A 55,608-nucleotide genomic window follows, 5' to 3' on the forward strand; every position below is an offset into this window, starting at 1 on the left:
CGAGCCCGGGCAGCAGCTTGGCGGGTTCGGGCAGGCGCTGCTTCCGCGCACATGTTTGACGGTAAGCCCCGCCGCTCGAATGCCTTCACGCATACATGGTTAAGGACGTACCCCCGGCGGGCCAAGCATGAAGAGGTGATGGCCGCCGGCCGCCGCGACCACGAGCGCGTCCACGGCATCCGGGTTACCGACCACATCGGCGAGATCGCCCGACACCACCGGAACGGCGGGCACCGGTTGCCGCAGCAGCGGCTCGACCGGTGCGGGGTCCAGCTCGGCACCGTGCCGGATGAGAGCGTCCCGCAGCGATGCGACCGTCATGACCTCCACATCCGGAACCAGGCGCGCCTCGTCTTCGTTGCCGCGCGGCACCACGAAGCGCGTGTACCCGGCGGCACGGCCCGCGACGATCGCGGCGAGAACCCCGTTCATCGGGCGCACCCGCCCGTCGAGGCTCAGCTCACCCAGGTGCACCACCGACTCGATCGCCTCGGAGGAGATCAGACCCTCGGCGGCCAGCACCGCGACGGCGATCGCCAGGTCGTAGGCGCTGCCGTGCTTGGGCAGCGCGGCCGGCGACAGGTTCACGACGATCTTCTTCGCCGGGAGCGGGCAGCCGTCGTTCGCGGCCGCGGCCCGCACCCGGTCTTTGGCGTCGGACAGCGCGGTATCCGGCAGTCCGATGATCTGGAACCCAGGGATGGCGCTCGCGATGTGCGCCTCGACCTCCACGATGGCGCCCGACATGCCCTGCAGCGCCACGGAGAGCGTTCGGCCGACCATCAACACACCCCGCGCAGGTGCTCGATCGACGGCGATCCGCCCGGTGGGCACAGGATGCCGATCACGTCGATGCGTGTCTCGGGCTGCCTGCCGGCCTCCCGCTCCTTCACCCACGCACCCGCCAGCAGGTGCAGGCGTTTGAGCTTCGCCGGGGTGATCGCCTCGAACGGATGCCCGTACGCATCCGAGGTGCGCGTCTTCACCTCGACGATCACGAGGGTGCGGCCGTCATAGGCAACCAGGTCGATCTCACCGACCGGACAGCGCCAATTGCGTTCCACCAGCCGGAAGCCGGATGCCTTCAGATGGTCGGCCGCGAGCTCTTCGCCGCGGAGACCGAGTGCGTCTTTCGCCTTCATGAGTACCTCCGCGACAAGGGTGCGGGAGGCACGGTCGCGGGAGGCGGCGAACGAGTGATCTGTGGAGAAGTCCCCGGTGCTCGGCGCTGTGCAGAACTATCGGGGGGACGCACTTACTCGTCGAGCGCGAGCTCCTTGGGCAGCTCGAAGTCTTTGCTGGAGAGCTCTTCGACGTTCACGTCTTTGAACGTGAGCACCCGCACCGACTTCACGAAACGGTCGGAGCGGTACACGTCCCACACCCAGACATCGTTCATCGTGAGCTCGAAATAGAAGTCGTGCTCGGTGTCGCGCCGGGTGAGCTCGACCTCGTTCGCGAGATAGAAACGCCGCTCCGTCTCGATCACGAACTTGAATTGCGAGACGACATCGCGGTACTCGCGGTACAGAGCCAGCTCGACCTCGCGGTCGTAGTCTTCGAATTCGTCGTCGTCCATCGTGGCTCCAGTCTAGGCCGCGGATTCGCCGTCGGAGACGCCGGCCTCCTCGAACCCGTCCAGCATCACCGCGGTCTCCCCCGCCGTGATGCCGGAAAGCCAGCTGTGCCGGTGCAGGTCGGTGGGCCCCAGCGACAGGATCGCCGTCCGGTGCTCTTCGCTGCCGTAGCCCTTGTTGCGCGCCCAGCCGTAGGCGGGGTGCACGGCGTCGTGCTCCACCATCATGCGGTCGCGCGCGACCTTCGAGATCACCGAGGCGGCCGCCACCGAGGCGCAGTCACGGTCGCCCTTGACCTGGGTGTGCACGGTCAGCGGATACGGCACCGCCCGCGACAGCCAGTCGAAATGACCGTCCAGGATGACCGGCACGGCCGAGACGTCGATGCCGGCCAGCACGATCTCGGCCAGCGCCCGGGCGCCTGCGAGGCCCAGGCAGGCGGTGATGCCGATGCGGTCGATCTCCTCCGCCGAGGCGTAGCCCACAGCGTGGGCGACACCCCACGATCCGGCGATCGGCGCGAGCGTCTCGCGACGCGCTTCCGAGAGCATCTTCGAATCGCGCAGGCCCTTCGGCACACGAGTCGACCGGCGAACCTCGAGCACGCAGATACCGACGGCGACCGGACCCGCCAGCGCACCACGGCCGACCTCGTCGCAGCCGATGATCAGGCCGTCCTGCCGGCCGAGCAGCCGGCGCTCCAGCGCGAGCGTCGGATCGGCGACCGGGCTCATCGCGACGAACTCCCCACCAGCGGCAGCACGGGCGCCGAGACGGCCGCCTGCGCGGTGGCGGCAGCCGAATCGGTGCCGCTGCCCGTGTCCGCCTCGCCGGAGGGAGCCGACGCCGCCGGCGCCGGCGCATCCGGAATCCCGCTGAACACGCTGCCGTAGTTGTCGAGCCAAGCCCAATGGTCGATCGGCCAGGTCACCAGGATGGCCCGCCCCACCACGTTGCCCACCGGCACGAAACCCTTGCCCGGCTTCTCTTGGTTGAAGCGCGAATCGGCCGAGTTGTAGCGGTTGTCGCCCATCACCCAGAGCGAATCGGCGGGGACGGTGATGTCGAAGGGCTCCTGCGAGACGGCGGAGACGCCATCCGGGAGCTTGAGATAGGCCGACTCGTCCAGCGGCACGCCGTTCACCGACATCTGGCCGAGCGCGTTGCAGCACACCACGTTGTCGCCCGGCAGGCCGATGACGCGTTTGATGAGGTGGTCGTTGGCGTCGTCGGCCGCGAGGCCCACGCCCTCCAGCACCCAGTCGACCGCGGCGGCGAGCGGGTTCTTCTCGGGCTCGGCGACGGCATTCAGCCAGCCCCCCGGGTCTTTGAACACGACGACGTCGCCATGGGACAAGGGCAGGAGGCTCGGCTCGAGCTGGTTGACCAGGATGCGGTCGTTGATCTGGAGCGTGTTCTCCATCGACCCGGAGGGGATGTAGAACGAGCGCACCAGAAAGGTCTTGATCAGCACCGAGGCGAGCAGGGCGATCACGAAGATGATGAGCAGATCGCGGGCGAACAGCCACGCGCTCTTGGACCGCCTCGACCGGCGATCCCCCGCGCCGTCGCCGCCGCTGTGTTCGTGCGATGGCACGGATGTTTCTGTCATTTAACCGCCTGAGCTCCCGGACCACTGTAGTGGTCGGGAGCTCAGGATAACTCGTGTCGTGACCGGGTCACGCAGCGAATTCGGAGACTACGCGTCGCGCTTCTCTTTGATCTTCGCCTTCTTGCCACGGAGGTTGCGCAGGTAGTACAGCTTCGCGCGACGCACGTCACCGCGGGTGACGACCTCGATGTGGTCGATGACCGGCGAGTGCACCGGGAAGGTCCGCTCGACGCCGACCTGGAAGCTGACCTTGCGGACCGTGAAGGTCTCGCGCACGCCCTCGTTCTTGCGGGCGATGACGACGCCCTGGAACACCTGGATACGCGAGCGCGTACCTTCGACGATGTTCACGTGCACCTTGACGGTGTCACCGGCGCGGAAGTCGGGGATGTCGCTCTTGAGCGATGACGCATCGACGTTGTCGAGGATATGCATGGTGTTGTTCGCAATCTGTACCCGCCACAGGTCGAGCACGGCTTCGTTGTCAAAAAGAGGAGTGCCCGCGAGTTGCTGGTTCCCCTGTGGCAGAACCTGGCCGTGGCACAAGGGTCAATTGTGCCACAGATCGGCGAGGCGGCGCAAAGCAGTCCGGGACCGGGGCCGACCGCGGCACGAGGCGGCGGGTCAGACGCGAGGCGGAGCGGGCCTGTCCGAGGCCTGGATGACGATGTACTCGCCATCCGCGCGCGGCGGCCGAGCCGACTGCACCGGGGTCTGGATGCGGCTCGCCTGCTCTTCGAAACCGGCCAGCACGGTGCGCACCCGGCGCCTGGTCTCGACCACGAGCTGGATGATGCCGCTCCAGAACAGCGCGATGACGGCTACCACGGCGAGCGTGCCGAGCAGCGCTGTCGCCGGCGTGAAGAAGCCGACGGCGATGATGAGACCGTGCAGCACCGTCAGGAGCGCGACGTCGAGCCAGGAGACCGCTCGCTCGGCGCGCACGTCTTTGCGCGCGAAGATGAGGCCGGCGGTGGCCAGCATGCCGACCGTGAGCATCATGACCCCCACGATCAGCCCGATGATCTGCCAACCGGTGGCCGCGAACACGCCCCAGCCGACCAGGATCCACGCGGGGAGGATCACCGCGGCCGGGAACTGCCAGTAGAAGAAAGCCCGTCGGATGAACACCCTTCAAGGGTATGCAGCCAGTCCGCATGTTCGCTGTGACCCAGGTGGGTAGGGTCTTCATGAAGCTTTTGCGAAGGAGACCACCATGATCGAGCTCAAGACGCCGGCCGAGATCGAGCAGATGCGCCCCGCCGGGGCGTTCGTGGCCTCCGTGCTCACCGAGCTCGCCGCCCGGGCCGCCGTGGGCGTCAACCTGCTGAAGCTCGACAAGATCGCGCACGACATGATCCGCGCCCGTGGCGCCGAGTCGTGCTACATCGACTACCACCCCTCGTTCGGCGCCTCCCCCTTCGGCAAGGTGCTCTGCACCAGCGTGAACGACGCCGTGCTGCACGGCCTGCCGCACGACTACGCACTCCGCGACGGCGACGTGCTGAGCGTCGACTTCGCGGCATCCGTCGACGGCTGGGTCGCCGACTCGGCGCTGACGGTCATCGTCGGCACGCCGCGCTCGGAGGAGGACACCCGGCTGATCCAGGTGACGACGGATGCGCTGGCCGCCGGCATCGCCGCCGCCCAGCCGGGCAACAAGATCGGCGACATCTCCGCCGCCATCGGCGCGGTCGCCACGGCCGCGGGCTACGGCGTCAACACCGACTTCGGCGGGCACGGCGTGGGGCGCACGATGCACGGCGACCCGCACATCCCGAACCAGGGACGCGCCGGGCGCGGACTGCCGCTGCGACCGGGGCTCGTGATCGCGATCGAGCCGTGGTTCCTCGAGACGACCGACAAGATCTACACCGACAAGGACGGGTGGACACTGCGCTCGGCCGACGGGTCGGTGGGTGCGCACATGGAGCACACGGTGGCCATCACCGAAGACGGGCCGCTGATCCTCACCGCCCGCGGCTGAGGCCACCGGGCCGGCTCGACGCTATTCGTTGGGCAGCAGGTCGGGAGGCAGCAGATCCGGCCGCACCCGGGTCGTGCGCTCGATCTGCTGCGTACGCCGCCAGTCGGCGATGGCCTTGTGGTTGCCGCTCAGCAGGATCGGCGGCACTTCGAGCCCGCGCCAGGCGGCGGGCTTTGTATAGCTCGGATACTCGAGCAGGCCGTCTTCGTGCGACTCCTCGACGAGACTCTCCGGGTTGCCGACGACACCCGGGATGAGCCGGCCGATCGCCTCGACCATGGCCATCACGGCGACCTCGCCGCCGTTCAGCACGTAGTCACCGATGCTCACCAGGCGCACCTCGGCGCGGGTGGCGGTGTGGTCGAAGACGCGCTGGTCGATGCCCTCATAGCGACCGCAGCCGAACACGAGGTGCTCGCGCTGGGCGAGCTCGCGTGCCATCGCCTGCGTGAAGACGGTGCCCGCCGGCGACGGGAAGATGACGACGGGGGCCTCAGCGGATGAGACGATCTCGCCCTCCTCACCGGCCGACGTTGCATCCGGACCCAGGATCGCATCCAGCGCCTCGCCCCACGGCTCGGGCTTCATCACCATGCCGGCTCCGCCGCCGTATGGAGTGTCGTCGACCGTGCGATGCCGGTCATGCGTGAACTCGCGCAGGTTGTGCGCGGTCACCTCGAGCAGACCGGTCTGGCGGGCCTTGCCGAGCAGCGAGATGTCGAGCACGTCGAAGAACTCGGGGAAGATCGTGACGACGTCGATGCGCATCCCCTCAGCCTATCCGCGCCGCCGATCCGCCCCGGCTCAGAGGGTGATCGCGAGCCCGGCCTTGTGATGCTTCGGCGACCAGCGGTGCTCGTCGCGCCCCATCATCTCCCGGATCAGCGCGACGACCCTGCCCCACTCCCCCATCACCTGGTCGTACGTGAGGCGGATGATGGCGCACCCGCGTTCATGCAGGATGAGGTCGCGGCGTCGGTCCTCGTCGTAGGCCTCGTCGCTCGAGTGCCACTCGCGACCGTCGAGCTCCACCACGAGCCGGTCGCCGACCAGCAGGTCGACGAAGCCCACCCCCGCCACCTTCACCTGGCTGCGGTAGGGGATGTTGTATCGGCGCAGCCCCAGCCGCGCCTTCGTCTCCAGCCCGGACTGCGCGGCCGGGTCGACGAGGTCGAGGTAGCTGCGGTACGAACTGGGCAGCTCGCTCATCAGGAACTCGAGCTCGGTGCGGGAGATGCGCTTATTGTTCAGCGCGGAGTCGAGGCTGACTATGGCGTCGGCCTTGCTCTGGCAGCCCACGGCGTGCAGAAGCGCCCACTCGATGGAGTCGACGGGGCCCTCCGGCTCGTCGAGCCCGTACGCGCGGCGCGACCGGTGCAGCACGACGCCCCACCGCTCAGGATCGCCGAGCGGCACCGCCCGATCGTGTGGCGCCGAGAGGCCTCGAGCGGTGGATGCGACGCGAACGTGGAGTCGATGATCGCGCACGCTCCACAGTTTCTCGTTCTGCAGCACCGAGAGACAGCTGAGGCGACCGCCGACACGGACCGCGCGCACGACGTCCTCAGGTGCCCCCTGAAGCCCCACCCATCCGTACCGGATCCGCTGAATGTCGCCGAGACGGACGGCCCGTGTGATCGCCCTCAGGGGCACGCCCCGCGCCTGAAGTTGAACGGTCGAGGCGACCCCGCCTTCGAGGGTTAGCTCTTCTAAAACACGAGTCATTCTCACATGATCGGGTGTGCGGTTCGAATATGCAGAAATAACGAGGAGCGATGCCGTATATGGCACCGCTCCTCGTTATTTCTGCAAGTTTGAACCGGACTAGTCGGCTACCGGCTCCTCGGGAGCCTCGGGCGGCCCGTCGTCCGGCTCGTCGGGGAGCTCCTCGAAGAGGCCGGCCGGGGGCGTGACCGTCACCACGCCCGCCGCGAGGTCGACCGAGGGCACGATCGCCTTGACGAACGGCACCATCACCTCGCCCGCAGGGGTCTTGACGATCAGCAGGTCTTGCGCCGGCAGGTGCTCGACCAGCCGCACGGTTCCGATCTGCTCGCCGTCGCGCACCACCTTGAGGCCGACGAGCTGGTGGTCGTACCAGGCGTCTTCCTCATCGGAGACCGCGTCTTCGTCGAGGTCGATCCAGAGGATCGCCTTGACGAGGGCCTCGGCCGCCGAGCGGTCGGGGACTCCTTTGAAGAAGCCCACCGGATGCCCGTTGTACATGCGCAGTTCGGCCAGCTCGAGGGTCTTGCCGTGCCACGGCGACGACGTGGGCACCTGGAGGGTGAACACCGCGCCCGGAACGAAGCGTCGCTCCGGGTCGTCGGTGAACAGCTCCAGCTTCATGGCGCCCTTGAGGCCATGGGCTTTCGTGAGGCGACCCACTCGCAGTTGGGTCTTGTTGTTCTCAGTAATCGGTGTCCACCACGTCTACACGCACGCGCTTGCCATCGGCCAGCGCCGTCACGAGGGTGCGCAGCGCCTTGGCGGTGCGACCCGAGCGCCCGATCACGCGGCCGAGGTCGTCGGGGTGCACGCGCACCTCGAGAACCTCGCCACGCGGCGAGCTCTTCGTGATGACCCGCACCTCACCGGGATTGTCGACAATCCCCTTGACGAGGTGCTCGAGAGCGGGAGCGAGCAAGGTCAGGCCTTGTCCGCGGCGTCTTCGACGGCTTCGACAGCGGCCTCGTTGGCCTCGGTGTCGGTCGCGGCGGCAGCCTCGGCGTCGGCAGCAGCCTCGGCCTCGACGGCGGCGGGCTTCTCGGCCTTCGGCTTCAGCACCGGCTTCTTCTTCTCGTCGGCGACGAAGGCTTCCTTCTCGCCCTTGACGCGAACGGTGGAGACCGCGTCCTTGTCGCCCTTGAACTTGCCCCAGTCGCCCGTGAGCTTCAGGAGCGCGGCGACCTGCTCGGTCGGCTGTGCGCCGACGGAGAGCCAGTACTGCGCGCGGTCGGAGTCGACCTTGATCACCGAGGGCTCCTCGGTGGGGTGGTACTGACCGATCTCCTCGATCACTCGACCGTCGCGCTTGGTGCGCGAGTCGGCGACGACGATGCGGTAGTAGGGCGCACGGATCTTGCCGAGGCGCTTCAGACGGATTTTGACAGCCACAATTCTCCTGTGTGTTCTTCGTGATTGGGCGAACCGACAGCCGTGAGCGTGGGGGCACACTCGGCAAAAGCTCTAAGGGAATCTGCCCGCCTGATTAGAGGGTCGGGCGGGAACAGACTCGACTGGCTATTCTGACAGAGATTGCAGTCGAAGCGGTAATTTCCTGAAAGGCTCCCTATGCAGATCACCTTCGCCGAGTCGACGCGATCCACTCTCGGCATCGAGTGGGAGGTCGCCCTGGTCGAGCAGAGCTCGGGCGATCTGGTCTCGGTGGCGGGCGAGGTGCTCGAGACCCTGCAGGGGGCGGACGGCAGCCCGCATCCGCAGATCACCGGCGAACTGCTGCTCAACACCGTCGAACTGGTCACCCGGGTGCACGAGCGCGTCGGCGACGCCGTCGACGACCTGCAGGCCCAGCTCGCCGAGGTGCGCGCCATCACCGACCCGCTCGACGTCGAGCTGATGTGCGCCGGTTCGCACCCCTTCGGCCAGTGGTTCGAGCAGACCGTGACCGACAAGGAGCGGTACCACAAGCTCATCGACCGCACCCAGTGGTGGGGCCGCAACATGATGATCTGGGGCATCCACGTGCACGTCGGAATCGACGACCGCGAGAAGGCCCTGCCGATCGTGAACTCACTGCTCAACTACTACCCGCACCTGCAGGCGCTCAGCGCGTCGAGCCCGTTCTGGGGCGGCGTGAACACCGGATACGCCAGCAACCGCGCACTGATGTTCCAGCAGCTGCCGACGGCCGGCCTGCCCTACCAGTTCGGCAGCTGGGCGAACTACGAGGAGTACGTGGCCGACCTGATCAAGACCGGCGTCATCAGCGACCACACCGAGGTGCGCTGGGACATCCGGCCGAGCCCCCAGTGGGGCACCGTCGAGATGCGCGCCTGCGACGGCCTCTCCAGCCCCGAGGAGATCGGCGCGGTGGCCGCTCTCATCCAGTGCCTGGTCGACGACATGTCCCAGCGCCTCGACGACGGCGAAGAACTGCCGACGATGCAGCCGTGGTTCGTGCGCGAGAACAAGTGGCGCGCCGCCCGCTACGGCATGGAAGCCGAGATCATCCTCAACTCCGCCGGCGACGAGCAGCTGGTGACGGATGCCGTACGCGGCGAGCTCGAACGCCTCGCGCCGGTCGCCGAGCGGCTGGGCTGCGCGGCCGAACTGGATCAGGTGAACCTGATCCTCGAGCACGGGGCGAGCTACCAGCGGCAGCTGCGCGTGGCGGAGGAGAACGGCGGGAGTCTGCGGGCGGTGGTGGCGTCGCTGACCAAGGAACTGCGGCACGGGTTGGGGGTGCGGTAGGGCACGTCAGTGGTTGTTCGTGGGTGGCATGTCGCGCTGTGTTAGCTGCCGGGGCGCCGGGCTTCGCTCGGCGTCCCGGGTCGCGCCGGTCCCTGCCCGGCGCGACGCGACATGTGAGCGCGCGGTCGGTGGACGCGGCCTGCGGTCGCATCCCCCGGCCACACGCTCACCTTGGGTAGGCGAGTACGGCCTGGAACGTTTGTTGCGCGGCTTCCGTTGTTCAGTTCGTGACGCTGTCGCGCCACTTCACGAGGTCGCGGACGCCGCGCATGTCTTTTGCGAGGTCGGGGCCTGTTATTCCTAGGGTGAAGAGGGTTACTCCGAGCTCTAGCTGGCGGTCCATGTCGGGGAGGGCGTCGCCTCGGGCTCCGCGGGTGCCGACCGAGATCTCGATGTCGGAGAAGTCGCGGTCGACCTTTTCGCACCACTCACGCAGGATGCCGAGCTTGCGCTCGAGCGTCTCGGTGTCGGCGAAGGAGTGCCAGATGTCGGCGTGCTGGGCGACGATGCGGAGGGTCTTCTTCTCTCCGCCACCGCCGATCAGCACAGGGATGTCGCGGGTGGGCGCGGGGTTGAGCTTGGCCCAGCGCGCCTCGATTCGCGGCAGCGCCTCCGAGAGCGCGTCCAGGCGCTGGCCGGCCGTGCCGAACTCGTAGCCGTACTCGTCGTAGTCGCGCTCGAACCAGCCTGAACCGATGCCGAAGATGAGACGGCCCTCGGCGCCGTCCTTGGCGCTGATGTGGTCGACCGTCCGCGCCATGTCGGCCAGCAGGTCGGGGTTGCGGTAGCTGTTGCAGGTCACCAGCGGGCCGAACTGGATGCGCGACGTCTGCTCGGCCCAGGCGGCGAGCATCGTCCAGCCCTCGAAGTGCAGGCCGTCGGGCTCGCCCGAGAGGGGGTAGAAGTGGTCCCAGTTGAACGCGATGTCGACGCCGAGGTCTTCGAGCTCGGCGAGGGTGTCGCGGATGGTGGCGTAGGAGCTGTGCTGCGGGGCGATCTGCACGCCGATGCGCACCGGACGAGAAGAAGTTGTCATGGGGCAAGCATATGCACGCCCGGGGGAACACGGGATGACGTGCGGTGCCCGAAACCGGGACTCGCGACCCCGGCCTCAGGCGACAGAACTCAGCGCAGGAAGCGCTGCAGAGCCTCGAGCTCTTCGGGGCTCGGGTTCGGCGTGCCGTCGGCCGCCTTGCTGCCGAGGCCGAAGCCCGCTCCCCCACCGGTGCCCGCGGCCACGGCCGGCTTCTCACCGGAGGCCCGTGCCGCGTTCTCGGCGGCGCGCTTGGCCGGGTTGCCCGACCGCGATCCGCTCTTTTTCTTGGCCTGCTGCTTGCCGCGCCCGCCGCCGAAACCGGCACCCGGGATGGGGCCCATGCCGGGCACGTTGGGCATCCCGCCCTTGGCCACGGTCTTCATCATCTTCGCGGCCTGCTCGAAGCGCTGCACGAGCGAGTTCACCTCGGTGACGGTCATGCCCGACCCCTTGGCGATGCGCAGGCGGCGCGATCCGTTCAGCAGCTTGGGGTTCTTGCGCTCGGCCTTGGTCATCGACTGGATGATCGCCTCGGTGCGCACGATCTCCCGCTCGTCGAAGTTCTCGAGCTGCTGCTTGAGACCGCCGGCGCCCGGAAGCATGCCCATCATCTTCTTGATCGAGCCGACGTTGCGCAGCTGCTGCATCTGCTTCAGGAAGTCGTCGAGCGTGAAGTTGTCGGTCGCGAACTTCTCCGCGACCGCACGCGCCTCTTCTTCATCGAAGGCCGACTGGGCCTGCTCGATGAGGGAGAGGATGTCACCCAGGTCCAGGATGCGCGACGCCATCCGGTCGGGATAGAACGGCTCGAAGTCGTCGAGCGTCTCACCCGTCGAGGCGAAGATGATCGGGCGGCCGGTGACCGAGGCCACCGAGAGCGCCGCACCACCGCGGGCGTCGCCGTCGAGCTTGGTGAGCACGACGCCGGTGAAGTCGACGCCCTCCTGGAAGGCACGGGCCGTGGCCACGGCATCCTGACCGATCATCGCGTCGATCACGAAGAGCACCTCGTCGGGGTCGACGGCCTTGCGGATGTCGGCGGCCTGCTTCATCATGTCGGCGTCGACACCCAGACGGCCGGCGGTGTCGATGATGACGGTGTCGTACTGCTTGTCGACGGCGTACTTGATCGAGTCCTTGGCCACGCGAACGGGGTTGCCGACGCCGTTGCCGGGCTCGGGAGCGAAGACCGGCACGCCCGCCTGGCCGCCCACGATCTGCAGCTGGTTGACCGCGTTGGGCCGCTGGAGGTCGGCGGCCACGAGGATCGGCGTGTGGTTGTCTTTCGCGAGCCACTTGGCGAGCTTGCCGGCGAGCGTGGTCTTACCCGCACCCTGCAGGCCCGCGAGCATGATGATGGTCGGGGGCTTCTTCGCGAACTCGAGCCGGCGCTGCTGGCCGCCGAGGATCGTGACGAGCTCCTCGTTGACGATCTGCACCACCTGCTGCGCCGGGTTCAGCGCCTTGTTCACCTCGTCGCCGAGGGCGCGCTCGCGCACCTTGCCGGTGAACTCCTTCACGACCTCCAGCGCGACGTCGGCGTCGAGCAGGGCGCGGCGGATCTCGCGAACGGTCGAGTCGACATCCGCCGGGCTCAGCTTTCCCTTCGTGCGGAGGTTCTTGAAGGTTTCGGCGAGCCTGTCCGAGAGATTTCCAAAAGTAGCCATCGTGCACCCAGTTTAACCGTTCGGACGCCGCTCGGGATCGCGCCCAGGGCGAACGCTCTTGGCGAACCGGTCGACGGATGCGCGTGATTCATTCATTAGCAAGGCTAATTAGCGTATGCTAAATACATGCCGTCATCCCACGACCACCCCCTCAGCGCCGAGCTGCGCGTCGCCGTGCAGCGGCTCTCGAGGCGGCTTCGCCAGGAGAAGGCCGACGACGAGCTGAGCGATTCGCAGTCGAGCGTGCTCGCATACCTCTTGCGCAGCGGCGCCCGCACGCCCGCCGAGCTCAGCGCCTTCGAGCACGTCACACCTCCCTCGATGAACCGCACGCTCAACGCCCTGCAGACCGCGGGCTACGTCGTTCGTACGCCCGACGAGGCCGATGGCCGCAAGGTGATCGTGACGCTGACGGGTGCCGGCCGCGACTTCGTGGTCGAGACGCGCCGCCGCCGCGACGAGTGGCTGGAGCAAGGGCTCGCCACGCTCTCCCCCGCCGAGCTCGCGCTGCTCGCCCAGGCCGCACCGATCATCCGGAAGCTCACCGAATGAGCGCCATGTTCCGCTCGCTCGCGGGCATCGACTACCGCATCTGGTTCGCGGGTGCCCTGGTGTCGAACGTGGGCACCTGGATGCAGCGCACCGCCCAGGACTGGATCGTGCTCACCGAGCTCAGCGACCACGACGCGGTCGCGCTCGGCATCACCACCGCGTTGCAGCTCGGCCCGCAGCTGCTGCTCGTGCCCGTGTCGGGCCTGATCGCCGACCGCTTCGACCGTCGGCACGTGCTGATGGCCACCCAGCTGGCGATGGGCCTGCTGGGTGCGGGGCTCGGTCTGATCGTGCTTCTGGGCGTCGCCCAGCTCTGGATCGTGTACGTATTCGCCCTGCTGCTCGGCATCGCGTCGGCGATCGACGCGCCGGTGCGCCAGACCTTCGTGTCGGAGCTCGTGGCCGGGCCGAACCTCGGCAACGCCGTGGCGCTGAACTCGGCCTCCTTCAACGCGGCGCGCACCATCGGCCCGGCCGTCGCCGGCCTGCTCGTGGTGGCCGTCGGCGCAGGCTGGGTGTTCCTCATCAACGCCGTGAGCTTCGCGGCGGTGCTCGTGTCGCTCAAGGCGATCCGGCCGGCGCGGCTCGTACCCGTGGCGCGGGCGCCCCGGGCGAAGGGGCAGCTGCTGGAGGGCTTCCGGTACGTGCGCGGGCGGCCCGACCTGATGATCATCATGGTGATCGTGTTCGTGATCGGCACCTTCGGCTTCAACTATCAGATCTTCACTTCGACGATGGCGACGGTGGAGTTCGGCCTCGACTCGGCCGGCTTCGGCGTGCTCACCTCGGTGATGGCGATCGGCTCCGTGGCCGGAGCGCTCGTGTCGGCGAGCCGCGACAAGCCGCGGGTGCGACTGGTGTTCATCGCGTCCGCCGGTTTCGGGGTGAGTGCTCTGCTGGCCGCGCTCTCGCCCTCGTACTGGCTGTTCGCCGGGGCGCTCGTGCTGATCGGCTTCGCCGGACAGATCCTGATGACCACCGCCAACGGCACGGTGCAGACCACGACCGACCCGCGGATGCGCGGCCGCGTGATGGCCCTGTACATGGCCATCTTCATGGGCGGCACCCCGATCGGGGCACCGCTGCTCGGCGCCGTGGCGAACACGCTCGGCCCGCGGTGGGCGCTCGGCGTGGCGGCGCTGGCCGGGATCGTGGCGTTCGGGATCGGGATGGTGTGGCTGGCCGTGTACCGCGATGCCCGCATCCGTCTGGTCGGCCAGCGCCCGCGGCTGGTGTTCGGAGCGCGTGACCGGATGGCGGGCTCGCTCACCGCGACCGGGTCGTTCCGCGCCGTGCCGCCCCGCGAGGAACTGGCCGAAGACCTCGAGCTCGACGAGGCGGAGGCCCGCCGCGCCTGACGGCGTTCACTCCAGCGAGTCAGAGCCCGAGCTCGTGCACTATGGCAGAGCTTGCCCTCAGACTCGCTGGGGGGAACCGAGAACCCTGCCGGAGCCCCGTGCCAGACTCGCAGCATGCGCCACGGAATCGTCATCCTGCCCCAAGACCCCTGGATCGAAGGCCGCCGTAAGTGGCAGCTCGCCGAGGAGCTCGGCTTCGACCACGCCTGGACCTACGACCACCTCTCGTGGCGCTCGCTCGCCGGGGAACCGTGGGGCGCCACCGTGCCGACGCTGACGGCCGCCGCGACCGCGACCTCGCGCATCCGGCTCGGCACCTTCGTGGCCTCGCCGAACTTCCGGCATCCGGTGCCCTTCGCCAAAGAGCTGGCGACGGTGGACGAGATCGCCGCTGGGCGACTGACCTTGGGCGTCGGATCGGGCGGCACCGGGTTCGACGCCTTCGTGCTCGGCCAGGCGGAGCTGACACCCCGTCAGCGGCACGAACGCTTCGCCGAGTTCGTGGAGCAGCTGGATACCCTGCTGCGCTTCGAGACCGACTCCGAATCCGACTCGGGCGAGGCCGACTCACCCGAGCCCCAGGGCTTCTCGTTCGAGGGCGAGTGGTACACCGCCAAGGACGCGCGGATGGTCGGCACCCCCGCCCAGACGCCCCGCCTGCCGTTCGTGCTCGCCGCGAACGGGCCGAAGGGACTCGCCCTCGTCGCGCGCTTCGGCCAGGGCTGGGTGACCACCGGCCCCGAGGGCCGCACCGGCGAGGAGTGGTGGAGCGCCGTGGCCGAGCTCGCGGGGCGCCTGGACGACGCGGCCGTCGCATCCGGCCGCGATCCCGGCACGATCGACCGCTATCTCTCGCTCGACTCCGGCGGCACGTACTCCCTCAGCAGCGTCGGCGCCTTCCAGGAGCTGTCGGGGCGCGCCGGCGAGCTCGGGTTCACCGACGTGATCGCCCACTGGCCGCGGCACGACGGCATCTACGCCGGCTCGGAGGACGTGCTGCGGGAAGCGGCCTCCCGCCTCAGCTGAGCGTGATCACCGTCCACGACACCGGCGGCAGCTCGATCGTGGCCACGCCGTCGCCGAGCACCAGGGTGTCGTTCACGACCATGCCCACGCGCTCCGGGTTCTCGAGGGTGTTGACGGCGTGGACGTCGGTGTCGGCGAGCGTCTGAGCCACGGCATCCGTCACCGGCGCCGTGCAGCTGAGATCGAGCTCCAGGGTCGCGGTTTCGCTCTGCGAGCGGTTCACCACGAAGATGCTGGTGCGACCGGTGGCCTCGTCGACCGTGGTGACGGCGTCGAGGGTGGGCACCGATCCGTAGTCGGCGGTGTCGTAGCGCTCGCATTCGACGCGGGTCGTCACCGTGCTTCCGGTGGCCAGCGCCGAGGTGAGGGCGAACGGGAAGAAGGTGGTCTGCTTCCAGGCGATGCCGCCGGGCTCGGTCATGATCGGCGCGATCACGTTCACCAGCTGCGCGAGCGAAGCGCTCTTGACGCGATCGGCGCGCTTGAGCAGCGAGATCAGCAGGTTGCCCACCACCACGGCATCGGCCACCGTGTAGGCGTCTTCGAGCAGCCGGGGCGCCACCGGCCAGTTGTCGGCGCCGGTGAGCTTGTCGACCTTCTCGAAGCGCTCGTTGTACCAGACGTTCCACTCGTCGAAGGAGATGTTCACGACGTGGTCGCTGCCCTTCACGGCCTTGACGTGATCGATGGTGGCGACGACGGACTCGATGAACGCGTCCATGTCGACGGCGGAGGCCAGGAAGCTGCCGAGGTCGCCGTTCTTCTCCTCGTAGTAGGCGTGGCAGGAGATGTAATCGACGTCGTCGTAGGTGTGGTTCAGCACCACCCGCTCCCACTCGCCGAAGGTGGGCATGTGCCGGCTCGACGAGCCGCACACCACGAGCTCCAGCGTGGGGTCGAAGGCGCGCATGGCCCGGGCGGTCTGCGCGGCGAGCTTGCCGTAGTCGTCGGCGGAGCGGTGGCCGAGCTGCCACGGGCCGTCCATCTCGTTGCCGAGGCACCACATCCGCACGTCGAAGGGCTCGCGGCGGCCGTTCGCCGCACGGCGGTCGGCGAGCGCCGTTCCCTGCGCCAGGTTGGAGTACTCGAGCAGATCGAGGGCCTCGAGAGTGCCGCGGGTACCGAGGTTCACGGCGAGCATGAGCTCGCTGCCCACCGACTCGAGCCACGACGAGAACTCGTGCAGCCCCACCTCGTTCGACTCGGTGGAGTGCCAGGCCAGGTCCAGGCGCGCGGGCCGCTCGGCCACCGGGCCCACGCTGTCCTCCCAGCGGAAGCCCGACACGAAGTTGCCCCCGGGGTAGCGGATGGCGCTGACCCCGAGCTGTTCGACGAGCTCGATGACGTCGCCGCGGAAGCCCCGCTCGTCGGCGGCCGGATGGCCGGGCTCGTAGAGGCCGTCGTAGACGCTGCGCCCCAGGTGCTCCACGAAGGAGCCAAAGACGCGGCGGTTGACCGCGCCGATGGGCAGGCGCGGGTCGAAGATCAGTCGTGCGGTGGCCATCTCAGCCTTTCGAGGTGGGGGTGGAGGAATCGGATGCCGCGAGCGCGTGCTCGCGGAAACGGGCGGCGACGGGGTTCTCGCGCCGAACGAGCGGGCCGCCGGCATCGGGGTCGCTGGGCTCGACGAGGTCGTAGAGGCCCATGCTGAGCTGGTGGGCGGCGCGCGGGGCGGTGCTGTGCCGGTAGGTCCACTCGTACATGTCGAACAGCGGCCACCAGGTGTAGCCGACGACCGGCAGCCCCTCGGCGCGCGCCGTCTGAACAGCCGCCACCGAGGCATCCAGCCACCGGATGCGCGCCTCGGGTGAGTCGGTGACGCAGGTCTCGGTGACCATGACCGGGGCGCCGTAACGGGAGGCGTAGGTGCGCAGCGAGGCGATCAGCCCCTCGGTGCCGTCGTCGAGCGTTGGTCGCGGGTCGGCGAAGCCGCCGCCGTGGGTCACGCCCGCCTCGAACAGCTCGGTCGAGTGCCGCGGGTAGTAGTTGACCCCCATCACGTCGGGGCGGACGGCGTTCTCGGCGAACCAGGCGAGGGAGTCGTCTGAAACCCCGTTCGCGCTCAGCAGGGGGCGGAGCGGATGGTCGTCGGCCACCGATCCGGTGACCAGGTCCTCGACCAGGAAGGCCTGGTGCCGCAGCCGCTCGGCGGTCTCGCGGTGCTCGGGCGCATCCGTGTCGCCGGCGTAGCGGAGCGTGGCGTCGACGTGCACGAAGGTCGCCGCGTCTCCCAGCACCTCGGCGATGCCGCGCTGGGTGAGCACGAAGCCGCGGGCCAGCGCGGTCGAGATCGACACGAGACCGCGGGGACCGCTGAGGTAGGGCGGCCAGTAGGCGTACTCGCCGCTGAACAGCGCGTGGATCATCGGCTCGTTCACGGGCGTGTAGTCGGTGGCCACGTCACGGTAGCGCTCGGCGACCGCCACGGCGTACTCGGCGACGCGCTGGGGGTAGTCCGGATGCGCGAACTCGCCCTCCAGCCAGAGCGGCGTTCCGTAGTGCAGCAAGTCGACGATCGGGCGCAAGCCGTGCTCGCCGAAGGAGGCCATCGCGCGGTCCAGCCACGACCAGTCCCACTCCCCCGGCGCCGGATTCACCCGGTGCCAGGGGATGCCCCAGCGCAGGAACGAGGCGCCGACGCCCGCGGCGAGCGCGAAGTCGGTGTCGAACTGCTCGTAGTGCTCGGTGAGCTCGTACTCGTCGACGGCCCGTTCGCCCGGACGCTCCTGGGGCACGAAGGTGTCTTCGATGCCGAGGCCGAAGTGCATCCGGCCGTCGTCGAACCATTTGGTGGTGTGGGTCATAGGTGTCTCCTCTCGAGATCCGGCCGGCCTATTTCAGTCCCGTGCTGGCGACGCTCTCGATGAAGCGCTTCTGCACGAAGAGGAACATCACGGCCAGGGGCACCACGGCGATCAGCGAACCCGCCATCATCACGCCGTAGGGCACGATGCCGCTCGGGCCGGTGAGAAGCGTCAGCCCCGAGGTGATGGTGCCCATCTCCTGCTGGGTGGTGAACACCAGCGGCCAGAGCAGGTCGTTCCAGTTGTTGACGAAGGTGTAGATGCCGAGCGTCAGCAGGGCCGGCACCGCGTTCGGCAGCACGATGCTGCGGAAGATGCGGAACTCGCTCGCCCCGTCGATGCGCGCGGCGTTGTCGAGGTCGCGCGGCAGGGAGAGGAAGACCTGGCGCAGGAAGAAGATACCGAAGGCATCCGCCGCCCTCGGGATGATCAGGCCCCAGAAGGTGTTCACCCAGCCGAGGTCGGCCACCAGCTGGTAGATCGGGATGAGGGTGGCCTGGAACGGGATCATCAGGCTCGCGACGATCACGATCAGCAGCACGCGACTGCCCCGGAAGTCGATCCGCGCCAGCACGTAGGCGGCGAGCGAGTCGAACACCAGGGCGCACAGCGTGACGCCTCCCGCGAACACGAAGCTGTTCAGGATCAGCCGGCCGAACGGGAGCTCGGTGAAGATGCGGGTGAAGTTGTCCAGCGTCCAGTCGCCCGGCACCAGCGAGGGCGGGAAGGCGTTGACCTCGGCCACCGGTTTGAAGGCGGTGAACACGATGATGATGATCGGCAGCAGCACCAGCAGGGCGACGGCGAGCATCGCCGCGAAGAAGAGCCACGGTCCGATCCGGCGCAGCGGGGCACTGCGCTTCGCCAAGGGGCGGGCGGCGGCCGCCTCCGGCCGACGGGGCGGTCGTTCGGTGAGAGCGGTCATCAGCCCACATCCTTCTCGCGTCGGCCGGTGACGAAGAACTGCACCAGGCTGAGGATGAGCGTCGCGATCAGCAGCACGTACGACAGTGCCGACGCGAAGCCGAGGTCGAGGTCTTTGAAGCCGGACTGGTAGATCTGCATCACCACGGTCTGTGTGCTCTTGTAGGGGCCACCGCCGGTCATCACGTAGATCTGGTCGAAGGCCTGCAGCGCGGCGATGGTGGCGATGATCAGCACGAAGCCGGTCGTGTTGCCGAGCAGCGGCATCGTGACGTTGCGGAAGCGCGACCAGGGCCCGGCGCCGTCCATCTTCGCGGCCTCGTAGAGGCTGCCCGGGATCTCTTGCAGCCCGGCCAGGAAGACGATCATGTAGAAGGCGAAGTTCTTCCACACCGCCACGAGCACCACGGTGGGCATCGCCAGCACCGGGTCTTGCAGCACGTTGCCGATGCGGATGCCGAAGCCCTGCAGCCAGTAGTTGAGCAGGCCCACCTGCGGGTCGAGCAGGTACTGCCAGGCGAACGCCGCCACGGCGAGCGACACGATGAACGGCAGGAACAGCCAGGTGCGGAAGACACCGCGGAAGGGCAGGTACGGGCTGTTCAGCGCGAGGGCGAGCGCCAGGGCCAGGACGACGGCGAGCGGCGTGAACATCACCGTGTAGAGCACCGTGTTGCCCATCGCCCGCAGGATGTCGGGGTCGGTGAACACCTCGGTGTAGTTCTCGAGGCCGATGAACTTCTCACGGCCGAAACCGCTGGCATCGGTGAACGACAGGCGGAGCGCCGACAGCATCGGCCAGAACACGAACAGGGTGAGGATGGCGAGGGCCGGCAGCAGGAAACCGGCGATCGTCAGCCGGCGCTTGGCCTGGCCGCCGATCGGTCCGCGGCCGCCGAGCTGGCCCGGGGGGCGGTAGCGGCGGGGCGGCCGGGTGGCGTGAGTGGTCATCTCGGGTCCTTCGCGTGGGGGCTCTGGTCGGGCAGCGGATGCGCGGGGCCGGGCGGGCTGGGCGGGCCGGCCCCGCGCATCCGTGGGGCTACTGCTCGTCGAGCGTGCTCTGGATGGCCGCCTGGGCGTCGCCGAGCAGGCTCGGCACGTCGCCGCCGGCGAGGGCCTTCTGCGTCGCCACGTCCATCTCGGCGAGCACGTCGGAGCTGTTCACCACTCCGGGCAGCAGCGCGCGGCTGGTTCCCGCGATCTCGGTGAGCGCGGCGACCGTGGGGTTGTCGGCCACGTCGGAGGCGGGGATGTCGGTGCGCAGCGGCGGCCAGCCCGAGCCGAGCGACCACGCGGTGGCCACTTCGGGCTCGAAGAAGTAGGAGAAGAACTCCTTCGCCGCGGCGGCCTTCGCGTCGTCGGCCTGCGCCGTGATGCCCATCGAGACGCCGATCGCCGAGGCGGCCTGCTGCTTCGGGCCGGCGGGGATCGCCGCGATGCCGTAGTCGATGGCGTTGTCTTTCGCGATCGAGGCCATCCACGGGCCGCCGATGGTCATCGCGACCTTGCCCGAGCTGAACAGCTCGTCGGCCTTCACCCCGTCGACACCGGTGGGCGAGATCTTGTCGTCGATGACGGCCTTGCTCCAGTACTCGAGCGTCTCGGCGTTCTCGGGCGAGTCGATCACGGCCGTGGTGCCGTCTTCGACGACGTCGCCGCCGTTGCCGTAGAACAGGCTCGGCCAGACGCCGTTGGCCACGGTGGCGTGGTCGGGCAGCACCATGCCGTACTGCTCGGGGGTGCCGTCGCCGTTCTGGTCTACCGTGAGCTTCTTGGCATCCGCCACCCACTCGTCCCAGGTGGTGGGGAACTCGGTGATGCCGGCGGCGGCGAACAGCGCCTTGTTGTAGAAGACCGAGAGCGGCACGAAGCCGGTGGGCACGCCGTAGGGGGTGCCGTCGACGGTCTCCATCGCGACCGCCTGCGGGTTGAGCTCGCTCGTGTTGCTCGCGTCGTCGGCGTAGAAGTCGGTGAGGTCGGCGAAGGCGCCCTTAGAGGCGTACACGGGCAGGCGCTCGGCCGGCATCGCCACGATGTCGGGGCCCTGATCGGCCGAGAGGGCGGTGAGCAGGGTGTCGTCGATGACGGCCCAGGTCTTGACCTCGGTCTCGATCTTCACGTCGTCGTGCGCCGCGTTGAAGTCGTCGACGATGCCCTCGAGCACATCGCCGTCGGCCTCGGTGTAGCCGTGCCAGAAGGTGAGGGTGACCGGGTCGCCGGAGGTCGATGCGGAATCGCTGCCGGACGAGCAGGCGGCGAGGCCGAGTGAGGCGACCGCCAGCACGGCGGCCGCCGTGAGGAGCTTTTTCATGAGGAGCCTTTCTGCCGGGTGACTGCTGTGTCGGCCGGCGCGACGTCTTCGTCTGTTCAGGGACTGCTGTTCGGGACTGCGCTGCGGGTGCGCTTTACAACGTTGTAAGTAAACGTTGTAGAAGTAATGTAACCCTGCCTTCGGGCAGTGTCAACCTGGTTCGATCACGGGGTCGTCAGCACACCGTCAGGCCCGTGCGGGCGCCGATTCCCGGGGCACGACCGAGAAGTCGATCAGCACCTCCTGCGGCGCGGAGGGCCGGGCCTGCTCCCGGATGCGCTGCACCAGCAGCGAGACCGCACGCTCGGCGATCTGCTCGCGCCCGGGATCGATCGTGCTCAGGCTGGGCACGGTGTACTGCGCCTCGTCGATGTTGTCGAAGCCCATCACCGCCACGTCGTCGGGCACCCGCATGCCCTTCTCCTGCAGCACCCGCAGGGCGCCGAGCGTCAGGGCGTCGTTCAGGCCGAACACGGCGTCGAACTGCACGCCGCCGTCGATCAGCTCGCGCATCGAGGCGGCACCGTTCGCGCGGTGCCAGAGCGTGGTGTGACTCACGAGCGCGGGGTCGTACGGGATGCCGGCGGCCTGGAGGGCATCCCGGTAGCCGCGCAGGCGCAGCGCCGCCGAGCCGACGACCTCGCCCTCGTGGGCGCCGATCACCGCGATGCGGCGACGCCCCGAATCGATCAGGAACCGCGTCGCGGCCTGCGCGGCCTCGACATTGCGCATGGTGACGTGATCGACGGGGCCGCCGAAGATCCGCTCGCCGAGCAGCACCATCGGGAAATCGACCTCGAGAAGGCCCACATCGTCTTGGCTCATGCCGAGCGGGCTGAAGATGAGGCCGTCGGTGAGGCGCATCCGCGGGCTGGAGAGCACCGCGATCTCCCGATCGCGATCGGCACCGGTCTGCTCGATCAGCACGACCACGCCCTGCTTCTCTGCGTTGGCGATCACGGCATCCGCGAGCTCGGCGAAATAGCTCAGGCTGAGCTCGGGCAGCACGAGGCCTATCACGCCACTACGGCCACTGCGCAGGCTTCGCGCCGAGAGATTCGGCTGGTAACCGAGCTCGTCGATCGCGGCCTGCACCTTCTGGCGCGTCTCGGGCCGGATGTGCGGGTAGTCGTTGACCACGTTCGACACGGTCTTGATCGAGACCCCGGCGAGGTTGGCCACGTCGTGCAGCGTCGCAGCCATCTGAACCCCTTTGCCCTCACAGTGGTCCCCCTAGACTACAACGTTGTACTGCACCGCCCGGCGTCAGGAGCGCGTCGGATCCAGCTCGATACCGACCGGCTCGGCCGGCCGCACCGCCCACACCGCCTCGGGTCGCGAGGGCAGGCGGCGGTAGCCGTCGCGTACCAGGTCGAGCACCGCGCCGACGATGCCGATGAGGGCGGCGGTCGCGAGAAGAGCGAGAAAGAAGATCATGGGCGCACCTCCGTGCTGCGGATTGGTTGCGAGGCGAGGATCCACCTCATCGGGCATGAGGTGATTGGTTGTACTCTGCACGCCGATTGGATATGCCTCAAGAGGCCAATAAATGAGCTCTGGCTGCGGCGGTATTCTTTTGGGGATGGACTACGCCACGAACCCCGCCGACGGCTCCCGGATCGCCTACCGCAGCACCGGCCAGGGCACACCGATCGTGCTGCTGCACGGCACCGCCCTCTCCCAGGCCATCTGGCGTGGCTTCGGCTACCTCAGCGCCCTGGGCCGCACGCACCGGGTCATCACACTCGACCTGCGCGGCCACGGCCGGAGTGACAAGCCGCACGCATCGACCTCGTACGGCATCGACCTCTTCGTCGGCGACGTGATCGCGGTGCTCGACGCGCTGGACGTGCCCGCCGCTCACGTCGTGGGCTACTCGCTCGGAGCGCGCGTCGCCCTCGCGGTGGCGGCCTCGCATCCGGATCGCGTGATCAGCCTCTCCAGCGTCGCGGGCGCGCCCGGTACGGGCCTCGGCGTGTTCGACCGGGTGTTCTTCGACGGCGCGATCGCAGCGCTCGAGCTCGGCGGAATGGCAGGGTTTCTTCAGGCGTGGGAGCGCGCATCCGGTCACCCCGTCGACTCCGCCACACGGATGGCGTTTGACGCGAACGACGCCGCCGCCCTGGCCGCCTACATGCGCGAGGCGGAGCGCCTGCCCCGCGTGACGGATGCCGAACTCGCCGCCCTGCCCATGCCCGTGCTGCTGCTGGCCGGCACGCGCGACCGGGAGCGGCTCACGGCGATGGAGCACCTCCGCGCGCAGCTGCCCCAGGCCGAATGGCACGTTCTCGACGGAGCGACCCACGCCGACACCCCGCGCCACCCGCAGACCCTGCCGTTGCTGGAGGCCTTCGTCGACCGGGTCGACGAAGGCCGGGCTTTCGCCTAACCCACCAGGTTCTGCGCGAACACGTGCGGCGTGAAGCCCGTCAAGTCGTTGATGCCCTCGCCCTGGCCGACGAGTTTGATCGGGATGCCGGTCTTCTCCTGCACCGCGAGCACGAAGCCAGCCTTGGCCGAGCCGTCGAGCTTGGTGATGACGAGGCCGGTCACGCCGGCGTGCTGGATGAAGGCATCCGCCTGGGCGAGTCCGTTCTGCCCGGTCGTCGCATCCAGCACCAGCAGCACCTCGGCCACCGGGGCCTGCTTCTCGATGACGCGGCGGATCTTGCCCAGCTCGTCCATCAGACCGCCCTTGGTCTGCAGGCGGCCGGCGGTGTCGATGATGACGATCTCGGTGCCGGTGTTCTTGGCCATCTCGATGGTCTGGAACGCCACCGACGCGGGATCCTGCCCCTCGTGCTGCGGGCGCACGATCGCCGCGCCCGCGCGCTCGGCCCAGGTGGCCAGCTGCTCGACGGCGGCGGCACGGAAGGTGTCGGCCGCACCCACGACGACCGTGCGATTGTAGGTCTTGAGGAAGCGCGCGAACTTGCCGATCGTCGTGGTCTTGCCGACGCCGTTCACGCCGACGACCAGCACCACGGCCGGCCGCTCGGTGAGTTTCAGCGTGGGGTCGTACGCGGCGAGGCGCTCTTCGATCGACTCGCGCAGCATCCGCTGCAGGTCTTTCGGGTCGGTGGTGTTGTAGCGCTGCACCTTGGCGCGCAGGTCGTCGACCACGGCCTCGGTGACGGTGGGCCCGAAGTCGGCCTTCAGCAGGGCGTCTTCGAGGTCTTCCCAGGTCTCGGCGTCGATCGTGCGCTTCGCGAACATGCCGCGGAGAGCGCCCGAGAGCGACCAGGGGGTGCGATCGGCCACGAGCCTCAGCCGATGCGCTCGGCGACTTCGCGCGCCGAGGGGTTGGTGGCCGTGGAGCCGTCGGGGAAGATGAGCGTCGGCACGGTCTGGTTGCCGCCGTTGACCGAGGCCACCAGCTCGGCCGTGCCCTCGACCTCTTCGATGTTCACCTCGGTGTAGGCGATGCCCTGCGCGTCGAGCTGCTTCTTCAGCCGCGCGCAGTATCCGCACCAGCTCGTGGAGAACATGGTGACGGCGCCCGCTTCGGGCGTGAAGGTGTCGATCGACGCAGTGCTCATGTGGCTTAGTTTAAGCCCGAAACGATCCCTACGCGTCGCCGTCGAACATCGTGGTGACCGAGCCGTCGGAGAACACCTCGTGGATCGCGCGGGCGATCAGCGGGGCGATCGGCAGCACGGTGAGGCGATCCCAGTGCTTCTCCGGCGGCAGCGGCAGGGTGTCGGTGACGACGACCGAGTCGATGAAGTCGGACTGCAGGATCTCGGTGGCCGGGTCGGAGAACACGGCGTGCGTGGCCGCGACCACGACACCCGTGGCGCCGTTGGCCTTGAGCGCCTCGGCAGCGGCGACGATCGTGCGGCCGGTGTCGATCAGGTCGTCGACCAGCAGGCAGACGCGGCCGTTCACGTCGCCGACGATCTCGTGCACGCTCACCTGGTTGGGCACCCGCGGGTCGCGGCGCTTGTGGATGATGGCCAGCGGTACGCCGAGCTTGTCGCTCCAGATGTCGGCCACGCGCACGCGGCCCATGTCGGGGCTGACGACGGTGAGCGTGGCGGGGTCCAGCGACTTGCGCATGTGCTCGAGCAGCACCGGCATGGCGAAGAGGTGGTCGACCGGGCCGTCGAAGAAGCCCTGGATCTGCGCGGCGTGCAGGTCGACCGACATGATGCGGTCGGCGCCGGCGGCCTTGAACAGGTCGGCAACCAGGCGGGCCGAGATGGGCTCGCGGCCGCGGCCCTTCTTGTCCTGCCGGGCGTAGGGGTAGAACGGGGCGACCACGGTGATCCGCTTGGCACTGGCGCGCTTGAGGGCATCGACCATGATCAGCTGTTCCATCAGCCACTCGTTGATGGGAGCGGTGTGCGACTGGATGACGAACACGTCGCTGCCGCGCACGCTCTCGCCGTAGCGGATGTAGAGCTCGCCGTTCGCGAAGGTGCGGGCCTCGGTCTCGACGAGTTCTGTGCCGAGCTCGGCCGCGATGTCCTCCGCCAGCTTCAGATGCGCTCGCCCTGAGACGACGACGAGGCTCTTCTCACCGCTGGCCTTGATTCCGGACACCTATTCTCCGATCTCGTCCGGCGCCTGCGCCGAGTGCTGTGCGGACTGCTCCGCCTGGGCCGCCTGCGCCGCCGCCGATCCGGGCCGATTCTGCTCGACCCAGCCGGCCATGTTCCGCTGGGGAGCCACGTTGATCGCGAGAGCACCAGCGGGAACGTCTTTGCGGACGACCGTTCCGGCACCCGTGTAGGCGCCGTCACCAATCCTAACGGGGGCGACGAACACGTTGTGCGATCCGGTGCGCACGTGCGACCCCACAACCGTGCGGTGCTTGTTCACGCCGTCGTAGTTCGCGGTGATCGTGCCGGCGCCCACGTTCGAGCCCTGGCCGACCTCGGTGTCGCCGATGTAGCTGAGGTGCGGCACCTTGCTGCCGGGGCCGATGTGCGAGTTCTTCGTCTCGACGAAGGTGCCGATCTTGCCGTCGGCGTCCAGCACGGTGTTGGGCCGCAGGTAGGCGAACGGGCCCACGGATGCTCCGACGCCGATCACGCTGAGGGTCGCGTCGGTGCGCTTCACGACCGCATCCTCGCCCACCTCGCAGTCCACCAGAGTGGTGTCGGGACCGACCGTGGCTCCGCGCGCGATGCTGGTGGCGCCCTTGATCTGGGTGCCGGGGAGGATCGTCACGTCTTCGGCGAGGCTCGACTTGAGGTCGATCCAGGTGGTGGCGGGGTCGACGACGGTGACGCCGTTCAGCTGCCAGCCGCGCACGATCAGCGCGTTGAGCTTGAGGGCCGCCGCCGAGAGCTGGGCGCGGTCGTTGACACCGGAGACGAGCCACGGCTCGGCCACGGTGACGGCGGCCACGTCGGATCCGGCGCGGCGCAACAGGCCGATCACGTCGGTGAGGTACTTCTCGCCCTGGGCGTTCTCGGTGGTGACGCGAGCCAGCTGGTCGCGCAGCTCGTGCACGCCGAACACGTAGACGCCCGCGTTGATCTCGTGCAGGGCCCGCTCGGAGTCGGTGGCGTCTTTGTGCTCCACGATGCGGTCGAGCATCCCGTCGGCCGTGCGCACGATGCGGCCGTAGCCCGTGGCATCCTCGAGCTCGGCGCTCAGCAGCGTGGCGGAGGCGGCGGTGGCCCGGTGCTCGGCGATGAGACCGCGCAGGGTGTCGGCATCCAGCAGGGGGACGTCGCCGGAGACGACGAGCACGTCGCCGTCGAAGTCGTCGGGGAGGCCGGCGACGGCCTGCTCGACGGCGCGGCCGGTGCCCGGCAGGTCGTCCTGATCGACAATGATGCTCGACGGGAAGTGGTCTTCGATCACCTCGACCACGCGGTCGCGCTCGTGCCGCACCACGCTCACGGTGTAGGCGGCATCCAGTTCGCCGGCCGTGGCGAGCACGTGGCCGATCAGCGGAACGCCCGCGATCTCGTGCAGCAGCTTGGGGGTGGAGGACTTCATCCGGGTGCCCTGGCCTGCGGCCAGGACGATGATCGCGAGCTTCTGGTCAGTCATGAGGTCCTCTTCTCGTCCTTCAAGGTCGTGCGCGAGCTGTCCGGCCCTCGGATCTTTTGGTTTCCGCCGCCTTGGGCGCAGCCCACCGAAGGCCGAAACCAAAAGATCCGAGGGCCGGACAGCGACCCACAAGACCGCTCCGCCTCCAGGGTTCGAACCTAGACCTAACAGCTCCAAAGGCTGTCGTGCTGCCATTACACCAAGGCGGATCGCCGGGATGGCTCCCGGCGCAATAGTCCAGTCTGCCAGAGGTTCGGGCACGATAATGGAGGGATGAACGTCAGGGACTCCCGCGACACCGTCGACGAGATCGTCGACGCCTGGGCGCGCGAGCATCCGTCGCTCGACTTCTCGCCGCTGAAGGTTCTGTCGCGGGTCTCCCGCCTCGCGAAGCAGCTCGAGAAGACGCGTCGGGCCTCCTTCGCCACGGCCGAACTGGAGCCCTGGGAGTTCGACGTGCTGGCCGCGCTGCGCCGCGCGGGAGCGCCGCACGAGCTGAGCCCGAAGGCACTGCTGGAGCAGACGTACGTCTCCAGCGGCACCATGACCAACCGCATCGACGGCATGGTGCGCCGCGATCTCGTGCAGCGCCGCACCGACCCGAACGACGGCCGCGGTGTGCTCGTGTCGATGACGGCCTCCGGTCGCGACCGCGTCGACGCCGCGATCTCGCACCTCGTCCAGGCCGAGGCCGAGCTGCTCTCCGGCCTCTCCCGAGCCGACCAGGAGCGCCTCGCGGCCCTCCTCCGCCGCCTCAGCATCGAAATGGCCTGACGGGCCGGTCAGTCGAGGAGTTCGGAGAGCTCCAGCCAGCGGGTCTCGTACTCGGCGATCTGGGTCTCGAGGGTCTGCAGCTCGGTCGTGAGAGCACCGAGGCCGACGTAGTCGGACTGGTCGAACTCGGCGATGCGGTGGTGCAGGGTGTCGATCTGGCCGGTGAGCTTGTTGATGCGGCGCTCGAGCGAGGAGCGCTCCTTCTCGGCGGCGCGCAGCTCGGCTCCGGCGAGCGCGGGCTTGCCGGCTCCGGATGCTGCGGCAGCGCCGGTTCCGGATGCTCCGCCCGCGGCATCCGACCCCGCCGGCGGCAGACTCGACGAGGTACCACCGGGGCCGCGGTCGCGGGCCCGGGCATCCGCCGACCCCGCCCCCTGCTTGCGCAGCGTGAGGTACTGCTCGAGACCGCCGGGCAGGTGCCGGAAGCGGTGGTCGAGCACGGCGTACTGTTGGTCGGTGACCCGCTCCAGCAGGTACCGGTCGTGCGAGACGACCAGCAGCGTGCCGGGGAAGGAGTCGAGCAGGTCTTCCAGCGCCGCGAGCATGTCGGTGTCGAGGTCGTTGGTGGGCTCGTCGAGGATGAGCACGTTCGGCTCGTCGAGCAGGATCAGCAGCAGCTGCAGGCGGCGCTTCTGCCCACCGGAGAGGTCTTTCACCGGGGTCATCAGCTGCGCGCTGGTGAAGCCGAGACGCTCGAGCAGCTGACCCGGGGTCAGCTCCTTGCCGCCCGCCACGTACGAGGTGCGGTAGCGGCCGATGACCTCGCTGACGCGGTCGTTCTGCACGTCCTCGAGCTCGGCGAGCTGCTGCGTGAGCGTGGCGATCTTCACGGTCTTGCCGTGCTTCACGCGACCCGTGGTGGGCTGCACGGCGCCCGTGACGAGACCGAGCAGGGTCGACTTACCGGCGCCGTTGACGCCCAGGATGCCGGTGCGCTCGCCGGGCGCGATGCGCCACTCCACGCCCTCGAGCACGAGCTTGTCGCCGAACGAGACCGAGACGTCGAGGATGTCGACGACATCCTTTCCGAGCCGCGCCGTCGCCATCTGGGTGAGCGAGACCGTGTCACGGATGGGCGGCTCGTCGGCGATCAGCTCTTCGGCGGCCGCGATGCGGAACTTGGGCTTCGCGGTGCGGGCCGGAGCGCCGCGGCGAAGCCACGCCAGCTCCTTCTTCATCAGGTTCTGGCGCTTGGACTCCATCACGTTCGCCATCCGGTCGCGCTCGACGCGTTGCAGGATGTAGGCCGCGTATCCGCCCTCGAAGGGCTCGATGATGCGGTCGTGCACCTCCCAGGTGTCGGTGGAGACCTCGTCGAGGAACCACCGGTCGTGCGTCACGACGGCGAGGCCGCCGGAGCCGGCCGGCCAGCGCTTCTTCAGGTGCTGCGCGAGCCAGGCGATGCCTTCCACGTCGAGGTGGTTGGTGGGCTCGTCGAGGAAGATGACGTCCCAGTCGCCGACCAGCAGGGCCGCGAGCGCCACGCGGCGGCGCTGACCGCCCGAGAGGGTGCCGATGACGGCGTTCCAGTCGACGTCGCCGAGCAGTCCCCCGATGACGTCGCGGATCTTGGCATCGCCGGCCCATTCGTGCTCGTCGAGGTCGCCGACGACGGCCTGGGCGACCGTGAGGGACGAGTCGACCGTGTCGGCCTGGTCGAGCATCCCGAGCGTCACGCCGCGACGGCGGGTGACCCGCCCGGCGTCGGGTTCGATGCGCCCCGAGAGCAACGAGAGCAGGGTCGACTTGCCGTCGCCGTTACGGCCGACGATGCCGATCCGGTCTCCCTCGTCGATGCCGACGGTGACGGAGTCGAAGATGACTCGGGTGGGGTATTCGAGATGGAGCGCCTCAGCGCCCAGAAGATGAGCCACCCGTCGAGAGTACAGGGCGCGGATGGGTGGGCCCCGCGCGCTGACCCGGCATGAGCGCCCCGGACAGCCCCGATCGGCCACGGGTGATTCGGTGGGTGAAGTCGCTGTTTTTACTGAGGTTTTCTCAGGCAGGGTTTTTAGGCTGGTGGAATGGATGATCGTCTCCCGGGTTTCTCGTTCGCCCTCGCTCACCACGGCGCACGCCTCGCCCTCGTCGACGATGCGACGCTCAGCTACGAGCTGCGGGTGGACGGGATACCGCAGTCGCGGGTGTGCCTGACCGATCCGCGTCGCCTCGCCTACCCGTACGTGCGCCAGATCGCGCGGGCCGTGGAGGCCCACGCGCCGGCCGGTCAGCCGCTGCGCTGCCTGCACCTGGGCGCGGGGGCGCTGACGCTGCCGCGCTACCTCGCCGTGAGCCGTCCTGGGTCGGAACAGCTCGTCGTCGAGAAGGAGCGGGAGCTCTGCCGCGCGGTGCTGACGGCGCTCCCGCTGCCGCCCGGCAACCGCATCCGGATGCTGTACGGCGAAGCGCGGCGGGTGCTGGAGCGCACGCAGCGGCGCTCGTTGCTGGCTGCCGGACTCCGGGCTGACGGCACCGGAAGGAGCTCCGTCACCACGAGCGAGAAGCGTGCCGAGCTGGTGGTCGTCGACCTGTGGGAGGCGGCGCGGATCGACGCCCACGTGGCGAGCGCCGAGTTCTACGCCTCGGTCGCGGCGGTCACCGAGCCCGGCGGCCTGGTGGCGGTGAATCTGCTCGACGGCGGCGACTTCGACTACCTGCGCGCCCAGGCCGCCACGGTCGCGGCGGTGTTCGCCCATGTGGCGCTGGTGCTCGACGTGTCACCGCGGCTGCCGGCCCCGCTCGGCAATGCGCTGCTGTTCGCGAGCGACTCCCCCTTGGCGATCACCGCGACCGACGGCGTTCTGCGCGAGGCCGACGCTCCCGATGCCGAAGGCGATCCGTTCGTCTTGCACGGCGACGACCTGCGCGAATGGTGGGGCGATGCCCGCCCGATGACGGATGCGACCGCCACCGACTCCCCCGCGCTGGACGACCCGCGCTTCGCCTGAGAGGCTAGCGCGCGAGGATCTTCGTGCGGCTGAGGGCTATCACCACGCAGGCCATCAGGCCGATGAAGCCGGCGATCGCCACCACATACACGGCCACGGCGCCGTATCCGCCGGGCTGCGCCGGGTTCAGGAACGGGTACGGGTACCAGCCGACGAGCGGCCCGCGGATCATCGTGTAGACCGACCAGGCCAGCGGGAAGGCGATGATCGTCCAGATCGAGGGCCACTTGAGAGCCGACTTGCCGGGCGTGAGGATCCAGACCAGCACGATGTAGATCGGCGCGATCAGGTGCAGCACCTCGTTCGACCACGGCACGGTGCTGCCCTGATCGAGGGGGATGTTTCGCAGCAGCAGGTTGTACACGACGCCCGTGGTCGCCATGTAGGTGACGACCGCCGCGAGCGAGAGGTTGTACCAGGCCGGATCGCGACGACGGGTGAACGAGTAGTAGGCCCCGATCAGCAACGCGACGGCGGCCAGCGCGTTGGAGAGGATGGTGAAGTAGCTGAAGAAGTTCACCAGGAAGTGCGTCACATCCGGAACCAGCGTGATGCTGTGCACCAGCTGCGCCACGATGGCCGCGATGATGACACCGGCGGCGATGATGCGGATGACCCCGAACGCTGTGCGCATGGCGCCACTCTACCGAGGGCGTGCCCTCTCGACCTGCGGCGCGTCGAGAGGCCCCCGCTGCGCTGGCTAGCATGGACGGATGCCCCCCGCACCCGCCGACATCGCCGCCGTCATCCGTTCCGGGATGACCGAGACTCCTGACTTCCCGAGCCCGGGCATCCTGTTCCGGGATCTCTCGGGCCTGTTCGCCGACGCCGATTCGCTGCGCACTGTCGCCGGCGCCTTGCTCGAAGGACCCGAGGCGATCGACGCGGTCGTCGGCGTCGAGGCGCGCGGGTTCGTGCTCGGTGCCGCGGCGGCCGTGGCCGGTGGGCTCGGCATGCTCGCGGTCCGCAAGGCGGGCAAGCTGCCCGGTCGGGTGCTGGCCGAGAGCTACGCGCTGGAATACGGATCGGCGACCCTCGAGGTGCACCCCGACACGATGCCCGCCGGCTCCCGCGTGGTGGTCGTCGACGACGTGCTCGCCACGGGCGGCACCCTCGCCGCCACGCTGCGTCTGATGGCACGCGCCGGCCTGCAGGTGGCCGGCATCGCGGTGGTGATCGAACTCGAAGAACTCGGTGGCCGAGCCGCCCTGGCGGATGCCGGCTTCGCCGCCGTCCCCGTGCGCGCCCTGCTCCCGCTCTGACCTCTCGAGGAAGGCGGATCAGTCGGAGACGACTCGGGCGCCGGCCACGGGGCCGGTGACACGCACCACGTGGTGGCGCGCGGCGCTGAGGGCGATCTGCAGTTCCAGGGCGTTGTCGAGGTCGGCCGTCAGGAAGGCGACCGTGGGGCCGGAGCCGGAGACGAGGCCCGCGAGGGCGCCGTTCGCCTCGCCCGTCTCGAGCACGGTGGCAAGGCCCGGGTGCAGGTGCAGCGACGGGGCCTGAAGGTCGTTGTGCAACGACTCGGCGAGCATGTGGGGGTCGCCGGCTCGGAGGGCCTGCAGCACGTCGGCGTCGACCACCGGCTGCCCCTGTGCCGGGAAGATGTCCTGCGCGTGCCGCTCACGATGGCGGTCCAGCTCCTGATAGACGGCAGGCGTCGAGAGTCCGTGCTCGGGCAGCACGAGCACCCATTGGAAGGTGCCCTTGGCCAGCGCCGGGCTCAGCTGATCGCCGCGGCCCGTCCCGATCGCCGTGCCGCCGGTGAAGGCGAAGGGCACGTCGGCACCGAGCTCGGAGGCCAGGGAGATCAGCTCTTCACGGCCGATCTCGGTGCCCCACAGGGTGTCGCAGGCGAGCAGGGTGGCCGCGGCATCCGCCGATCCGCCGCCCATGCCGCCCGCGATCGGCACGTTCTTCTCGATGCGCAGGTGCACGCCCTCTCGGAATCCCGTGCGGCGCGCCAGCAGCCGGGCCGCACGGATGGCGAGGTTCGAGCCGTCGGTCTCCAGGCCCGAGGTGTCGATGTGACCGCCGAACTCCACCGAGAAGTCGCTCGCCGGCGAGGCGTAGACGTCTTCGTAGAGCGAGACGGCCTGGTAGGCGGTGGCCACGTCGTGGTAGCCGTCGTCCATCACGGCGCCGACCTTGAGGAAGACGTTGATCTTGCCCGGGGCCCGCACGTGCACGGACTTCGTGACGCCCCGACTGCTCATGAAACCAACCTATCCCAAGCGGCGGGATGCCCCGTGCACGGGGGTCGGCGCCCCGGGCCAGGGCATCCGGCACCCGGGGCGGTCGGCGTCAGTGGCCCGACAGCACGCGGATGAAATCGGCCAGGAACGCCTGGCGGTCCACATCCAGCACGACGAGCGTGTCGGGCGCGTCTTCGGTGGGCCAGCTGACGGGCAGCCCTTCCGCGGTCTGCATCAGGTGCGCACGGGTGAAGAAGCCGTCGGTGGTGATGTTAACCGGGCCCGACACCGAGGAGGTGATCCACTCGGGCTGCACGAGCAGCGCGGCGGCGAGGCCGTCGTGGGCGGGCGAGACGCGGCGGCCCCAGGCCACCTGGTAGAAGTCCATGTAGGCCTCGAGGATCTGCGCCGAGAAGGTGCCCCACTCCGTGCCCGCGCGGTGCAACGCCTGCACGGCCTGCTCGTCGACGATCGTGCCGGCCGTGACGTTCACGCCCACCATCACGAGCTGGTTGCGCGGGGCGGCGAACATCCGGGCGGCGGCCACGGAGTCGTTGTGGATGTTGGCGTCGACCATCTGCACGGTGCCGAGCGGCGGGAACGGGCCCGAGCCGCCCATGATGACCACCGAGCGGTAGAGCGTGAGCAGCTCGGGCTCGATCTCGAGCGCGAGGCCGATGTTGGTGAGCGGGCCGACCGGCAGCAGGTCGTAGTAGCCGGGGCGCGAGCGGCCGAGTTCGACCAGCAGTTCAGCCGAGCTGAGCGGCGAGAGGTTCTTCGGCACGATCGGCTCCGACCACAGGTCTCCGAGGCCGTCGTGGCCGTGCACGTGCGAGGCGATCCGCGCCTCGCCCTCGATCGGTCCGGCGGCGCCCTTGGCCACGAGGGTGTCGTCAAGCCCCGCCACCTTCAGCACGCGCGCGATGTTGGTGAGTGCGGCCTCCACCGGGGTGTTGCCGTAGACGCTCGTGATGGCCGAGATCTCGACGTCGTCGCGGCCCGCCAGATAGAGCAGCGCGAGGGCGTCGTCGATGCCCGTGTCGGTGTCGAGCACGATGTGGCGGGTCTCGCGGGGAGCGATGTCGGTCATCGGGTGAGCCTTTCGGAAGGAGCCGGAGATCGGAGAGGTCGGTTACAGGTCTAGCGGATTCGCGACCGTGCGGGTCACGCCACGGTCTGGCGGCGGCGCGCGAAACGCACCCGGGTGAGCACGAGCACGAGCAGCGTGATGGCGTAGGGCGCGGCATCCGTCAGCTGCTGCGGAGCGCCGATGCCCTGCAGCCGGAAGCCGAGCGCCTCGGCCGCGCCGAAGCCGAGGCACGCCAACGGCAGCCACAGCGGGCGGCCCGCCACCAGCATCACGGCGGCCACGGCGATCCAGCCGCGGCCCGCGGTCATGTTCTCGGTGAACACGGTCACGTTGCCGAGGGCCAGCTGCGCTCCGGCGATGCCGCAGAGGGCGCCGGCGGCGATCGTGGTCCAGCTCTGGTAGCTCGCGACGTTCACGCCCAGGCTGGCGGCGGCATCCGGATGCTCGCCCACCCCGCGCAGGCGAAGACCGGCCGGTGTCGTCTTCAGCCACACCCCCACGGCCACGATCACCACGAAGGCGAGCGGCACGAGGGCTGTCTGCCCGGCGAAGACCGGGCCGATCACCGGCACGTCGGCGAGGAACGCCATCTTCGGCAGCCCCTGCAACCCGGTGGGCGAGAACGATCCCGAGACGTCGAACAGCACGCGCAGCAGAAAGCCGGTGAGGCCGATCGCGAGCAGGTTGGTGCCGATGGCGATGATGATCGGATCGGCCTTCCAGCGCGCCGCGCCGATCGCGAGGATGACCGCGAACAGCGCGGTGCTGATGACGGCGGTGAGCACCCCGCCCCAGGCGCTGCCGGTGTAGTAGCTGCCGGCGACCGCGGCGAACGCGCCCCACAGCATCTGGCCCTCGAGGGCGATGTTGAACACGCCCACCTGCGCCGAGATGGCGCCGGCCAGGGCGGCGTAGAGGATGGGCGTGGCCGCGAGCAGCACGGCCGCGATGAAGCCGAGTTCGAAGACGTGCATCAGGCGGAGCTCCGTTCGCTCCGGCGCTGGTCGAGAACTGTGCGCAGGGCCAGCACCACGATCACGACGCCCTGCAGCACGTCGGAGAGCTGACGCGGCACGTCGGCCGAGCGCTCCATCGCGGCGCCGCCGACCTGCAACACGGTGAACAGGATGGCGGTCACCGGGATGAGGGCCGGGCGGCCGCCCGCGAGCAGCGCCGCGGCGAGGCCGGCGAAGGTGTAGCCGGGCGAGATGAGGGCGCCGTCGATGAGGCGGTAGGGCGAGCTCATCACGATGATCGCCCCCACGATGCCGGCCGCGGCACCGGCGGCCACCATGGCGCCGAGGGCGAGGCGGCCGACGCGCACGCCGCCGTAGGCGCCGAAGCGGCGGTTGGCTCCGACCACACGCAGCTCGTAGCCGACCGCGCTGCGGGTGTCGACCAGCCAGAACACCACCATCATCGCGATGATGATCAGCAGACCGACGTTGGAGTAGGAGAGGTCGCCGAGCGCCCACATCCGGGCGCCCTCGGGAAGACGCGGGGTCTGCGCGACGGCCGATCCGCTCTCCCCGATCTGGAACCGCACGAGGTAGGAGCCGACGGCGACCGCCACCGGGGAGAGCAGCAGAGTCGAGATGATGATCGGGATGCCGAAGCGGGTGGCCAGTGGCGCCGAGAGGGCGCCGAACGCACCCGAGACCACGGCGGCGCCGAGCACGGCGAGCGGGATGACGATCGGGCCGGGCAGCGGGGCGTAGCCGGCGATGACCGCGGCGGTGAGGCCGCCGAGCACGAGCTGGCCGTTGCCGCCCAGGTTGAACTCGCCCATCCGGAGCGGGATCGCGGCGGCCAGCGCCATGCCGCAGATGAACCCCCACACCGAGAAGGTGTAGTCGAGCGAGTCGGGGTTGAGGGCTCCGTCGATGACGGCGGCGTAGGCGGTGATGGGGTTGAGGCCGGCGGCCAGGATGATGACGGCGCCGATGAGCAGCGCGAGCACGACCGCGCCGATCGGCACGACAGCCGGATGCCGGAGCGCAGCGCCGAGCAGGCGCGCGGCGCGGTGCCGCGCGGGCGGGGCGTCTGCCGACGGCACGGGAGGGCGTTCGGTGGTACTCATGCGCGGGGCCCTTCGGGATCGAGCACGGGATCGGGAGCGGCGGGGGCGTCGTGGGCGGCCGCACCCGCCATCGCGGCGCCGATGCGGGCCGTGGTGGCCTCGGCGCCGGCGAGCTCGGCGACGATTCGGCCGGCGTACATCACCAGGACGCGGTCGGCGAGCGCGAGCAGCTCGCTGATCTCGTGCGAGACGAGCAGGATGGCGCCGCCGCCGGCGCGGTACTCCAGCAGGCGCCCGTGGATCGACTCGATGGCCCCCACGTCGACGCCCTGCGTGGGCTGCTCGGCGATCAGCACGGGAGCCTCGTGCGAGAGCTCGCGCGCGATGACGACCTTCTGCGCGTTGCCGCCGGAGAGCGAGCCGATCGGCTGCTGCTCGCCCGAGGTGCGCACGTCGTAGTCGCGGATGAGGTCGCGGGCCCGGGAGCGCTCGGCGCGCAGCGACATCCAGCCGCGGCGGATGCCCCGGGTCGCCCCGATCGGAGCACTGCGGTGATGCCCGAGGGTCACGTTCTCGGCCACCGACATCGTGACCGCGCTGCCCTCGCCGCGACGGTCTTCGGGGATGACCGCGAGCCCCAGTGCCCGGCGCTCGCGCACCGGTCGCACCGTCACGTCCTCACCCAGCAGGCGCACCGTGCCGGCCGTCGCCGGGATCGTGCCGAGCACGGCGGCCACCAGCTCGTGCTGGCCGTTGCCCGAGACGCCGGCCACGCCCACGATCTCGCCGCGGCGCACGGTGAGCGACACGGCGTCGATGTGGGTGACTCCCGCACCGGCATCCGTCACCGACAGATCCTCGACCGACAGCGCCACCTCGCCGGGCGTGCCCGATCGGGGGTTCTGCACGACCTCGATCTCGCGCCCGGTCATGGCGTGCACGAGCTGCTCCCCGGTGGCGGAGGCGGTGGCGAACCGCCCCGTCACACGGCCGTCGCGCAGCACGGTCACCTCGTCGCTCACCGCGAGCACTTCGTGGATCTTGTGCGTCACGATCACCACGGTGCTGCCGTCGTCGGCGGCCCGGCGGATGACCGCGAACAGCGAGTCGACCTCGCTCGGCGTCAGCACGGCGGTGGGCTCGTCCAGAATCAGGATGCGGGCCTCGCGGTGCAGTGCCTTCAGGATCTCGACGCGCTGGCGGGCGCCGGCCGAGAGTGTGCCGACCACGGCATCCGGTGACGTCTCGAGACCGTAGCGGTCGCTCAGCTCGCGCACGCGTGCGGCCGCGGCGGCCCGGTCGAGCCGCCCCCGCCGGCGCGGCTCGGCGCCGTAGACGACGTTCTCGGCAACGGTCATCGAGTCGAACAGGCGGAAGTGCTGGTGCACCATCCCGAGCCCGGCGGCGATGGCGTCGAGCGGGCCGGTGAAGCGCACAGTCTTGCCATCGACCCGGATCTCACCCGCATCCGGCTCGAGCAGACCGAAGAGCATCGACATGAGCGTCGACTTGCCGGCCCCGTTCTCGCCCATCACGGCGTGCACGGAGCCGCGGCGCAGCACGAGATCGACGCCGTCGTTGGCCACGACGGCGCCGAATCTCTTGCCGATCCCGATCAGTTCGACCGCGGGAGCGGCGGTGCCGGTTTCAGAGGTCATCTAGAGGTCATCCAGCGGTCAGCGGGTCGGCCACGACGATCTCGCCGGAGATGATCTGGTCGCGCACGGCGGCGACCTTCTCGATCACGTCGGGGTGGTCGGCGATCAGGCACTGCGAGTCGGCCACGCCGTCTTCGAGGCCGGTGAGGCCCACGCCGCCTTCGGCCAGACCGTAGGAGGTGAAGCCGCCGGTCTTGCCGTCGAGGATGTCGCCGACCGAGTTCACCAGGGCCACGTCGACGCGCTTGATGGCGTTGTCGACCACGTTGCCGGGCGACTCGAGGCACTGGTTGGTGTCGACGCCGAAGGCCTTGAAGCCGTTCTCGGCCGCGGCCTCGAACACGCCGGTGTTACCGCCGGACGCGGCCGCCTGCACGTAGTCGGCGCCGCTGTCGGCGAGGATCTGCGCCTGCGCCTTGGCACGCGCCTGGTCACCGAACGGGTTGTCGCCGCCGACGAACTGCGCGGCCGTCTTGACGCCCGGGTCGACGCTCGTGGCGCCGGCGAAGAAGGGGTCGATCCAGCGGTGGATGAAGGGGGTGTCGAGCGCGGCGACGACGCCGACGCTGTTCTTCTCGGTGAGCAGGCCCGCCTCGACACCGGTGAGGTAGGTGGCCTCGTACTCCTTGAAGACGGCGGCCGTGAGGTTCTCGGTGGGGTTCTCGGCCGAGGTGTCGATCAGCAGGAACTGCTGGTCGGGGTTGTCGGCGGCGGCCTCGGTGAACTGGTCGAGCACGCTGAAGCTCACGCCGATGATGATGCTGGGCTTCTCGCGGAGCGCGGCGTCGAAGTTCTGCTGGATGCTGGTGGGGTCTTCGCTCTCGTACACGTCGACGCTGGCGCCGTACTTCTCGCCGGCCTCCTCCGCGCCGTCCTTGGCCAGCTGCAGGAAGTTGTTCGAGCCGATCGGCGTGGGCGTGATCAGGATGATCGAGTTGTCGGAGGCGGCATCGGTGCTGGATGCGTCGCCCGAACCGGTGCCCGAGCTCGAGCAGGCGGCCACGGAGGCCACGAGGCCGGCGGCGATGGCGGCCGCGCCGAGCCGGCGTGCGAATTTCGACATGGGTATCCCCTTATGGAAGCGGTCGGTGCTGTGTGATGACGGGTCGTGCTGCGGATGACGGCCGTGCACGCGGGGTGTGGTCACCTGCGCAGGCCGTGTGTCCAGCCTACGAGACGTGCAGTCCCATTCTTCACACTCGGTCACACTCCGACATATTGGCCGTCGCCGGGCCAGGATGCGCGCGCAGGCGTGCGCGGACTCCCGCGAGCGGGCCAAGCCGAGCGGGCCAGGGCGAGCGGATCAGGCCGAGCGGCTCAGGGCAGCAGGGCGAGCACCTCGGCGAGCACCCGAGCCGGGTCGTCGCGGTGCACGGAGTGACCGGCATCCGGCACCACGGCGTAATCGAACAACGGCTGCCCCGCGCTCAGGCGCTCACCGGCCTCGGCCGTGAACGAGGCACCGCGCACCGGATCGGCGGCGAGGGCCCGCACCCGGACGCCGGCGCTCACGCGCTCGACGGCGTCTTCGAGCTGCCAGTCGGGATTGTCGAGCACGGTGCGCTCGACCACGCGGGGGCTCACCAGGCGCACCGCGTTCACCTTCTGCACGGCGTCTTCGCTGTCCCAGCGCGGGTTCGCCTGCCGCAGGGCATCGGCGTCGAGCTGTCGGAGGTCGGCGAGCAGCTCGGCCAGCAGGGAGTCGTGCTCTCTCTCGGTGACGGTGAGCACCGGATCCAGGAGCAGCAGCGCCCTGCTCCAGCCCGGATGCGATTCGGCGGCCTTCACCGCGACGGCTGCGCCGAGCGAGTGGCCGATCACCAGGTCCCAGGGCCCATCTGCTCCCGGTCCACCGGCTCCGGGCCCACCGGGCCGCAGGGCCGCGACGTCGGCGGCATAGGCCGCCAGGCGATAGCCCTCGGTGCGGGGCGACGCGCCATGGCCACGCAGGTCGGGAGCAGTGACCGAATACCCGGCATCCGCCAGCCCGCTCGCGATACGCCACCAGGTACCGGCGGCCGACGTGAGCCCGTGAAGCAGGAGAACGGATAGGCGGGCGTCCGGGATTCCCCAGCGCAGCGCGGCCAGAGAGACGGGAGCCGGAGATTCTGTGGTCACGCTCGATGGTCGCATGCGCCGGAAGGCATATGCACTCGCGGCACTGCCAGATGACGTCGGATTGCGGACAACCGGTGATGACGCCGAGGATCAGCGCGAGGCGAGAGCGGCGGCCCGGCGCTCGCCCTTCAGCGAGAAGGCGGCGGGAGCGCGGATGCCCTCCACCAGATCAGCGAGCAGCTCGCCGATCGTCGGCGCCAGCGCGAAGTCCCGTCGCGAGAACGCGGTCGCCACGGCCACCGGCCCCACACGGTCGAGCACGAACCGGCCATCCCGTGTCGCAGCGCGCACGGTCGCGAACTCGTCGAACCGGTCGGCATCGACGCCCGGCAGCCAGTCGTGGGCGTAGCGCAGCAAGGCGGAGCGCTCGCGCTCGTCCGGGCGCGGGTCACGGGCATCCGGCTCGGTCGCCGCCCCAGGTGCCGCCCAGCCGAGCGAGAGGTCTCCGTGCTCGAAGATGGCGGGCGCACCCTCACCGGCGGGCGCGCCGATGCCGGGTGAGGTGCGCGCGGTGCCGCCGCCGCCACCGGCGGCGAGGCGGCTGCCACTTCCGAGAGCGCGTGTGCCTCCCGTGCCGGAGTCCGGCACCCGCCCGGGCGCCACCGCTCCGGAGAGCGACGAGGGCCAGAACCGGTAGTGCGGATCGCTCGAGCGCGGGTGGTGCGTGAACGAGGGCACGCCCGCATCCTCACCCCTCAGGGCGAAGCGGATGCCGTACTCCTGCGAGACGGCGAGCCGGGGAAGCACGAGCACCGATCCGAGCAGCTTGGCCGTCCAGGCGCCGAGCGTCACGATCAGGCGCCGGCTGTCGAACTCCTCGGGTTCCCCCGATGGCTCACCATCGGAGTCGACGGGCACCACCTCGATCCGTGTGAGGTCGTCGCCCAGGATGCGGATGCGCGTGACCTGGTGCGCGGTGTGCAGGGCGGCGCCGGCGCGGCCGGCCTCACGCTGCAGGGCCTGGACGGCGGCACCGGCGTCGAGCGATCCGGCCTCCGGCGTGTGCAGGGCGGCGCCGTCGGCGCGCAGTCCCGGCCATCGGGCCTGCGCCTCGGCACCGCTGACGGGTTCGGCGGCGAAGCCCAGGTGCGGGAGCACCCGTGCGAGCTCGTCGAGCTCGGCCGGGTCACCGTGTTCGACACCACCCGTCCGCGCGAGCACGGCCGTGCCGGACTCGCGCTCCAGCGTGCGCCAGAGGGCGTGCGCATCGGCCAGCAGGCGCAGCTCGAGCGCGTCCGTGCGAGCCAGCGAGAACGGCGCCGTGCGCGCCGCCGCGCGGGCACCTCCCCGCGCTCCGGAGCGCCCGAACAGCGCCACTTCGGCACCCCGGCGGGCCAGCTGCCAGGCCGCGGCGGAGCCCATGACTCCCCCGCCGACCACGATGGTGTCGATGTGCGTGGGCATCTGCCGACCGTATTCGGCGCGGCCGCGCCGACGCGAGCCGGCCCGCAACACGGGGTAAGAAGAAGACGCATTGTGACGCGGGGGTGCGCGCGGCAGCCCTCAGCCGCCCCGCGACTCGCGTGACCGTTCACTCCAGCGAGTCTCACGCCGAGTTCGTGCACAGTGCACGAGGTCCGTCTGAAACTCGCCGGGGTGAACCGGATGCGGGGCGCGGGTCAGGCCAGCGAGGCGCGGGCGATCGCCAAGAAGTCGTGCACCGTGAGCTCTTCGCCGCGCGCGGTGGGGGCGACGCCGGCCGCCTCGAGCAACCGCGAAGCCTCCTGCGAGTCGCCGAGCACCACCGAGAGCGCCTGCCGCAGCATCTTGCGGCGCTGCTGGAACGCCGCGTCCACGATCTCGAAGGTGCGCACCCGCAGCTCCTCGGTGTCGAGCCCCGAGCCGACCCGCTCGAAGCCCACGAGCACCGAGTCGACGTTCGGCACCGGCCAGAACACCTGCCGGCTCACCTGCCCGGCCGTGCGCCAGTCGCCGTACCAGGCGGCCTTCACCGACGGCGATCCGTAGACCTTCGAGCCGGGCGCCGCGGCGAGCCGGTGCCCCACCTCGGCCTGCACCATGACGACGCCGGAGCGGATCGACGGGAAGTGCTCGAGAAAGTGCAGCAGCACCGGCACCGAGACGTTGTACGGCAAATTCGCCACCAGCCGAGACGGGGCATCCGGCAGTTCCCGGATGCGCAGCGCGTCTTCGCGGATCACCGTCAGGTCGGCCTCGGGCGCCAGCTGCGACACCGTCAGCGGCAGCTGTTCGGCCAGTCGCGAGTCGATCTCGACCGCGACCACCGCCGCCCCCGCCTCCAGCAGCCCCAGGGTCAGCGAGCCGAGCCCGGGGCCCACCTCGACGACCGTGTCGCCGGCCTCGACCTTGGCCACCCGCACGATCTTGCGCACCGTGTTGGCGTCGATGACGAAGTTCTGGCCCAGCTTCTTGGTGGGCGTGAGGTCGAGCAGCGCCGCCAGGTCGCGGATCTCGGCGGGGCCGAGCAACGAGACCGAGGGGCTCGGGGAGCCCGCCGCGCCGTCGGTTCCGGACGCGCCGGCGGTTCCGGATGCGCCGGCGGTTCCGGATGCGCCGGCGGTTCCGGATGCGGCGCCGGTTCCGGATGCGGCGCCCGCGCCGGTGCCGGAGGCGTCGCTCATCGAGCCTCCACCGCGTCGTCTTCCCAGCGGCCGTAGACGAGTTCGGTGTTGGACGAGATCTGCGCCGCCAGCATCGAGACGTCGGTGCCGAGGTGTGCCGCCATCGCCCGCAGGGTGTGCGGAACCAGGTAGGGGGCGTTCGGCCGCCCGCGGTACGGGGTGGGCGTGAGGTAGGGCGCATCCGTCTCCACCAGCAGCAGCGCGCGCGGGGCGACCTCGAGGGCCTCGCGGAGCGTGCCGGCGTTCTTGAACGTGACGTTGCCGGCGAACGACATGTACCAGCCGTTGTCGGCGCACAACCGGGCGAACTCGGCGTCGCCCGAGAAGCAGTGGAACACCGTGCGCTCCGGGGCTCCGACGCGCTTCAGCGTGGCCACCACCTCGGCGTGCGCGTCGCGGTCGTGGATCTGCAGCGCGATGCCGTTCTCCTTCGCGATGGCGATGTGCGCCTCGAACGAGCGGTACTGCGCGTCGCGGCCGTCTTCGCCGGTGCGGAAGAAGTCGAGCCCGGTCTCGCCTACCGCGCGCACCCGCGGCCAGGTGGCCAGCTCGGCGATCTCGGCCAGCGCGTCGTCGAGCTCACCGGCGGCCGCCAACTCGGGGGCCTCGTTGGGGTGCAGGGCGACGGCCGCCAGCATCCGCGGTTCTCGGGCGGCCTGCCGGGCCGACCAGCGGCTGGTCTCGACGTCGGTGCCGACTTGCACGACACCGCGCACGCCGACCGCCGACGCGCGGTCGAGCTGCTCGCGGAAGTCGATCGGGTCGTCGCCGTCGGCGATCTCGAGGTGCGTGTGGTTGTCGTACACCGGCACCACGAGCGCTTCGGGCAGCGGCGGGTAGGCCTGGTCGCCGCGCTCGGAGGGCTCGCGGGTGCGCAGGTACGGGGGCAGCTCGTCGGGATCGCTCGAGTCGAGGCCGGCGCCGGCGCCGGCCGGGCCTACCGAGTCCGGGCCGACCCGGTTCGGGCCGCCGGAATCCCGCGGGCTGAGCGAACTCACGAGGCGTCGACCTCGATCCGCGGGAACAGCGGCTCGAGCGCGGCGACGTGCGTGCCGCCGGTCCACTCCCACGCCGTGCGGATGGGCTGATCCTGCACCGAACCGGTGCCGGCCAGCGCCGTCCAGAGCTTCGCGGCGGCCTCGGGCACGACCGGCGAGAGCAGCACGGCGAGCGTGCCGACGCCGCGCACGACGGTGTTGAGCACCGTGGCGAGACGGTCGGCCTTGGCCGGGTCTTTGGCCAGAACCCACGGCTCCTGCAGCGTGATGTAGCCGTTCAGCTCGTCGACCAGCTGCCAGATGGCGGCGATGGCCTCGTGCACGGCGAGGCGCTCGATCGCGGCGTCGGCGGCGGCGGTGACCCGGCGCTCGGTGTCGCGGATCGCGGTCTCGGCGGCCGTGATCGAGTCGGCCACGGCATCCGGGATCGCGCCATCGAAGTACCGCGTGACCATGGCGACGACCCGCGAAGCGAGGTTGCCGAAGCCGTTCGCGAGCTCGGCCTGGTAGCGCGCGGACAGGTCTTCCCAGCTGAACGAGCCGTCTTGACCGAAGCTGATGGCGCGCAGGAAGTAGTAGCGGAACGCATCCGAACCGAAGGTGTCGGTGATCTGCTCGGGCGCGATACCGGTGAGCTTCGACTTCGACATCTTCTCGCCGCCCACCAGCAGCCAGCCGTGGCCGTAGACCTGCTTGGGCACTTCGAGCCCCGCGGCCATCAGCATGGCCGGCCAGATGACGGCGTGGAAGCGCGCGATGTCTTTGCCCACGATGTGGGTGGCGGGCCAGAGCCGCTCGAACTTATCGTCGTCGGAGCCGTAGCCGGCCGCCGTGGCGTAGTTGAGTAGGGCGTCGAACCACACGTACACGACGTGCGACTCGTCCCACGGCACCTTGATGCCCCAGTCGAAGGTCTGCCTCGAGATGGAGAGGTCGGTGAGGCCGCGCTTGACGAACGCCACGATCTCGTTGCGCACGCTCTCGGGCTGCACGAACTCGGGGCGCTCCTCGTAGAGCGCCAGCAGCTTCTCGGTGAAGTCGCTCATGCGGAAGAAGTAGTTGCGCTCCTTCAGCAGCTCGACCGGCTTGGAGTGGATGGCGCAGACCAGCTGCCCCTCGTGCTGCCCCGTGCCGTCGACCAGGTCGGAGAGCTGCTTGTATTCCTCGCAGCCCACGCAGTAGTAGCCCTCGTACTCGCCGGTGTAGATGTACCCGGCGTCTTGCAGACGCTGCAGGAACAGCTGCACGTTCTTCTCGTGCCGCTCTTCGGTGGTGCGGATGAAGTCGTCGTTCGAGATGTCGATGGTCTCCAGCAGCGGCTGCCACGACTCGGCCACGAGCTTGTCGGCCCACTCCTTGGGGGTCACGCCGTTCGCGGTCGCGGTGCGCAGGATCTTCTGGCCGTGCTCGTCGGTTCCGGTGAGGAACCACGTGGGGTCACCCGCCTGGCGGTGCCAGCGCGCGAGCACGTCGGCGGCCACCTCGGTGTAGGCGTGCCCGATGTGGGGCACGTCGTTCACATAGAAGATCGGCGTGGTGATGTAGAACGAAGAGCCGTCGGACATGCTGACCATCCTAAAGCCCGGCATCCGGCCCGGGGTTCCGTGTGACGGGCCTGTGGAGAACGCGGGCAGCAGCCCGGGCCTGTGCGATCAGGGGCGGCGGGCCGCCAGGGCGCCCTCGTAGAGGTCGCGCTTGGAGAGGCCGGTGGCCTCGGCGATGTCGGAGGCGGCGTCTTTGAGGCGACGGCCGTCGGAGACGAGTTCGAGCACCTGCGCGATGCCGGTGCCGATGTCGATCGCGAGGGCTTCTGCTCCGGCCACCACGAGGCAGATCTCGCCGCGCACTCCCCCGGCGGCCCACTCGGCGAGCTCGGCCGCCGTGCCGCGCTTGGCCTCCTCGAAGAGCTTGGTCAGCTCGCGCACCACCACCACCCGGCGGTCGGCGCCGAACACCGAGGCCAGGTCGGTCAGCGAATCGGCCAGCCGGTTGGGCGACTCGAAGAACACCATCGTGCGGGGCTCGCGCACGAGCATCCGGAACGTGCTCACCCGGTCGCCGTGCTTGCGCGGAAGGAAGCCCTCGAAACTGAAGCGGTCGGTCGGCAGGCCCGAGAGCGCGAGCGCGGTGACGACGGCGGACGGCCCGGGCAGCACGGTCACGTCGACGCCGGCCTGGATGGCGGCGGACACCAGCAGGTAGCCGGGGTCGGAGACGGTCGGCATCCCCGCATCCGAGAGCAGCAGCAGGTCGCCCTCGCGGGCGAGCTCGACCAGCTCGGCCGCCTTCTCACGCTCGTTGTGCTCGTGCAGCGGCAACAGGCGCGGCCGGTTCAGGATGCCGAGCCCGCGCAGCAGCTTGACGGTCACGCGGGTGTCTTCCGCGGCGATCACCTCGGCGGCCTCGAGCATCTCGATCAGCCTCAGCGACGCATCCTTGAGGTTGCCGATGGGCGTGGCCGCGAGGATGAGCATGCCCCCAGTCTCGCATCCGCCACCCTGCGCCGCCGAGCATCCGCCACCCACCCGCCCCTCCAAAACGAAGGAGTTTTTGGTCGCCGCGCCGGCACGCGCGAGCGGCCATCGGCGTGGCAGCGAAAAACTCCGTCGTTTTGGAGGAGAGCGCCCGCTCCAGGATGCGGGTCGCGCGCACCCGTTAGCATGGCCCGGTGAGCACAGAGGTGACGACCGCGCCCGAGCCGGCGCCGCAGCCCGCCGGCCCCGCCGCGCCTGTGCCCACCGGTTCGCGCCTGGACGACTGGTGGCTGCGCCTCATGAGCACGCCCGGCCGCGAGCGCCTCTGGCGATGGGGTGGCCCGATCGCGGTCACCCTGCTGGCCGCCGTGCTGCGCCTGGTGAACCTGGGGCATCCGCATTCCCTGGTGTTCGACGAGACCTTCTACGTGAAAGACGCCTGGACCACCTGGAACCTCGGCTACGAGTCCAGCTGGCCGGCCGATGCCGACGCGCAGTTCAACCAGGGCGCGACGCAGATCTTCCAGACCAGCGCCTCGTTCGCCGTGCATCCGCCGCTCGGCAAGTGGATCATCGGGCTCGGCATGGCCCTGTTCGGCGCCGACAACTCGTTCGGCTGGCGCATCTCGGTGGCGGTCTGCGGCATCCTGCTGGTGCTGCTCACGGCCCTGATCGCCACGAAACTCACCAAGTCGACCCTGCTCGGCACCATCGCGGGCTTCCTGTTGGCCATCGACGGCCACGCCATCGTGATGAGCCGGGTGTCCATCCTCGACGGCATCTCGGCCCTGTTCCTGCTGCTGGGCTTCGGGGCCGTGCTGATGGATCGCGAGTGGAGCGCCACTCGGCTGGCCGTGCTCACGGCCGCCCGCTCGAGGCCGTACTCGACGACGGATGCGGACGGCATCACGACCAGCGGCGACCGACCGCCGGCCTGGGGTCCCGTGCTCTGGAACCGCCCCTGGGTGCTCGCCGCCGCCGTCGCGTTCGGCGCGGCCGGCTCGGTGAAATGGACCGGCCTCTACTTCCTGGCCGCATTCGGCGTCTATCTCGTGGTGGTCGACGCGCTCGCCCGGCGGCGTCTCGGCATCCCGTTCTGGTTCAGCGCAGCCGTGCTGAAGCAGGGCCCGGTGACGGCACTGCTGCTCGTGCCGCTCGCGGTGTTCACCTACATGCTCAGCTGGATCGGCTGGTTCAGCACCTCCGGCGGCATGTACCGCACCTGGGCGCAGACCGCGGGCGGCGAGTGGACGGGCGGACTCAGTTGGGTGCCGCTGTCGATCCAGAACTTCTGGCACCTCGAAGCGGCCGTGTACAACTACCACGTCAACGAGCACTCGCCGCATCCGTACCAGGCGAACCCGTTCACCTGGCTGTTCCTGGTGCGGCCCACGCAGATGTTCGTGCAGTCGGACGACCCGAGCCTGTGCGGCGGCCAGACCTGCTACGAGAACATCACCTCCATCGCGAACCCCATCATCTGGTGGTGCGCGACCGCCGCGATCTTCTACCTGGTGTACCGCCTGGTCCGTAAGCGCGAGTGGCAGGTGGGGCTCATCCTGATGGGCATGGTGGCCGGCTACCTGCCCTGGCTGCTCTACGTCAACCGCACGATCTTCCAGTTCTACACGATCGCGTTCGAGCCCTACATGATCCTCGGGCTGACCTTCGTGATCGGGCTCGCGCTCGGGTCGCGCGGTGATCCGCGCCCGGTTCGCACGAGGGCTCTGATGATCGTGGGCGCGTTCCTGGTGATCTGCGTGCTGGTGAGCGCCTTCTTCTGGCCCGTCTGGACGGGGATGCCGATCCCCGCCTGGTTCCTGAGCCTGCACTACTGGCTGCCCAGTTGGCGATGAGCCGGCGATGAAGTCGCCCGGATGGCTCCCCGGCATCCTCGTCGCCGGTGTGGCCGCCGCAGTGGCCTTCGGGGTGCACCTGCTGCTGCCCGCCGTTCCGATGCTGACGGCAGCCGTGGGGCTCGGGATGATCGCCGGACAGATCCCGGCGGCCCAGCGCATCCTGGACAGGCTCCTGAAACCCGGAATCGCCCTCGCCGCCCGGCGGCTGCTGCGGATCGGCATCGTTCTGCTCGGCCTGAAGCTCAGCCTGGTCGACATCGCCGGGCTCGGCTGGGAGACGATCCTGGTGATCGTGCTGGTGGTCGGGTTCACCTTCGCCGCCACTCTGCTGCTCGGCCGGCTGCTGCGGCTGCCGGGCACCCAGCCGATCCTGATCGCCGCCGGCTTCTCGATCTGCGGCGCGTCTGCCGTCGGTGCGATGGCGGCCGTGACCCGCAGCAAGGACGAGGACACCGCCACCCCGATCGCGCTGGTCACCCTCTGCGGAACGCTGGCGATCTTCGTTCTGCCCGTGCTGCGCTTTCCGCTCGGCCTCTCCGACGCCGACTTCGGGCTCTGGGTGGGCCTCAGCGTGCACGACGTCGGCCAGGTGGTGGCGACCGCGCAGATCGCCGGCCCGGTGGCGCTGGCCGCCGCCGTGGTCGTCAAGCTCACCCGGGTGCTCACCCTCGCGCCGATGGTGGCGATCGTCGGCCTGGTGGAACGGCGAGCGGATGCCCGCAACGCCGCCCTGGGCGCCGGCCACCCCGACTACATCGAGCGCCCCGCCGCGAAGCGCCCGCCGATCGTTCCCCTCTTCATCGTGGGCTTCCTGGCGGCGGTCCTGGTGCGCACCGTCGTCCCCCTCCCCGAGGTGGCCCTGGGTGTCGCCGACACGGCGCAGACCGTCCTCTTGGCGATGGCCCTGTTCGCGCTCGGCACGAACATCCGTTTCCGCACCCTGGCCCGCACCGGCTGGCGCGCCCTGATCGTAGGCCTCACCTCCTGGGCCCTCATCGCGAGCCTCTCGCTCGTGGCCGTCTGGCTGCTGCGCTGACCCGATCGCCCAGGCTCAGTAGCTGAGCGGGATCGGCACGACGGCAGCGGTGTAGCCGGGCGCGGTGGCGGTGGCGAACACCGTCCAGACCTCGCCGGGCTGCAGCGACGACGGGGCATTGTAGGAGACCGTCAGGGCATTATCCGGTGAGTGCCCACCCGCCGGCAGTGTGTACGAGAACATCCCGTCCGAGTACGACCATCCCAGACGATAGGTAGCTCCGGAGAAGTCGGCGACATCGAATGTTGCGGTCACGGCCGCGGGGCCCGGATTGTCGAGGACGTAGGCCACCGTGAAGCGGCGATTGACCGCGTTCCAGCTGCTCGTGTAGTCCACCCCGATCGTCAACTCGCCCGGCCCGGATGCTGCGGCCCCCGGCGCAGCCACCGACAGCGCGATCACCGGCACCGACCAGGCGGCCCCCACCACAACGGCCCGCCGCGAAGGCCCCTCGACGTCACTCATCCGATCTCCCCCACCCGCCGCACCCCCGCGCGGCACACCTGTAGAACAACACTGTATCCGCGCGAGCGCTCCGGCACCACGCCCCCAAGCACAACGCACCGCGACGCACCAGAACACACCGCACCAAAACGAGATGCCACAGAGCAAACCACAACGCAACAGGCCGTACTCGCTGACCCAAGGTGAGCGTGTGGCCGAGGGATGCGACCGAAGGCCGCGTCCCTCGACCGCGCGCTCACATGTCGCGGCTCGCCGGGCAGGGACCGGCGAGCCCCGGGAGCGCCGAGCGCAGCCCGGCGCCCCCGGCAGCCAACTCAATCCCCCTTCACGTTCACCAGCTGCCGCAGCGTCCGCCGAACCCGCACCAGATCGCGCGCGTCCTCCATCACCCGGTCGATGGGCTTGTAGGCCTGCGGGATCTCGTCGATGAAGGCGTCGGTGTCGCGGAACTCGATGCCCGTCATCGCCTCCCGCAGCTGCTCGTGCGTGAAGGTGCGGCGGGCGGCCGACCGCGAGTACTCCCGACCCGCACCGTGCGGCGAGGAGTTCAGCGCGAGCGGGTTGCCCGCGCCCTCCACCACGTACGACGCGGTTCCCATCGACCCCGGGATGAGCCCGGCCGCCCCGTCGGAGGCGATGATCGCGCCCTTCCGGGACACCCATACCTCCTTGCCGAAGTGCCGCTCCTTCTCGGTGAAGTTGTGGTGGCAGTTGATCCGCTCCTGCTCGTCGACGGGCACGCCCATCCACTCGCTCAGCTGGCGAACGACCCGGTCCATCATCTCTTCGCGGTTCAGCAGCGCGTAGTGCTGCGCCCACCGCAGTTCGGCGATGTACCGGTCGAACTCGGCCGTTCCCTCCACGAGGTAGGCCAGGTCGGGGTCGGGCAGCGCGATCCAGTACTGCGTCATCAGCCTCTTGGCCACGTCGATGTGATGACCGGCGATCCGGTTGCCCACACCCCGGCTGCCGGAGTGCAGGAACAGCCAGACGGCATCCGTCTCGTCGACCGAGACCTCGATGAAGTGGTTGCCGGAGCCGAGCGTGCCGAGCTGCTCACGCCACCGCTTCGCCCGGTGTGCCGGGTCGAAGCCCGCCTCCTCGGCGAGCGCCTCGAGCTCGGAGACCCTCGCCGCCGCGGTGGCCACGATCTTGTTGTTCGCGCCGCCGGCCGACAGCGGGATGGCGCGCTCGATCTCCTGGCGCAGTGCGCCGAGCCCCTTCGGGTTGCCGGTCAGGTCGCCGCGCACGAACTGCGTGCGCACGGCGATCATCCCGCAGCCGATGTCCACGCCCACGGCGGCCGGGATGACGGCGCCGAGCGTGGGGATGACCGAGCCCACCGTGGCACCGAGGCCGAGGTGCGCATCCGGCATCAGGGCGAGGTGCGGGTAGATGAACGGCATCGTCGAGGTCGTGAGGGCCTGCGCCCTCGCGTTCTCGTCCAGGATGCTCGCCCAGGAGAACAAGCGGTCGGTGATCTTTTCCATAATCCTTTCTCTCTTCGTGTCGAGCCCTGAGGTACGGGGCCGCCTCACCCGAACGGGCTGGAAGACGGAGGAAGGCATGAAAAAAGCCCCGGGCCACGACGGGTGCGGGGCTCTCGGAGTCGATGACTCAGATCGCGTGCACCACGTCGGCGTACTGAAGGTCGCGCTGCTGCTGCAGCGCGCGCAGCTCGGTGCTGCGAAGCGTGAGCGTGAGTTTCTCCACGGTGTCGCGCCTTCCTTCGTTAGCGGGGTGCTGGTGCGATTTGCACAGCCTCGCAACGCTAGTGCGTCCACCCGCCGGCGCGCAAGACCATCGCCCACGATCACCACGGCCCCCACAACCACGCCGCAGGCCCTACCCGGCGACCCAAGGTGAGCGTGTGGCCGCCGGGTGCGAGCGCAGCCCGCGCCCGGCGACCGCGCGCTCACATGTCGCGGCTCGCCGGGCAGGGACCGGCGAGCCCCGGGAGCGCCGAGCGAAGCCCGGCGCCCCCGGCAACAAACTCAGTGCACGAGCTTCAGCCCCACCACGCACGCCACGATCCCCAGCACCAGCAGCACCTTGAGCAGCGAGAAGCTCTCGCCACCCAGGGTCATCCCGTAGAGGACGGTGAGGGACGCGCCGATCCCCACCCACACGGCGTAGCCGGTGCCCACCGGGATGGTGCGCAGGGCGTAGGCGAGGCCGGCCATGCTGGCCAGCAGACCCACGCCGAAGATCACGGTGGGCCAGAGCTTGGTGAAGCCTTCGCTTCGGCCGAGTGCGGTGGCCCAGACGGCCTCGAGCACACCGGATGCGATCAGAACGATCCATGACATGACGACTCACTCCTGCGTGGTCAGTCTTGTCGCTGTCCGGGTACTGCGCCCTCGTCCGGAAGCCGCTCTGCGGCCTTGGTTCCAGGATGGCACGGCTGCCTGATCACGGGCTGGGCAGCGCTCACTAGGCTTGCGGGGGTGAGCGAGAACCAGCATCCGGACCCCGTGCGCGTAGCCGTGCTCGGCCCCGTCGCGGTCGGTTCCCCCGGCGCTCTCGTGGAGCCGGCCGGACACCGCGCCAAGGCGCTCCTCGCCGCGCTCGCGCTGGCCGCCCCGCAGCCGATCGGGGCCGACCGCCTGGTCGACGAGGTCTGGGGCGACGACGCCCCCCGCGGCGCCCGGGCCGCGCTGCAGACGCAGGTGTCGCGCATCCGCTCGGCCTTCGGCGAGCAGCTGATCGAGTCGACGCCGTCGGGGTACCGGCTCGCAGCGGCCGTCGAGGTCGACGTTCTGCTCGCCCAGCGGATGCTCGACGACGCCCGCGCCCACCTCGCCACCCACGAGTGGCCGGCCGCCGTTGGGGCCTGCCGCGCGGGTCTCGCGCTCTGGCGCGGCGAGCCCGGCACCGACCTGGAGGGAGCGGGACAGACGTCCGCCTCCGGCTCCGATTCGGTCGCCGAGGCGCTCGCCGCGCGCGGCGGCCAGCTGCGTGATGGCCTGGAATCGGTTCTGTCGACGGCCCTGCTGGAGGCCGGAGACCCTGCCGCCGCCGAGCCGCTCGCGCGCCGGCTCACCGAGCGCGCCCCCTTCGACGACAGCGCCCATCTGTTGCTCATGCGCGCCCTCGATGCGATGGGCCGGCCCACGGAGGCGGTGGCGGTGTACGCGCGGTTCCGCCGGCAGGTGCAGGATGCCTTCGGCACCAGCCCGGGGCTCGAGCTGCAGCAGCTCAATCTGGAGTTGCTGGAACGGGATCTGACGGACGCGCGGTCGGATGGCACGCCGACGACCGTCACCGCGAGCCCGCAACGCTTGCCGGGAGCGGCCCGCCCGCCCGCCGGGGCGGTCGCTCAGGCGTCGGACGCCCGGTCGGGGGCGACGGCACACACGGCGGCGATCTCGCCTGACGAGCACTCCGCCGCGGATTCGTCCCGGGGCGCGTCGGGCTCGGGCTCTGCGACGACGACGCTCCCCCGCCGCGCGGCGGTCGGCCGCGGCATCCGTGCGGCGCCGAACGAGCTGATCGGGCGCGAGACGGCGATCGCCGAGATCGAAGCGCTGCTCGCGAGCACCCGGGTGACCACGGTGCTCGGGCCGGGCGGACTGGGCAAGACGCGGATCGCGCACGAGCTGGCCGCCCGGGCTCTGGAGCGCTACGGCGCCGTGATCGTGGCCGAGCTGGCGAGCGTGCGCAGCGCCGACGACCTCGTGTTCGCCCTCGCCTCGGCCCTGGGCATCCGCGAGGTGGCGACCGGCACCCGGCTCGGCTCGACCGTGCTGCGCGCCGACCTGCGCACGCGCATCCTGAACCGTCTCGGCGAGACCCCGACGCTGCTCGTGATGGACAATTGCGAGCACCTGATCGAGGCCGCCGCCGAGTGGTGCGCCGAGCTGACGGCGGAGGTTCCGGAGCTGAGCGTGCTGGCCACGAGCCGCACGCCGCTGGCGATCTCGAGTGAGCGCGTGTTCCTGCTGGCTCCGCTGGGAGCAACGGGTGTCGCGGATTCGGTGAGCGATCTCGAAGGCGACGCCGCCGTGCGCCTGTTCGTCGACCGGGCGACGGCGGCTCGCCCCGGCGCGAGCCTTCCACTGGACGTCGTCGGCCGCCTCTGCCGCCGACTGGACGGGCTGCCGCTCGCCATCGAGCTCGCGGCCGCGCGCATCCGTTCGATGCCGCTGGAGGAGATCGAGCGGCGACTCAGCAACCGCTTCGCGCTGCTCACCGGCGGGGATCGCAGCGCTCCCGAGCGGCACCGCACGCTGCGCGCGGTGATCCAGTGGAGCTGGAACCTGCTCGGCGCGGCCGAACAGCGAGCCCTCGCCCGGTTGTCGGAGTTCGCCGACGGCTTCAGCGCCGAAGCCGCGGCGGCGGTCGTGGCGGGAGTGGCAGGAGCCGCGGGAGCCGCGAGCACGGCGAGACCGGCCGCCGACGCCGACCTCGACGCCGTGCGCGAGATCCTCGACGCCCTCGTCGACCAATCGCTCGTGATGCTGCGCGAATCCCCCTCGGGACTTCGCTACCGGATGCTCGAGACCGTGCGCGAATTCGGCCAGCTCCAGCTGGACGAGTCAGGCACCCGCACCGAGGTGCGCGATGCCCTCTTCGCCTGGGCGGAGGGCTTCTGTGCGAGTCGGTACGCCTTCACCGACGGCCCGCGCCAGGTCGCCACGTTCGCCGAGATCGCGGTCGAGGAGGACAACCTGATCGACGTGCTGCGGCGCGCGATCGACGCCGGACGGCCGCAGACGGTCGTGACGGTGTTCTCGCTGCTCGGCTACGTCTGGTCTCTGCGGAGCGCTCACTCGGAGGTGATCGCGTTCGGGCCCCCCGTTTTCGGCGCCATTCGGCGCTACCGGCCCGACGCGGCCCACGTCGACGCGATGGCCTCGTGCCTCATGCTGATCGCCGGCACGACCGTGTTCAGCGACCTGCGCTTCGCCGTGCGGCCGCGCTCGCTGCTGCGCAAGCTGACGGCCGAGCATCCGCTGTCCGACCCGCGGCTGGCCATGATGAGCGCGCTGGTGACCTCGAGCGACGAGGAGGGTGTGCGGCAGGTCGTGGCCGCCGGGATCGCATCCGGCCACCGTCCCAGCGCCCTGCTCGGCACCATCGTCTCGAGCCTGATGGCCGAGAACTCCGGCGATCAGGATGCCGCCATCCGCTTCGCCGTCGCGGGCGCGAACCTCGCGGTGTCGCTGCAGGACACCTGGGGCGAGGCGATGGCGAGCCAGATGCTCGGCGCGCTCTACAGCCAGAACGCCGAGCCCGTGGAGGCCCTGCGCTGGGCGCGCCGGGCACGGATCGGCCTGCAGGCGCTCGGCGCGAACGACGACATCCGGCAGCTCGAGTGGACCATCGCCATCAACGAGCTCGATGTCGGGGACGTCGACGAGGCGATCCGCCTGTTCGACCGGCTGATCGAGTCGCCGGGCGAGTCCGACGGCGTCGACATCGCCTCGATCGGCCTCGCCGGGCGGGCCGAGGTGTACCGTCGCCAGGGTCTGCACGAGGAGGCACGCCGGGCGAACGACCGGGCGATCGCGGCCTTCGACGTGCCGCGCACGCGGGCCTCGCCCTGGTATCGCATCATGGTCTCGAACGTGCTCGCCGGCCGGGTGCTCGACGGCGACGGAACGCCCGCGGAACTGCAGCGGATGGCGCGGCACCTGCGCTCGCGCACCCTCGCGAACCTGCGCTGGCAGCCCGGCCACGTCGATCGCCCCGTGCTCGGCGCCTCGCTGACCGGCCTCGCGGTGTGGCTCGAGAGCGTCACGGGCGAAGCGGCGGACGCGGCTGCCGCCGGCGACTTGGCCGGCATCCAGGCGGGCGGAGTCTCCGACGCGGATCCCCGCCTGCGGCGGCTCGCCCTCGATCTGCTGGCCTTCGCGGAGGCCCTGCGCGCCCGGCAGGATCCCTCGGCGCTGCACCTGGCACCCCTGTTCGAGCGTTTCGCGGAGCGCTACCTGGCCGCGGACGTCGCCGCAGCGCGCGCGGCCGCCGCGGCGGTCCCGAACGACGAACGACCCGGGCGCGTCGCAGAACTGCTGCGCACGCCCGGGCCGTGGTCGGTGCCGCGGATGGTCTAGCTTAACTGAGCATTCCT

The 55,608-nt window shown here is 69.9% G+C and carries 54 protein-coding genes, 1 tRNA gene and 1 riboswitch; of the genes, 12 read left to right on the top strand and 43 right to left on the bottom strand.

Translation table 11 applies throughout. The features are described 5' to 3' along the window. Positions 1 to 99 precede the first annotated feature (99 nt). The 7 genes from Q0D75_RS09240 to Q0D75_RS09270 all read right to left on the bottom strand — a co-directional run bounded on the left by Q0D75_RS09240 (position 100) and on the right by Q0D75_RS09270 (position 4,320). Entirely contained in the window at positions 100 to 783 is a 684-nt protein-coding gene (locus Q0D75_RS09240) for a magnesium chelatase domain-containing protein (protein ID WP_291052192.1), read from the bottom strand. Continuing rightward, positions 783 to 1,142 carry a YraN family protein gene (locus Q0D75_RS09245; RefSeq protein ID WP_291052195.1) on the bottom strand — a complete coding sequence of 120 codons (360 nt, stop codon included), beginning with the start codon at positions 1,140 to 1,142 and terminating at the stop codon, positions 783 to 785. Before Q0D75_RS09245 ends, Q0D75_RS09240 begins: the two co-directional genes overlap by 1 nt. A 113-nt stretch (positions 1,143 to 1,255) precedes the next feature. Next, entirely contained in the window at positions 1,256 to 1,579 is a 324-nt protein-coding gene (locus tag Q0D75_RS09250; RefSeq protein WP_291052198.1) for a DUF2469 domain-containing protein, read from the bottom strand. Positions 1,580 to 1,591: 12 nt separating this feature from the next. After that, entirely contained in the window at positions 1,592 to 2,311 is a 720-nt protein-coding gene (locus Q0D75_RS09255; protein WP_291052201.1) for a ribonuclease HII, read from the bottom strand. Continuing rightward, positions 2,308 to 3,189, bottom strand: a complete 882-nt coding sequence (lepB, locus tag Q0D75_RS09260; protein WP_291052204.1) for a signal peptidase I — start codon at positions 3,187 to 3,189, stop codon at positions 2,308 to 2,310. Before lepB ends, Q0D75_RS09255 begins: the two co-directional genes overlap by 4 nt. Before the next feature lie 87 nt (positions 3,190 to 3,276). Next, a complete protein-coding gene (rplS, locus tag Q0D75_RS09265; RefSeq protein WP_291052365.1) occupies positions 3,277 to 3,624 on the bottom strand; it encodes a 50S ribosomal protein L19 in 348 nt (115 codons plus the stop codon). Between the two features lie 189 nt (positions 3,625 to 3,813). Continuing rightward, positions 3,814 to 4,320, bottom strand: coding sequence for an MFS transporter (locus tag Q0D75_RS09270; protein ID WP_291052207.1), 507 nt, complete (start codon positions 4,318 to 4,320; stop codon positions 3,814 to 3,816). 85 nt (positions 4,321 to 4,405) lie between these two features. On the opposite strand from Q0D75_RS09270, the gene map reads away from it, so the two are divergent. Beyond that, a complete protein-coding gene (map, locus tag Q0D75_RS09275; RefSeq protein ID WP_291052209.1) occupies positions 4,406 to 5,176 on the top strand; it encodes a type I methionyl aminopeptidase in 771 nt (256 codons plus the stop codon). A 21-nt stretch (positions 5,177 to 5,197) separates the two neighbouring features. Here the strand turns inward: map and trmD are convergent, their stop codons facing one another. The 5 genes from trmD to rpsP form a co-directional block, all read right to left on the bottom strand. Next, a complete protein-coding gene (gene trmD, locus Q0D75_RS09280; RefSeq protein ID WP_291052212.1) occupies positions 5,198 to 5,944 on the bottom strand; it encodes a tRNA (guanosine(37)-N1)-methyltransferase TrmD in 747 nt (248 codons plus the stop codon). Between the two features lie 36 nt (positions 5,945 to 5,980). After that, on the bottom strand, positions 5,981 to 6,592 hold the full coding sequence (locus Q0D75_RS09285) for a DUF559 domain-containing protein (protein WP_291052215.1): 612 nt from the start codon (positions 6,590 to 6,592) through the stop codon (positions 5,981 to 5,983). Between the two features lie 408 nt (positions 6,593 to 7,000). Next, on the bottom strand, positions 7,001 to 7,594 hold the full coding sequence (rimM, locus tag Q0D75_RS09290; protein WP_291052368.1) for a ribosome maturation factor RimM: 594 nt from the start codon (positions 7,592 to 7,594) through the stop codon (positions 7,001 to 7,003). Beyond that, positions 7,587 to 7,823: an RNA-binding protein gene (locus Q0D75_RS09295; RefSeq protein ID WP_291052218.1), complete on the bottom strand. Its 237-nt coding sequence runs from the start codon at positions 7,821 to 7,823 to the stop codon at positions 7,587 to 7,589. The genes rimM and Q0D75_RS09295 overlap by 8 nt, the downstream gene beginning before the upstream one ends. Positions 7,824 to 7,825: 2 nt before the next feature. Further along, a complete protein-coding gene (gene rpsP, locus Q0D75_RS09300; RefSeq protein ID WP_291052220.1) occupies positions 7,826 to 8,293 on the bottom strand; it encodes a 30S ribosomal protein S16 in 468 nt (155 codons plus the stop codon). Positions 8,294 to 8,470: 177 nt separating this feature from the next. Here rpsP and Q0D75_RS09305 point away from each other — a divergent pair, with 177 nt between their 5' ends. Then, positions 8,471 to 9,610 carry a glutamate--cysteine ligase gene (locus Q0D75_RS09305; RefSeq protein ID WP_291052223.1) on the top strand — a complete coding sequence of 380 codons (1,140 nt, stop codon included), beginning with the start codon at positions 8,471 to 8,473 and terminating at the stop codon, positions 9,608 to 9,610. Between the two features lie 220 nt (positions 9,611 to 9,830). Here Q0D75_RS09305 and Q0D75_RS09310 read toward each other — a convergent pair whose 3' ends face one another. Both Q0D75_RS09310 and ffh read right to left on the bottom strand, forming a co-directional pair. Then, positions 9,831 to 10,646 (bottom strand): LLM class F420-dependent oxidoreductase, encoded by an 816-nt coding sequence (locus Q0D75_RS09310; RefSeq protein WP_291052226.1) that lies wholly within the window; start codon positions 10,644 to 10,646, stop codon positions 9,831 to 9,833. Between the two features lie 89 nt (positions 10,647 to 10,735). After that, a complete protein-coding gene (gene ffh / locus Q0D75_RS09315; RefSeq protein WP_291052229.1) occupies positions 10,736 to 12,313 on the bottom strand; it encodes a signal recognition particle protein in 1,578 nt (525 codons plus the stop codon). 126 nt (positions 12,314 to 12,439) lie between these two features. Here ffh and Q0D75_RS09320 point away from each other — a divergent pair, with 126 nt between their 5' ends. From Q0D75_RS09320 to Q0D75_RS09330, 3 genes are all read left to right on the top strand, one after another. Then, positions 12,440 to 12,865: a MarR family transcriptional regulator gene (locus Q0D75_RS09320; RefSeq protein ID WP_291052232.1), complete on the top strand. Its 426-nt coding sequence runs from the start codon at positions 12,440 to 12,442 to the stop codon at positions 12,863 to 12,865. Then, entirely contained in the window at positions 12,862 to 14,223 is a 1,362-nt protein-coding gene (locus Q0D75_RS09325; protein ID WP_291052235.1) for an MFS transporter, read from the top strand. Before Q0D75_RS09320 ends, Q0D75_RS09325 begins: the two co-directional genes overlap by 4 nt. A 114-nt stretch (positions 14,224 to 14,337) precedes the next feature. Next, entirely contained in the window at positions 14,338 to 15,249 is a 912-nt protein-coding gene (locus tag Q0D75_RS09330; protein ID WP_291052238.1) for an LLM class flavin-dependent oxidoreductase, read from the top strand. On the opposite strand, the gene Q0D75_RS09335 is transcribed toward Q0D75_RS09330, so the two are convergent. The 7 genes from Q0D75_RS09335 to Q0D75_RS09365 all read right to left on the bottom strand — a co-directional run bounded on the left by Q0D75_RS09335 (position 15,242) and on the right by Q0D75_RS09365 (position 22,725). Further along, the gene (locus tag Q0D75_RS09335) at positions 15,242 to 16,753 is read right to left on the bottom strand and encodes an alpha-N-arabinofuranosidase (RefSeq protein WP_291052240.1); all 1,512 of its coding nucleotides are present in this window, start codon (positions 16,751 to 16,753) and stop codon (positions 15,242 to 15,244) included. The two genes, Q0D75_RS09330 and Q0D75_RS09335, sit on opposite strands and share 8 nt — an antisense overlap. A gap of 1 nt (position 16,754) precedes the next feature. After that, the gene (locus tag Q0D75_RS09340) at positions 16,755 to 18,053 is read right to left on the bottom strand and encodes a family 1 glycosylhydrolase (RefSeq protein WP_291052243.1); all 1,299 of its coding nucleotides are present in this window, start codon (positions 18,051 to 18,053) and stop codon (positions 16,755 to 16,757) included. 28 nt (positions 18,054 to 18,081) lie between these two features. After that, positions 18,082 to 18,978 carry a carbohydrate ABC transporter permease gene (locus Q0D75_RS09345; RefSeq protein ID WP_291052246.1) on the bottom strand — a complete coding sequence of 299 codons (897 nt, stop codon included), beginning with the start codon at positions 18,976 to 18,978 and terminating at the stop codon, positions 18,082 to 18,084. Beyond that, a complete protein-coding gene (locus tag Q0D75_RS09350) occupies positions 18,978 to 19,928 on the bottom strand; it encodes a sugar ABC transporter permease (protein ID WP_291052249.1) in 951 nt (316 codons plus the stop codon). The genes Q0D75_RS09345 and Q0D75_RS09350 overlap by 1 nt, the downstream gene beginning before the upstream one ends. Positions 19,929 to 20,016: 88 nt before the next feature. Then, the gene (locus Q0D75_RS09355; protein ID WP_291052252.1) at positions 20,017 to 21,288 is read right to left on the bottom strand and encodes an ABC transporter substrate-binding protein; all 1,272 of its coding nucleotides are present in this window, start codon (positions 21,286 to 21,288) and stop codon (positions 20,017 to 20,019) included. Positions 21,289 to 21,474: 186 nt separating this feature from the next. Further along, a complete protein-coding gene (locus tag Q0D75_RS09360) occupies positions 21,475 to 22,491 on the bottom strand; it encodes a LacI family DNA-binding transcriptional regulator (protein ID WP_291052255.1) in 1,017 nt (338 codons plus the stop codon). Between the two features lie 63 nt (positions 22,492 to 22,554). After that, positions 22,555 to 22,725 (bottom strand): hypothetical protein, encoded by a 171-nt coding sequence (locus Q0D75_RS09365; protein WP_291052257.1) that lies wholly within the window; start codon positions 22,723 to 22,725, stop codon positions 22,555 to 22,557. Between the two features lie 145 nt (positions 22,726 to 22,870). On the opposite strand from Q0D75_RS09365, the gene Q0D75_RS09370 reads away from it, so the two are divergent. Next, entirely contained in the window at positions 22,871 to 23,677 is an 807-nt protein-coding gene (locus Q0D75_RS09370; RefSeq protein WP_291052260.1) for an alpha/beta fold hydrolase, read from the top strand. On the opposite strand, the gene ftsY is transcribed toward Q0D75_RS09370, so the two are convergent. The 5 genes from ftsY to Q0D75_RS09395 form a co-directional block, all read right to left on the bottom strand. After that, positions 23,674 to 24,549, bottom strand: a complete 876-nt coding sequence (ftsY, locus tag Q0D75_RS09375; protein WP_291052264.1) for a signal recognition particle-docking protein FtsY — start codon at positions 24,547 to 24,549, stop codon at positions 23,674 to 23,676. The two genes, Q0D75_RS09370 and ftsY, sit on opposite strands and share 4 nt — an antisense overlap. Positions 24,550 to 24,554: 5 nt before the next feature. Further along, entirely contained in the window at positions 24,555 to 24,827 is a 273-nt protein-coding gene (locus Q0D75_RS09380) for a mycoredoxin (RefSeq protein WP_291052266.1), read from the bottom strand. A gap of 28 nt (positions 24,828 to 24,855) precedes the next feature. Continuing rightward, a complete protein-coding gene (locus Q0D75_RS09385; protein WP_291052269.1) occupies positions 24,856 to 25,833 on the bottom strand; it encodes a ribose-phosphate diphosphokinase in 978 nt (325 codons plus the stop codon). Continuing rightward, positions 25,834 to 27,297, bottom strand: coding sequence for a bifunctional UDP-N-acetylglucosamine diphosphorylase/glucosamine-1-phosphate N-acetyltransferase GlmU (gene glmU, locus Q0D75_RS09390; RefSeq protein WP_291052272.1), 1,464 nt, complete (start codon positions 27,295 to 27,297; stop codon positions 25,834 to 25,836). 137 nt (positions 27,298 to 27,434) lie between these two features. Continuing rightward, positions 27,435 to 27,506: transfer RNA gene (locus Q0D75_RS09395), tRNA-Gln, on the bottom strand. A 64-nt stretch (positions 27,507 to 27,570) separates the two neighbouring features. On the opposite strand from Q0D75_RS09395, the gene Q0D75_RS09400 reads away from it, so the two are divergent. Beyond that, on the top strand, positions 27,571 to 28,071 hold the full coding sequence (locus Q0D75_RS09400) for a MarR family transcriptional regulator (protein ID WP_291052274.1): 501 nt from the start codon (positions 27,571 to 27,573) through the stop codon (positions 28,069 to 28,071). Positions 28,072 to 28,079: 8 nt separating this feature from the next. On the opposite strand, the gene Q0D75_RS09405 is transcribed toward Q0D75_RS09400, so the two are convergent. Continuing rightward, entirely contained in the window at positions 28,080 to 29,945 is a 1,866-nt protein-coding gene (locus tag Q0D75_RS09405; protein ID WP_291052275.1) for an ABC-F family ATP-binding cassette domain-containing protein, read from the bottom strand. A 150-nt stretch (positions 29,946 to 30,095) separates the two neighbouring features. Between Q0D75_RS09405 and Q0D75_RS09410 the strand changes: the two genes are divergently transcribed. Continuing rightward, positions 30,096 to 31,019, top strand: a complete 924-nt coding sequence (locus tag Q0D75_RS09410) for a spermine synthase (RefSeq protein WP_291052280.1) — start codon at positions 30,096 to 30,098, stop codon at positions 31,017 to 31,019. Positions 31,020 to 31,023: 4 nt separating this feature from the next. Here the strand turns inward: Q0D75_RS09410 and Q0D75_RS09415 are convergent, their stop codons facing one another. After that, positions 31,024 to 31,653, bottom strand: a complete 630-nt coding sequence (locus tag Q0D75_RS09415) for a Pr6Pr family membrane protein (protein WP_291052283.1) — start codon at positions 31,651 to 31,653, stop codon at positions 31,024 to 31,026. A 79-nt stretch (positions 31,654 to 31,732) separates the two neighbouring features. Here Q0D75_RS09415 and Q0D75_RS09420 point away from each other — a divergent pair, with 79 nt between their 5' ends. Continuing rightward, a complete protein-coding gene (locus Q0D75_RS09420) occupies positions 31,733 to 32,281 on the top strand; it encodes an adenine phosphoribosyltransferase (RefSeq protein WP_291052286.1) in 549 nt (182 codons plus the stop codon). 18 nt (positions 32,282 to 32,299) lie between these two features. Here the strand turns inward: Q0D75_RS09420 and Q0D75_RS09425 are convergent, their stop codons facing one another. From Q0D75_RS09425 to rsmI, 12 genes are all read right to left on the bottom strand, one after another. Then, a complete protein-coding gene (locus Q0D75_RS09425) occupies positions 32,300 to 33,235 on the bottom strand; it encodes a 4-(cytidine 5'-diphospho)-2-C-methyl-D-erythritol kinase (protein WP_291052289.1) in 936 nt (311 codons plus the stop codon). A gap of 88 nt (positions 33,236 to 33,323) precedes the next feature. After that, complete coding sequence (locus Q0D75_RS09430) at positions 33,324 to 34,304, bottom strand: nucleoside hydrolase (protein WP_291052292.1); 981 nt, start codon at positions 34,302 to 34,304, stop codon at positions 33,324 to 33,326. Between the two features lie 74 nt (positions 34,305 to 34,378). Beyond that, a complete protein-coding gene (locus tag Q0D75_RS09435; protein ID WP_291052296.1) occupies positions 34,379 to 35,278 on the bottom strand; it encodes an ABC transporter permease in 900 nt (299 codons plus the stop codon). Next, on the bottom strand, positions 35,278 to 36,384 hold the full coding sequence (locus Q0D75_RS09440) for a hypothetical protein (protein ID WP_291052299.1): 1,107 nt from the start codon (positions 36,382 to 36,384) through the stop codon (positions 35,278 to 35,280). The genes Q0D75_RS09435 and Q0D75_RS09440 overlap by 1 nt, the downstream gene beginning before the upstream one ends. Continuing rightward, a complete protein-coding gene (locus Q0D75_RS09445; RefSeq protein ID WP_291052302.1) occupies positions 36,381 to 37,982 on the bottom strand; it encodes an ABC transporter ATP-binding protein in 1,602 nt (533 codons plus the stop codon). Before Q0D75_RS09445 ends, Q0D75_RS09440 begins: the two co-directional genes overlap by 4 nt. Before the next feature lie 7 nt (positions 37,983 to 37,989). Next, positions 37,990 to 39,045 (bottom strand): BMP family ABC transporter substrate-binding protein, encoded by a 1,056-nt coding sequence (locus Q0D75_RS09450; protein WP_291052305.1) that lies wholly within the window; start codon positions 39,043 to 39,045, stop codon positions 37,990 to 37,992. Positions 39,046 to 39,299: 254 nt separating this feature from the next. After that, a complete protein-coding gene (locus Q0D75_RS09455) occupies positions 39,300 to 40,100 on the bottom strand; it encodes an alpha/beta hydrolase (RefSeq protein WP_291052309.1) in 801 nt (266 codons plus the stop codon). A gap of 90 nt (positions 40,101 to 40,190) precedes the next feature. Continuing rightward, positions 40,191 to 41,504 carry an FAD-dependent oxidoreductase gene (locus Q0D75_RS09460; RefSeq protein ID WP_291052311.1) on the bottom strand — a complete coding sequence of 438 codons (1,314 nt, stop codon included), beginning with the start codon at positions 41,502 to 41,504 and terminating at the stop codon, positions 40,191 to 40,193. Positions 41,505 to 41,719: 215 nt separating this feature from the next. Beyond that, complete coding sequence (gene rsmA / locus Q0D75_RS09465; protein ID WP_291052313.1) at positions 41,720 to 42,703, bottom strand: 16S rRNA (adenine(1518)-N(6)/adenine(1519)-N(6))-dimethyltransferase RsmA; 984 nt, start codon at positions 42,701 to 42,703, stop codon at positions 41,720 to 41,722. Then, positions 42,700 to 43,581, bottom strand: coding sequence for a TatD family hydrolase (locus Q0D75_RS09470; protein ID WP_291052370.1), 882 nt, complete (start codon positions 43,579 to 43,581; stop codon positions 42,700 to 42,702). The genes rsmA and Q0D75_RS09470 overlap by 4 nt, the downstream gene beginning before the upstream one ends. A gap of 116 nt (positions 43,582 to 43,697) precedes the next feature. Then, positions 43,698 to 45,266, bottom strand: a complete 1,569-nt coding sequence (gene metG, locus Q0D75_RS09475) for a methionine--tRNA ligase (protein WP_291052316.1) — start codon at positions 45,264 to 45,266, stop codon at positions 43,698 to 43,700. Positions 45,267 to 45,353: 87 nt separating this feature from the next. Beyond that, entirely contained in the window at positions 45,354 to 46,175 is an 822-nt protein-coding gene (rsmI, locus tag Q0D75_RS09480; protein WP_291052319.1) for a 16S rRNA (cytidine(1402)-2'-O)-methyltransferase, read from the bottom strand. A gap of 194 nt (positions 46,176 to 46,369) precedes the next feature. On the opposite strand from rsmI, the gene Q0D75_RS09485 reads away from it, so the two are divergent. Together Q0D75_RS09485 and Q0D75_RS09490 are read left to right on the top strand one after the other, a co-directional pair. Continuing rightward, positions 46,370 to 48,031, top strand: coding sequence for a phospholipid carrier-dependent glycosyltransferase (locus tag Q0D75_RS09485; RefSeq protein WP_291052322.1), 1,662 nt, complete (start codon positions 46,370 to 46,372; stop codon positions 48,029 to 48,031). A gap of 7 nt (positions 48,032 to 48,038) precedes the next feature. After that, the gene (locus tag Q0D75_RS09490; RefSeq protein ID WP_291052325.1) at positions 48,039 to 49,070 is read left to right on the top strand and encodes a putative sulfate exporter family transporter; all 1,032 of its coding nucleotides are present in this window, start codon (positions 48,039 to 48,041) and stop codon (positions 49,068 to 49,070) included. Positions 49,071 to 49,085: 15 nt separating this feature from the next. Here Q0D75_RS09490 and Q0D75_RS09495 read toward each other — a convergent pair whose 3' ends face one another. From Q0D75_RS09495 to Q0D75_RS09505, 3 genes are all read right to left on the bottom strand, one after another. Next, on the bottom strand, positions 49,086 to 49,535 hold the full coding sequence (locus Q0D75_RS09495; protein ID WP_291052328.1) for a hypothetical protein: 450 nt from the start codon (positions 49,533 to 49,535) through the stop codon (positions 49,086 to 49,088). A gap of 314 nt (positions 49,536 to 49,849) precedes the next feature. After that, positions 49,850 to 51,025: an RtcB family protein gene (locus Q0D75_RS09500; RefSeq protein ID WP_291052329.1), complete on the bottom strand. Its 1,176-nt coding sequence runs from the start codon at positions 51,023 to 51,025 to the stop codon at positions 49,850 to 49,852. 504 nt (positions 51,026 to 51,529) lie between these two features. Beyond that, entirely contained in the window at positions 51,530 to 51,844 is a 315-nt protein-coding gene (locus Q0D75_RS09505; RefSeq protein WP_291052332.1) for a multidrug efflux SMR transporter, read from the bottom strand. Between the two features lie 16 nt (positions 51,845 to 51,860). Further along, a riboswitch (guanidine-III (ykkC-III) riboswitch) is annotated at positions 51,861 to 51,923 on the bottom strand. Positions 51,924 to 51,982: 59 nt separating this feature from the next. Here Q0D75_RS09505 and Q0D75_RS09510 point away from each other — a divergent pair. Beyond that, complete coding sequence (locus Q0D75_RS09510; protein WP_291052340.1) at positions 51,983 to 55,591, top strand: BTAD domain-containing putative transcriptional regulator; 3,609 nt, start codon at positions 51,983 to 51,985, stop codon at positions 55,589 to 55,591. Positions 55,592 to 55,608 lie beyond the last annotated feature (17 nt).

Origin of the sequence: Herbiconiux sp., from assembly GCF_023264855.1 — a bacterium.
GTDB lineage: Bacteria > Actinomycetota > Actinomycetes > Actinomycetales > Microbacteriaceae > Herbiconiux.

Bases quoted from the DNA above. Each gene is read 5' to 3' on its own strand.
- Q0D75_RS09430 (WP_291052292.1), bottom strand. From the start codon at position 34,304: ATGACCGACATCGCTCCCCGCGAGACCCGCCACATCGTGCTCGACACC.
- Q0D75_RS09415 (WP_291052283.1), bottom strand. From the start codon at position 31,653: ATGCGCACAGCGTTCGGGGTCATCCGCATCATCGCCGCCGGTGTCATC.
- rplS (WP_291052365.1), bottom strand. From the start codon at position 3,624: ATGCATATCCTCGACAACGTCGATGCGTCATCGCTCAAGAGCGACATC.
- Q0D75_RS09330 (WP_291052238.1), top strand. From the start codon at position 14,338: ATGCGCCACGGAATCGTCATCCTGCCCCAAGACCCCTGGATCGAAGGC.
- Q0D75_RS09310 (WP_291052226.1), bottom strand. From the start codon at position 10,646: ATGACAACTTCTTCTCGTCCGGTGCGCATCGGCGTGCAGATCGCCCCG.
- Q0D75_RS09340 (WP_291052243.1), bottom strand. From the start codon at position 18,053: ATGACCCACACCACCAAATGGTTCGACGACGGCCGGATGCACTTCGGC.
- Q0D75_RS09460 (WP_291052311.1), bottom strand. From the start codon at position 41,504: ATGCCCACGCACATCGACACCATCGTGGTCGGCGGGGGAGTCATGGGC.
- glmU (WP_291052272.1), bottom strand. From the start codon at position 27,297: ATGACTGACCAGAAGCTCGCGATCATCGTCCTGGCCGCAGGCCAGGGC.
- Q0D75_RS09345 (WP_291052246.1), bottom strand. From the start codon at position 18,978: ATGACCGCTCTCACCGAACGACCGCCCCGTCGGCCGGAGGCGGCCGCC.
- rsmI (WP_291052319.1), bottom strand. From the start codon at position 46,175: ATGCTCATCCTCGCGGCCACGCCCATCGGCAACCTCAAGGATGCGTCG.
- Q0D75_RS09240 (WP_291052192.1), bottom strand. From the start codon at position 783: ATGGTCGGCCGAACGCTCTCCGTGGCGCTGCAGGGCATGTCGGGCGCC.
- Q0D75_RS09380 (WP_291052266.1), bottom strand. From the start codon at position 24,827: ATGAGCACTGCGTCGATCGACACCTTCACGCCCGAAGCGGGCGCCGTC.
- Q0D75_RS09500 (WP_291052329.1), bottom strand. From the start codon at position 51,025: ATGGAAAAGATCACCGACCGCTTGTTCTCCTGGGCGAGCATCCTGGAC.
- Q0D75_RS09305 (WP_291052223.1), top strand. From the start codon at position 8,471: ATGCAGATCACCTTCGCCGAGTCGACGCGATCCACTCTCGGCATCGAG.
- Q0D75_RS09495 (WP_291052328.1), bottom strand. From the start codon at position 49,535: ATGAGTGACGTCGAGGGGCCTTCGCGGCGGGCCGTTGTGGTGGGGGCC.
- Q0D75_RS09250 (WP_291052198.1), bottom strand. From the start codon at position 1,579: ATGGACGACGACGAATTCGAAGACTACGACCGCGAGGTCGAGCTGGCT.
- ffh (WP_291052229.1), bottom strand. From the start codon at position 12,313: ATGGCTACTTTTGGAAATCTCTCGGACAGGCTCGCCGAAACCTTCAAG.
- trmD (WP_291052212.1), bottom strand. From the start codon at position 5,944: ATGCGCATCGACGTCGTCACGATCTTCCCCGAGTTCTTCGACGTGCTC.
- Q0D75_RS09505 (WP_291052332.1), bottom strand. From the start codon at position 51,844: ATGTCATGGATCGTTCTGATCGCATCCGGTGTGCTCGAGGCCGTCTGG.
- Q0D75_RS09245 (WP_291052195.1), bottom strand. From the start codon at position 1,142: ATGAAGGCGAAAGACGCACTCGGTCTCCGCGGCGAAGAGCTCGCGGCC.
- Q0D75_RS09490 (WP_291052325.1), top strand. From the start codon at position 48,039: ATGAAGTCGCCCGGATGGCTCCCCGGCATCCTCGTCGCCGGTGTGGCC.
- Q0D75_RS09425 (WP_291052289.1), bottom strand. From the start codon at position 33,235: ATGAGCAGTCGGGGCGTCACGAAGTCCGTGCACGTGCGGGCCCCGGGC.
- Q0D75_RS09440 (WP_291052299.1), bottom strand. From the start codon at position 36,384: ATGAGTACCACCGAACGCCCTCCCGTGCCGTCGGCAGACGCCCCGCCC.
- Q0D75_RS09335 (WP_291052240.1), bottom strand. From the start codon at position 16,753: ATGGCCACCGCACGACTGATCTTCGACCCGCGCCTGCCCATCGGCGCG.
- Q0D75_RS09350 (WP_291052249.1), bottom strand. From the start codon at position 19,928: ATGACCACTCACGCCACCCGGCCGCCCCGCCGCTACCGCCCCCCGGGC.
- Q0D75_RS09320 (WP_291052232.1), top strand. From the start codon at position 12,440: ATGCCGTCATCCCACGACCACCCCCTCAGCGCCGAGCTGCGCGTCGCC.
- Q0D75_RS09435 (WP_291052296.1), bottom strand. From the start codon at position 35,278: ATGCACGTCTTCGAACTCGGCTTCATCGCGGCCGTGCTGCTCGCGGCC.
- lepB (WP_291052204.1), bottom strand. From the start codon at position 3,189: ATGACAGAAACATCCGTGCCATCGCACGAACACAGCGGCGGCGACGGC.
- rsmA (WP_291052313.1), bottom strand. From the start codon at position 42,703: ATGAGCGACGCCTCCGGCACCGGCGCGGGCGCCGCATCCGGAACCGGC.
- Q0D75_RS09255 (WP_291052201.1), bottom strand. From the start codon at position 2,311: ATGAGCCCGGTCGCCGATCCGACGCTCGCGCTGGAGCGCCGGCTGCTC.
- Q0D75_RS09355 (WP_291052252.1), bottom strand. From the start codon at position 21,288: ATGAAAAAGCTCCTCACGGCGGCCGCCGTGCTGGCGGTCGCCTCACTC.
- Q0D75_RS09450 (WP_291052305.1), bottom strand. From the start codon at position 39,045: ATGTCGAAATTCGCACGCCGGCTCGGCGCGGCCGCCATCGCCGCCGGC.
- Q0D75_RS09420 (WP_291052286.1), top strand. From the start codon at position 31,733: ATGCCCCCCGCACCCGCCGACATCGCCGCCGTCATCCGTTCCGGGATG.
- metG (WP_291052316.1), bottom strand. From the start codon at position 45,266: ATGTCCGACGGCTCTTCGTTCTACATCACCACGCCGATCTTCTATGTG.
- Q0D75_RS09410 (WP_291052280.1), top strand. From the start codon at position 30,096: ATGGATGATCGTCTCCCGGGTTTCTCGTTCGCCCTCGCTCACCACGGC.
- Q0D75_RS09370 (WP_291052260.1), top strand. From the start codon at position 22,871: ATGGACTACGCCACGAACCCCGCCGACGGCTCCCGGATCGCCTACCGC.
- Q0D75_RS09400 (WP_291052274.1), top strand. From the start codon at position 27,571: ATGAACGTCAGGGACTCCCGCGACACCGTCGACGAGATCGTCGACGCC.
- Q0D75_RS09325 (WP_291052235.1), top strand. From the start codon at position 12,862: ATGAGCGCCATGTTCCGCTCGCTCGCGGGCATCGACTACCGCATCTGG.
- map (WP_291052209.1), top strand. From the start codon at position 4,406: ATGATCGAGCTCAAGACGCCGGCCGAGATCGAGCAGATGCGCCCCGCC.
- Q0D75_RS09365 (WP_291052257.1), bottom strand. From the start codon at position 22,725: ATGATCTTCTTTCTCGCTCTTCTCGCGACCGCCGCCCTCATCGGCATC.
- Q0D75_RS09360 (WP_291052255.1), bottom strand. From the start codon at position 22,491: ATGGCTGCGACGCTGCACGACGTGGCCAACCTCGCCGGGGTCTCGATC.
- Q0D75_RS09445 (WP_291052302.1), bottom strand. From the start codon at position 37,982: ATGACCTCTGAAACCGGCACCGCCGCTCCCGCGGTCGAACTGATCGGG.